Origin of the sequence: Arenimonas terrae, from assembly GCF_006265115.1 — a bacterium.
Taxonomy (GTDB): domain Bacteria; phylum Pseudomonadota; class Gammaproteobacteria; order Xanthomonadales; family Xanthomonadaceae; genus Arenimonas; species Arenimonas terrae.
On the sequence record NZ_SMDR01000005.1, the window covers coordinates 1 to 55,609 of the forward strand.

Annotated in this window: 52 protein-coding genes and 1 riboswitch (1 of these 53 cut by a window edge); of the genes, 27 read left to right on the plus strand and 25 right to left on the minus strand. The window is 68.5% G+C overall.

The window, feature by feature from the left end; translation table 11 throughout:
- The first annotated feature begins 961 nt into the window (after positions 1-961).
- The 12 genes from E1B00_RS14670 (at position 962) to E1B00_RS14720 (ending at position 7,667) form a co-directional block, all read left to right on the plus strand.
- Positions 962-1,345, plus strand: a complete 384-nt coding sequence (locus E1B00_RS14670) for a hypothetical protein (RefSeq protein ID WP_139450148.1) — start codon at positions 962-964, stop codon at positions 1,343-1,345.
- Between the two features lie 48 nt (positions 1,346-1,393).
- Positions 1,394-1,702: a hypothetical protein gene (locus E1B00_RS15950; RefSeq protein ID WP_176693282.1), complete on the plus strand. Its 309-nt coding sequence runs from the start codon at positions 1,394-1,396 to the stop codon at positions 1,700-1,702.
- Positions 1,703-2,081: 379 nt separating this feature from the next.
- Positions 2,082-2,486: a hypothetical protein gene (locus E1B00_RS14675; protein ID WP_139450150.1), complete on the plus strand. Its 405-nt coding sequence runs from the start codon at positions 2,082-2,084 to the stop codon at positions 2,484-2,486.
- 479 nt (positions 2,487-2,965) lie between these two features.
- Positions 2,966-3,376 carry a hypothetical protein gene (locus E1B00_RS14680; RefSeq protein ID WP_139450153.1) on the plus strand — a complete coding sequence of 137 codons (411 nt, stop codon included), beginning with the start codon at positions 2,966-2,968 and terminating at the stop codon, positions 3,374-3,376.
- A gap of 258 nt (positions 3,377-3,634) precedes the next feature.
- Positions 3,635-3,844 (plus strand): DUF4431 domain-containing protein, encoded by a 210-nt coding sequence (locus E1B00_RS15955; protein WP_425456527.1) that lies wholly within the window; start codon positions 3,635-3,637, stop codon positions 3,842-3,844.
- Between the two features lie 519 nt (positions 3,845-4,363).
- Positions 4,364-4,738, plus strand: coding sequence for a hypothetical protein (locus E1B00_RS14690; RefSeq protein ID WP_139450159.1), 375 nt, complete (start codon positions 4,364-4,366; stop codon positions 4,736-4,738).
- A 66-nt stretch (positions 4,739-4,804) separates the two neighbouring features.
- Positions 4,805-5,260 (plus strand): HEPN domain-containing protein, encoded by a 456-nt coding sequence (locus E1B00_RS14695; RefSeq protein ID WP_139450162.1) that lies wholly within the window; start codon positions 4,805-4,807, stop codon positions 5,258-5,260.
- Between the two features lie 76 nt (positions 5,261-5,336).
- Positions 5,337-5,762, plus strand: a complete 426-nt coding sequence (locus E1B00_RS14700) for a VOC family protein (RefSeq protein ID WP_139450164.1) — start codon at positions 5,337-5,339, stop codon at positions 5,760-5,762.
- 57 nt (positions 5,763-5,819) lie between these two features.
- Positions 5,820-6,371, plus strand: a complete 552-nt coding sequence (locus tag E1B00_RS14705; protein ID WP_139450168.1) for a hypothetical protein — start codon at positions 5,820-5,822, stop codon at positions 6,369-6,371.
- A gap of 64 nt (positions 6,372-6,435) precedes the next feature.
- Entirely contained in the window at positions 6,436-6,780 is a 345-nt protein-coding gene (locus tag E1B00_RS14710) for a hypothetical protein (protein ID WP_139450171.1), read from the plus strand.
- Between the two features lie 53 nt (positions 6,781-6,833).
- Complete coding sequence (locus E1B00_RS14715; protein ID WP_139450174.1) at positions 6,834-7,208, plus strand: hypothetical protein; 375 nt, start codon at positions 6,834-6,836, stop codon at positions 7,206-7,208.
- Between the two features lie 66 nt (positions 7,209-7,274).
- A complete protein-coding gene (locus E1B00_RS14720) occupies positions 7,275-7,667 on the plus strand; it encodes a hypothetical protein (RefSeq protein WP_139450176.1) in 393 nt (130 codons plus the stop codon).
- 72 nt (positions 7,668-7,739) lie between these two features.
- Here the strand turns inward: E1B00_RS14720 and E1B00_RS14725 are convergent, their stop codons facing one another.
- Positions 7,740-8,693 carry a class I SAM-dependent methyltransferase gene (locus E1B00_RS14725; protein ID WP_139450179.1) on the minus strand — a complete coding sequence of 318 codons (954 nt, stop codon included), beginning with the start codon at positions 8,691-8,693 and terminating at the stop codon, positions 7,740-7,742.
- Between the two features lie 75 nt (positions 8,694-8,768).
- The gene (locus tag E1B00_RS14730) at positions 8,769-9,563 is read right to left on the minus strand and encodes a DKNYY domain-containing protein (RefSeq protein ID WP_176693284.1); all 795 of its coding nucleotides are present in this window, start codon (positions 9,561-9,563) and stop codon (positions 8,769-8,771) included.
- Positions 9,564-9,753: 190 nt separating this feature from the next.
- On the opposite strand from E1B00_RS14730, the gene E1B00_RS14735 reads away from it, so the two are divergent.
- Together E1B00_RS14735 and katG are read left to right on the plus strand one after the other, a co-directional pair.
- Positions 9,754-10,251 carry a hypothetical protein gene (locus E1B00_RS14735; RefSeq protein ID WP_139450183.1) on the plus strand — a complete coding sequence of 166 codons (498 nt, stop codon included), beginning with the start codon at positions 9,754-9,756 and terminating at the stop codon, positions 10,249-10,251.
- A gap of 102 nt (positions 10,252-10,353) precedes the next feature.
- A complete protein-coding gene (katG, locus tag E1B00_RS14740) occupies positions 10,354-12,561 on the plus strand; it encodes a catalase/peroxidase HPI (protein ID WP_139450186.1) in 2,208 nt (735 codons plus the stop codon).
- An 8-nt stretch (positions 12,562-12,569) separates the two neighbouring features.
- Here the strand turns inward: katG and E1B00_RS14745 are convergent, their stop codons facing one another.
- Positions 12,570-13,325 (minus strand): transposase, encoded by a 756-nt coding sequence (locus E1B00_RS14745; protein WP_246048750.1) that lies wholly within the window; start codon positions 13,323-13,325, stop codon positions 12,570-12,572.
- Positions 13,326-13,451: 126 nt separating this feature from the next.
- On the minus strand, positions 13,452-15,215 hold the full coding sequence (locus tag E1B00_RS14750; RefSeq protein ID WP_139450189.1) for an acyl-CoA dehydrogenase family protein: 1,764 nt from the start codon (positions 15,213-15,215) through the stop codon (positions 13,452-13,454).
- 248 nt (positions 15,216-15,463) lie between these two features.
- Here E1B00_RS14750 and E1B00_RS14755 point away from each other — a divergent pair, with 248 nt between their 5' ends.
- Positions 15,464-16,210: a DUF3800 domain-containing protein gene (locus tag E1B00_RS14755; RefSeq protein WP_139450192.1), complete on the plus strand. Its 747-nt coding sequence runs from the start codon at positions 15,464-15,466 to the stop codon at positions 16,208-16,210.
- 181 nt (positions 16,211-16,391) lie between these two features.
- On the opposite strand, the gene E1B00_RS14760 is transcribed toward E1B00_RS14755, so the two are convergent.
- Positions 16,392-18,620: an NADP-dependent isocitrate dehydrogenase gene (locus tag E1B00_RS14760; protein WP_139450194.1), complete on the minus strand. Its 2,229-nt coding sequence runs from the start codon at positions 18,618-18,620 to the stop codon at positions 16,392-16,394.
- A 238-nt stretch (positions 18,621-18,858) separates the two neighbouring features.
- On the opposite strand from E1B00_RS14760, the gene E1B00_RS14765 reads away from it, so the two are divergent.
- Complete coding sequence (locus E1B00_RS14765) at positions 18,859-19,401, plus strand: hypothetical protein (RefSeq protein WP_139450198.1); 543 nt, start codon at positions 18,859-18,861, stop codon at positions 19,399-19,401.
- Positions 19,402-19,408: 7 nt separating this feature from the next.
- On the opposite strand, the gene E1B00_RS14770 is transcribed toward E1B00_RS14765, so the two are convergent.
- The 4 genes from E1B00_RS14770 to E1B00_RS14785 all read right to left on the minus strand — a co-directional run bounded on the left by E1B00_RS14770 (position 19,409) and on the right by E1B00_RS14785 (position 22,322).
- Complete coding sequence (locus E1B00_RS14770; RefSeq protein WP_139450200.1) at positions 19,409-19,756, minus strand: YkgJ family cysteine cluster protein; 348 nt, start codon at positions 19,754-19,756, stop codon at positions 19,409-19,411.
- A 36-nt stretch (positions 19,757-19,792) separates the two neighbouring features.
- Complete coding sequence (locus tag E1B00_RS14775; RefSeq protein WP_139450203.1) at positions 19,793-20,290, minus strand: hypothetical protein; 498 nt, start codon at positions 20,288-20,290, stop codon at positions 19,793-19,795.
- Positions 20,291-20,304: 14 nt separating this feature from the next.
- On the minus strand, positions 20,305-21,132 hold the full coding sequence (queF, locus tag E1B00_RS14780) for an NADPH-dependent 7-cyano-7-deazaguanine reductase QueF (protein ID WP_139450205.1): 828 nt from the start codon (positions 21,130-21,132) through the stop codon (positions 20,305-20,307).
- A gap of 137 nt (positions 21,133-21,269) precedes the next feature.
- Complete coding sequence (locus E1B00_RS14785; RefSeq protein ID WP_139450208.1) at positions 21,270-22,322, minus strand: ribonucleotide-diphosphate reductase subunit beta; 1,053 nt, start codon at positions 22,320-22,322, stop codon at positions 21,270-21,272.
- 65 nt (positions 22,323-22,387) lie between these two features.
- Between E1B00_RS14785 and E1B00_RS14790 the strand changes: the two genes are divergently transcribed.
- Positions 22,388-22,768, plus strand: a complete 381-nt coding sequence (locus E1B00_RS14790; protein WP_139450212.1) for a four helix bundle protein — start codon at positions 22,388-22,390, stop codon at positions 22,766-22,768.
- An 85-nt stretch (positions 22,769-22,853) separates the two neighbouring features.
- Here E1B00_RS14790 and E1B00_RS14795 read toward each other — a convergent pair whose 3' ends face one another.
- Complete coding sequence (locus E1B00_RS14795; RefSeq protein WP_139450215.1) at positions 22,854-25,241, minus strand: ribonucleoside-diphosphate reductase subunit alpha; 2,388 nt, start codon at positions 25,239-25,241, stop codon at positions 22,854-22,856.
- A 223-nt stretch (positions 25,242-25,464) separates the two neighbouring features.
- Positions 25,465-25,670: riboswitch (cobalamin riboswitch) on the minus strand.
- 196 nt (positions 25,671-25,866) lie between these two features.
- On the opposite strand from E1B00_RS14795, the gene E1B00_RS14800 reads away from it, so the two are divergent.
- Positions 25,867-27,048, plus strand: a complete 1,182-nt coding sequence (locus E1B00_RS14800; RefSeq protein WP_139450218.1) for a S1 family peptidase — start codon at positions 25,867-25,869, stop codon at positions 27,046-27,048.
- An 85-nt stretch (positions 27,049-27,133) separates the two neighbouring features.
- Here E1B00_RS14800 and E1B00_RS14805 read toward each other — a convergent pair whose 3' ends face one another.
- The 6 genes from E1B00_RS14805 to E1B00_RS14830 form a co-directional block, all read right to left on the minus strand.
- Positions 27,134-28,432, minus strand: a complete 1,299-nt coding sequence (locus tag E1B00_RS14805; protein WP_139450221.1) for an amidohydrolase — start codon at positions 28,430-28,432, stop codon at positions 27,134-27,136.
- Positions 28,433-28,487: 55 nt separating this feature from the next.
- Positions 28,488-29,903: a hypothetical protein gene (locus E1B00_RS14810; RefSeq protein WP_220396305.1), complete on the minus strand. Its 1,416-nt coding sequence runs from the start codon at positions 29,901-29,903 to the stop codon at positions 28,488-28,490.
- A 25-nt stretch (positions 29,904-29,928) separates the two neighbouring features.
- Positions 29,929-31,041, minus strand: a complete 1,113-nt coding sequence (zapE, locus tag E1B00_RS14815) for a cell division protein ZapE (protein ID WP_139450227.1) — start codon at positions 31,039-31,041, stop codon at positions 29,929-29,931.
- Positions 31,034-31,705, minus strand: a complete 672-nt coding sequence (locus tag E1B00_RS14820) for an alpha/beta hydrolase (RefSeq protein WP_139450229.1) — start codon at positions 31,703-31,705, stop codon at positions 31,034-31,036. Before E1B00_RS14820 ends, zapE begins: the two co-directional genes overlap by 8 nt.
- Before the next feature lie 8 nt (positions 31,706-31,713).
- Entirely contained in the window at positions 31,714-33,471 is a 1,758-nt protein-coding gene (locus E1B00_RS14825; RefSeq protein ID WP_139450231.1) for an ExeM/NucH family extracellular endonuclease, read from the minus strand.
- Between the two features lie 65 nt (positions 33,472-33,536).
- The gene (locus E1B00_RS14830) at positions 33,537-34,052 is read right to left on the minus strand and encodes a c-type cytochrome (protein WP_139450234.1); all 516 of its coding nucleotides are present in this window, start codon (positions 34,050-34,052) and stop codon (positions 33,537-33,539) included.
- 161 nt (positions 34,053-34,213) lie between these two features.
- On the opposite strand from E1B00_RS14830, the gene E1B00_RS14835 reads away from it, so the two are divergent.
- Positions 34,214-35,800: an MASE1 domain-containing protein gene (locus E1B00_RS14835; RefSeq protein WP_176693285.1), complete on the plus strand. Its 1,587-nt coding sequence runs from the start codon at positions 34,214-34,216 to the stop codon at positions 35,798-35,800.
- Positions 35,801-35,847: 47 nt separating this feature from the next.
- Positions 35,848-36,804 (plus strand): hypothetical protein, encoded by a 957-nt coding sequence (locus tag E1B00_RS14840; RefSeq protein ID WP_139450237.1) that lies wholly within the window; start codon positions 35,848-35,850, stop codon positions 36,802-36,804.
- 4 nt (positions 36,805-36,808) lie between these two features.
- Here the strand turns inward: E1B00_RS14840 and E1B00_RS14845 are convergent, their stop codons facing one another.
- Both E1B00_RS14845 and E1B00_RS14850 read right to left on the minus strand, forming a co-directional pair.
- Positions 36,809-37,501 carry an RES family NAD+ phosphorylase gene (locus E1B00_RS14845; protein ID WP_139450240.1) on the minus strand — a complete coding sequence of 231 codons (693 nt, stop codon included), beginning with the start codon at positions 37,499-37,501 and terminating at the stop codon, positions 36,809-36,811.
- Positions 37,492-37,890: an MbcA/ParS/Xre antitoxin family protein gene (locus E1B00_RS14850; protein WP_139450242.1), complete on the minus strand. Its 399-nt coding sequence runs from the start codon at positions 37,888-37,890 to the stop codon at positions 37,492-37,494. Before E1B00_RS14850 ends, E1B00_RS14845 begins: the two co-directional genes overlap by 10 nt.
- 303 nt (positions 37,891-38,193) lie before the next feature.
- Here E1B00_RS14850 and E1B00_RS14855 point away from each other — a divergent pair, with 303 nt between their 5' ends.
- From E1B00_RS14855 to E1B00_RS14865, 3 genes are all read left to right on the plus strand, one after another.
- Positions 38,194-38,814 carry a BON domain-containing protein gene (locus E1B00_RS14855; protein ID WP_139450244.1) on the plus strand — a complete coding sequence of 207 codons (621 nt, stop codon included), beginning with the start codon at positions 38,194-38,196 and terminating at the stop codon, positions 38,812-38,814.
- Between the two features lie 148 nt (positions 38,815-38,962).
- The gene (locus E1B00_RS14860) at positions 38,963-40,372 is read left to right on the plus strand and encodes a M64 family metallopeptidase (protein ID WP_139450246.1); all 1,410 of its coding nucleotides are present in this window, start codon (positions 38,963-38,965) and stop codon (positions 40,370-40,372) included.
- Between the two features lie 193 nt (positions 40,373-40,565).
- Positions 40,566-41,183: a BON domain-containing protein gene (locus tag E1B00_RS14865; protein WP_176693286.1), complete on the plus strand. Its 618-nt coding sequence runs from the start codon at positions 40,566-40,568 to the stop codon at positions 41,181-41,183.
- A 79-nt stretch (positions 41,184-41,262) separates the two neighbouring features.
- Here E1B00_RS14865 and E1B00_RS14870 read toward each other — a convergent pair whose 3' ends face one another.
- Positions 41,263-41,814 (minus strand): phosphoribosyltransferase family protein, encoded by a 552-nt coding sequence (locus E1B00_RS14870; protein ID WP_139450250.1) that lies wholly within the window; start codon positions 41,812-41,814, stop codon positions 41,263-41,265.
- Positions 41,815-41,991: 177 nt separating this feature from the next.
- Here E1B00_RS14870 and E1B00_RS14875 point away from each other — a divergent pair, with 177 nt between their 5' ends.
- Positions 41,992-42,501: a hypothetical protein gene (locus tag E1B00_RS14875; RefSeq protein ID WP_139450251.1), complete on the plus strand. Its 510-nt coding sequence runs from the start codon at positions 41,992-41,994 to the stop codon at positions 42,499-42,501.
- A 99-nt stretch (positions 42,502-42,600) separates the two neighbouring features.
- Positions 42,601-44,274 (plus strand): endonuclease, encoded by a 1,674-nt coding sequence (locus E1B00_RS14880; protein ID WP_139450253.1) that lies wholly within the window; start codon positions 42,601-42,603, stop codon positions 44,272-44,274.
- Positions 44,275-44,331: 57 nt separating this feature from the next.
- Here the strand turns inward: E1B00_RS14880 and E1B00_RS14885 are convergent, their stop codons facing one another.
- The 3 genes from E1B00_RS14885 to E1B00_RS14895 form a co-directional block, all read right to left on the minus strand.
- On the minus strand, positions 44,332-45,459 hold the full coding sequence (locus tag E1B00_RS14885; RefSeq protein ID WP_139450255.1) for a DNA alkylation repair protein: 1,128 nt from the start codon (positions 45,457-45,459) through the stop codon (positions 44,332-44,334).
- A gap of 28 nt (positions 45,460-45,487) precedes the next feature.
- Complete coding sequence (locus E1B00_RS14890; protein WP_425456524.1) at positions 45,488-46,258, minus strand: ribonuclease H-like domain-containing protein; 771 nt, start codon at positions 46,256-46,258, stop codon at positions 45,488-45,490.
- Between the two features lie 224 nt (positions 46,259-46,482).
- Entirely contained in the window at positions 46,483-48,930 is a 2,448-nt protein-coding gene (locus tag E1B00_RS14895; RefSeq protein ID WP_139450259.1) for a DEAD/DEAH box helicase, read from the minus strand.
- A 108-nt stretch (positions 48,931-49,038) separates the two neighbouring features.
- Here E1B00_RS14895 and E1B00_RS14900 point away from each other — a divergent pair, with 108 nt between their 5' ends.
- The gene (locus E1B00_RS14900) at positions 49,039-49,569 is read left to right on the plus strand and encodes an ECF-type sigma factor (RefSeq protein ID WP_139450261.1); all 531 of its coding nucleotides are present in this window, start codon (positions 49,039-49,041) and stop codon (positions 49,567-49,569) included.
- On the opposite strand, the gene E1B00_RS14905 is transcribed toward E1B00_RS14900, so the two are convergent.
- A complete protein-coding gene (locus E1B00_RS14905; RefSeq protein WP_139450263.1) occupies positions 49,553-52,027 on the minus strand; it encodes a serine/threonine-protein kinase in 2,475 nt (824 codons plus the stop codon). The genes E1B00_RS14900 and E1B00_RS14905 overlap by 17 nt on opposite strands.
- Positions 52,028-52,082: 55 nt before the next feature.
- Positions 52,083-52,436 (minus strand): I78 family peptidase inhibitor, encoded by a 354-nt coding sequence (locus tag E1B00_RS14910; protein ID WP_139450264.1) that lies wholly within the window; start codon positions 52,434-52,436, stop codon positions 52,083-52,085.
- A 107-nt stretch (positions 52,437-52,543) separates the two neighbouring features.
- Here E1B00_RS14910 and E1B00_RS14915 point away from each other — a divergent pair, with 107 nt between their 5' ends.
- Positions 52,544-55,513 carry a DUF748 domain-containing protein gene (locus E1B00_RS14915; protein ID WP_139450266.1) on the plus strand — a complete coding sequence of 990 codons (2,970 nt, stop codon included), beginning with the start codon at positions 52,544-52,546 and terminating at the stop codon, positions 55,511-55,513.
- Here the strand turns inward: E1B00_RS14915 and E1B00_RS14920 are convergent, their stop codons facing one another.
- On the minus strand, positions 55,514-55,609 hold the 3' portion of the coding sequence (locus tag E1B00_RS14920) for an alpha/beta fold hydrolase (RefSeq protein ID WP_176693287.1). 843 nt of this gene lie beyond the right edge of the window; only the last 96 of its 939 coding nucleotides appear in the window; the start codon falls outside the window, past its right edge — the gene reads right to left on this strand; its stop codon occupies positions 55,514-55,516. It lies immediately after the preceding gene.

Below are 55,609 nucleotides of genomic sequence, written 5' to 3' on the forward strand. Positions count from 1 at the left end.
CGCGCTTGCAACCATGCAGCCCGCGGCTTAGCGTTGGCCTAACCACGTGCTCAAGCGGACGCCGGTCCGTCTATCTGGCACAAATGACTGCCGCGGCCGGCGCCGCTTAGCTTAGGCGTTAGGTGGCCGTGGGAACAATATCGCCAGTGCGAATCTACGCCGACTTCAACGGCCTGGTAGCCGGCGTCGTGGACACCAGTCGCACGGCGGTGGTTCTCGATACATTTGGAAGCCTTCGCGATCTATCCAATGCAGGTGTCGTACTTACGCGCGGCCTTCCGTTAATCGCATACGACGAATCCGACGAGAGTGAGGATCTCGAGGGGCACGGTACTGCGCAGTACGATCACAACCGCGCTTGGTGGGTTGTTGAGTTTGATGAGCAAGGCGTTCGCTATGTGCCCGCCCGCGAGAGAAGCAGATCCTCTGAGTTTCGGTGCGTGAAGTGTGGATCATTGCTAGCGGGGGGCGCGAACAACAATGTATGGCGCGAAGATCTTGTTTGTTCGGAGTGTGGCACGCAAGCGGTTGCAGCCATTGCGCCGCCACCGGCCACCTAACTAATCATTCAAGCCGACGTCGCTCCGCGACGCGGCTTAATTCAGGCGTTAGGCCTTCATCCGCTTCAGTTGCTTCGGCCCGTTCGCGGGCCGATGTCGTCTCTGGCTTCGGGAAGTTCCAGTGCGGGTCTTGGTCGCCCGCTTCCAGCCATTTCGCGTGTGGTCGTCCTCCGCCGCCGGCTCGGTTGTCGCACAACCCATCGTCAGGGCGGCCCTTCGTTGTCGTCCGTCACAGTTCGCCCAGCGGGCCCAGCCATTTCGGCCCAACATGACTTGCAAAGCGCCTTTCCGCGGCTTAGCGTCCGGCCTAACCATTCATTCAAGCCGACCGCCGGGGATGGACGCGACGCAAGTCATGCTTCTTGGGCCGGCGGCGGCTTAACTTAGGCGTTAGGGCTCAGATGACGAACCAGATCGACGCAAGGGCCATCCTTCTCGGCGCGGGCATCTTCGTTTTGGGCTGCCTTATTCTTGGCGGCCTCTCAATGCTAGCCGGTGAGGATGAAGCTACGAGGCGCATTGTTTCTGGCATCACTCAAATATGCGGGGTACTACTTCCGGTGGTTTCGGGATTCTCTTCTGCTTACTTCGCCCGGACACGCCCCATTCTTCAGGGCGCCATTGCAGGCGCAATCGGCGCGCTGCCAGTCATCGCTCTGAGCGCAGCGGTCGTAGTCAACTTTCCCGCATGGGCAGTTTTCTTGGCTTTGGCGTTCTTTGCGTTCCTTTCGTCCTTCGGTGCAATATTTGGCAGTCACCTCCGGGCCAAGCAGAGCCCTAACTAATCATTCAAGCCGACGCCTTCGGCGCGGCTTAACTTAGGCGTTAGGCCGATGAAATCGGACAACATCTCAAGGGTGGAGATTGATTCCAGTGGGCGGCTATGCGTATGGCCGGCGGCAACTGATTTCGCGTATATCTATCGCGCAGCGATGGAGGTCCACTGGGATGAGCAGGGGCAGTTTCTTTATTCACCCCCTCCTAGGGCTTGGTCCTACACCGACTGGTTCGCACAGATCGTTGCAGCGACCAAGGACGAATATGGGTGCGACCTCAGGATTACGAGTCAAACTACCTGGGTAAACATCGACCCAGCCTTGAAAGAGTTAATTTGTGCATTGGGCACGCACCCGCGGGCCTAACTAATCATTCAAGCCGACGCCTTCGGCGCGGCTTAACTAAGGCGTTAGGCCGCAGAAGAGCGGGAGCATATGTCGTTACTTGACATCTTCGAGCTAGGTGACGTTCTTCTGTCTTGGCGGTTCTATTGCGGGCTAGCTGCAACGGGCGTGCTCTGTTGGTTGGCCATTACTTTCATCCCGCACGAGACCATCGCCTGGGTTGTAGCAGCCCTGACCGGGCTGGTCGGCTTCGGGCTTAGCATCCGCTGGCAACATCGGGCAGACTCTGGCAATTAGGGCTCCGGTCATAAGCGGCACATCCGGCCGGCCTAACCACACATTCAAGCCGACGCCTTCGGCGCGGCTTAACTCAGGCGTTAGGCCCGGAGAATCGAGCGAGATGAAGCTGTGGCACAAGTTCCTATTGGCAGCAGTCTTGACTCCCGCGCTCGTCCTCGGCGGCTACGCTGCCTACCTCGCCGCGACCTACATCAATGAGACTGTCGTTTCAGGATCTGCCTATGGCTTTTCCGTTGGAAGTTCCAAGCAACACGTCATTGAGCAGGCTTCTGCGCTTCGTGAGGCCCATCCCAACGCAGTCATCTACATAGATTTGGGCCCAAGGGCGGGAGACCGATTCACCGTCGCACCCACCACAGACCAAATCGACAGGCTGAGGCCGCACGATCAGTGGAGTCTTCAGCTGGACGGCCCCACAGAGTTCTTTAATACCATTCGCCTGACGTTTCAGGACGGTAGGTTGGTTGAGATACATCGGCACAGAAAGAATTTTGAGCTTCCGTAGGCTCAGCCTGGAAAAGCTGGCCTAACCAATCATTCAAGCCGACGCCTTCGGCGCGGCTTAACTTAGGCGTTAGGCCGCAAATGACAAGACCGTCCTTCTTGATCGCGTTCGTCGTAGTCGTGACGATCACTTCTGCGTTTCTGTATCACTCGGTCATGACCAATCGCTACGAGCGTGATTTTTCCGCGGTCCCTATCGGGATGTCCGAGGAAGCTGTGGTAAACCTCATGGGCAAGCCCAACTATCGCGAGCTACCGGAGGGGCTTTACGAGCGCTATGCGAGTGCCCCTTGCCGAGAACCTTGTCGAGTCCGCCTTTGGTGGGAGGCGCCCGTGCTTCCCGGGATAGAGGCTTGGTCAGTGGAGCTCGATGCAGCGGGCAATGTGGTGCACAAGGCTCACTGGGTGTCGCCCTAGTGCGGCCTAACTAATCATTCAAGCCGACGCCTTCGGCGCGGCTTAACTCAGGCGTTAGAGGTCATGGACACATTCTCGGCGCGTCCAGAGAAGATCATTGGCAACGTTGCTTTGGCAAGCCTGCTGGCTGGCTTGCCTCTTGGCCTTTTGATTTCAGCCGTCGCTGCGATTCGTTATCAAGCTCAATATGCCGGCATCGAGATAGTCAAGAACATTGCTCTTGGTGCAGTTGTTGCGCCGGTTTTCATCTTTGTGTTCGGCCTTGTTATTATCGCCCCATTGCTCACGCTCTTAAGACATCTCGGCTACGGCGGTCCATTCTTCGTCTATGCCATTAGCATCGGTCTCGCAGTCCCGTTCTTGTCCAATGGTGTTCTTTCCGGGTTGGCGGCGATTTCAATGGCGCTTGCGGCTAGTTATGTGTTCTGTCGGTTCGCTTACTCTGATCAGCTAGAACAACTCACTGACCTCTAACAATTCATTCAAGCCGAAGCCGCTTCGCGGCTCGGCTTAATTCAGGCGTTAGGGCTCATGAGACAGCTTGTAGCGCTCGCAATGCTTTTTCTTACTGCGTGCCAGGTTCAAGGCGCAGGTTGTGCTCAGTACGGGCCCGAGACGACCGAACTTACGGGCAGCCTGGAGTTGCGCGACTACCCCGGACCGCCGAACTACGAAAGTGTTCAGGCGGGCGATCGCCTGGAGCAGCAGTGGATCTTGGTGCTACCTTCGGAAATGTGCGTAGACGCCGCCTCACCGCCCTCGACTGAGGCGGGAAGGGTGACTGGCATTAGGGAGATTCAATTAGTCCAGGGACCGGAGTCTCCTTCACTCCTCCATTTGCGAGGCCGGAAAATCAAGGTTTCTGGCCAGCTTTTCTCAGCTCACACGGGCCACCACCGGACGCCGGTTTTGCTGGCAGTCCGGCAAGTGAGCCCTAACTAATCATTCAAGCCGACGCCTTCGGCGCGGCTTAACTCAGGCGTTAGGCCTCCAACGTGACTCAAGGCAAGACAGTTCGAGCTGAGCCACAGAACGCGGGAGCAATTTCGGCGTTCTTGCTTGCCCTCCCAGGGGTGCTGCAGGAGTCTGGCGGGCCGGCCGAATGGGTCGGTGCGTATGGCTACGGATGCGAAGTTCATCCAGATCTTTGGTACAAGCCAATGTCCATTTCACTAGGCCGACTCGCAAGCTTTCTGTCGCAGAGTTCGGCGCAAGGGATATTCATACCCGGCCACTCCGACATGGAGCTGGCTTCGACGGACGGCCGCGTGGTGATATCCGTTTCCCACGAGGGATGGGTGCGAATCAGCGGCGCAGATGGGGAGTTGGTTCAGGGCCTTGCCCACCACCCGGCCTTACGCCAAGCTCAGCGCTCGTTCTAGGCCAGATGCCTAACTAATCATTCAAGCCGACGCCTTCGGCGCGGCTTAACTCAAGGCGTTAGGCCTCACATCAGACTTCATGCTCATCCGTTTCACAGTTCTGGCAGATGACCCAGATTCCGGACGCACCAGCGGCGTCTTGGTGGCCGCTCACACGCTTCGCGATGAGGGAGACCTGACGGTTGACGAGCATCAGGAGCTACGGCTCGCCCTGTCTTGGTTCAACGAGAACCTCCGCATCCCGTCCGCGCTCGATCGCACCGAGCACCGCCGCGCAATCTCTTGGTTCAAACCCGCCGCAGCGGAGGCCATTAGGCGCATGTGGCAACTCAAAGGGCTACTGGACATCCATGGGCTCCACGTAGACGTGCTTCGGACCACAGACCCCGGTATTGTTGTCCACGAGGATGATTGGCAAGTCGTTGCCAAGCCTCGCAAAGGGCAGCACTTCTAGGGTGAGGCCTAACTCATCATTCAAGCCGACGCCTTCGGCGCGGCTTAACTAAGGCGTTAGGCGCGAATGGACGCTGGTCGCACAACATCTGCTGGGCTCTGGCGATTTGCGCGGGACTATTCAGTGGCCGGCGGCATTGTCGCCAACGCCGCGAAGGACAAATACTCAGACCCGGCGTACTTTCTCTATGGGCGATCAATCGAACTTGCTCTCAAAGCTTTTCTTGTCGCTCGGGGCGTTTCGTATTCGGAGCTCCGCGGTCGCGCATACGGCCATGATCTTGTTGCACTCTTGCGGCGCGCCCGCCGCCACCGCCTTGGTCAATTCGCGAAAATAAGCCCAACAGAAATGAAGGCGCTGGCTCTCCTCAACGAGCACTACTCGTCAAAGCGATTCGAGTACATCGTGACGGGGTTCTTTAGCGTCCCAGACTTCTTCGGCATTCAACTTTTCACCCATCAGCTGGTTTCTGCGCTCAAGGACTTCTGCATCAGGTCCACGTATGGCAAAGTTCCCGCCTAACTAATCATTCAAGCCGACGCCTTCGGCGCGGCTTAACTAAGGCGTTAGGCGCCTCACAAACCTCATACGCAGCCCAATGCATCAATCTCTCGGTCTTGTATCCCTCGTTGTTCGTGATTACGACGAGGCTCTCGCATTCTTTGTTGGTACGCTCGGCTTTCGGCTCGTTGAGGACACTCTTGTTCCAGAGCAATCCAAACGTTGGGTTGTTGTCTCCCCACCAGGCGCAACCGAGTCACAACTGCTGCTCGCCCGGGCGTCAACACCTGAGCAGGAGTCCCACATTGGCGTCCAAACGGGCGGTCGTGTTTTTCTGTTTCTCTACACGGACGACTTCTGGCGAGACTACGAGTCCTACAGAGCAAAAGGCGTCGTATTCGTTCGGGAGCCAAAAGAGCATCCGTATGGCACGGTGGCAGTGTTTCTAGACCTCTACGGCAACATGTGGGATCTATTGCAGCCCACGCAGTCGCATTTGAGGCTCCGCAATGCCGGCGCCTAACAATTCATTCAAGCCGACGCCGCTTCGCGGCGCGGCTTAACTCAGGCGTTATGCCCCATGGATGAAAAATCGCAGCGGTTTGACGAAGAATCCGAGAGGGCTATTGGGCAGCTCGTAGGCTCGGAAATTCAAACCCTGCTGAGTGAGAGCTGCGATATCACCGTGGGCGACTCCGTTCTCGAGGTAATGTCGGTCTCCATCCCTATCGGTGCCAGGAAGTTCATCGTCATTGAGAGTGATTGGGCTGATACGCCCAAAGACTGGTTGGACTATCACCTGCTCTCGGTTCGCGTTGCTAATGCACCACGCGGCATCTACTACAATCACAAGCCGCCGAAGAATACCGGCAACTACAGGATGGATCACCTCAGCGTCCGCCTTGGCGCGGTAGCGCGTGTGGCAAGCATTGAAGTGCTGGAAGCGTCCGAGCAAGGCGTCGCTGAGTCTGTCGTTTACGACGCTGGGCTGGTCATCACGCGCGCAGATGGTTTGAAATTTGCCATTGTCCGTGCTGATTCAATTCTCGGAGCCCTCAACATCGCTCACGTGCCATCGGACATTGGAGAGCTAACTCGTGGCTTGGTTGTAAGGGCACGGTATGGGGCATAACAATTCGTCCAAGCCGACGCCGATTCACGGCGCGGCTTAACTAAGGCGTTAGGCTGGATAGATCATGCTCAACAGAGTTGCGCTTGCCTTTCAGTTGATCATTGCCGCCCTTCAAGTAGTCGTCGGCTGCATTTCATTTATCTGGGCCATTCCGTTGTTCGCTGATCCACCATTTCTAGGTAACGGGCTGGTTCGCGAACACGGTAAGTTGCGGAGATTGCTGGAGGGCAACGAACAGGCCCTACAGCCACTACAAGACCTGCATGCCAAACTGTGGTGGCTTTTCGATAATCACATGGACGGAGTTCTTGTTGCGCTCGTGGCCGGTATCGCACTAATTGTCAGCGGGGTGGCCCAGGCCGCCATCTCCGTTTTCCTACACTCAAGGCGCCCGCAGTTCGGGGCCTAACCATTCATTCAAACCGACGCCTTCGGCGCGGCTCAACTAGGATGTTAGCCACCATGAGAACATTCTCCGCAGTCGCGATGCTGTTGCTGGGCGGCTTCACCTGCAATGCAGCCGGAGCTCAGAAAGAGGAAATGGTCTCTGTCACGGCGAACATCAATGAGGCAATCATGCCGGTGGCCAGAGGCCGGAAGTACGGCCAACCACTGGATGTGTTCTTGAAGGAACGAGGCATAGGCGAGGTGACTGGCGGCGGCACGACAACCGGACCTGGCGGAGAGCCGAACTGGGTGGACATCGGCTTCGACCTCGTTGACCCGGAGGTCAATGCTCCCGCTGTCGCAGGAAAGCTCAAGGAGCTGGGTGCCCCGGTCGGCAGCTACCTGCATTACCGGGTCGGTGAGCAGCAGCACAATGTCCCGATCGAGTGATGGCCAACCAATCATTCAAGCCGACACCTTCGGCGCGGATTGTCTCAAGGCGACAGGCCCCAACCCATGAGTCCGAAGAAACATACGGCACTGCTGCTGCAGGCCAGCGTTGTGTGGATCGTTTTCTGGCTTGCCGGCCTTCCTGACTACTTCCAACAGTACTCGACACCCGTCATGGGCGTTGTTTGTACTTTCCTTTCCGTCGTATTCACGCTGTACGCCGTGTACGTGCTTGGCCGTTGCCGTGAGGACGTTCGATTCTCTCGCGCCTTCTGGCTTTCGGTTTACTACACGATTCCATTTGCCGTTTACGACACATTGTATTGCGGCTGGTACCTGGGCCTGGGCGCGGGCTTCCTGACGTCGCATTGGTACCTGACGGTTTTCTACTTCAGCATCTGGCTGACTTTCATTCCGGTTGCCTGGCTGCTCAAGGCGGCTGCTCCGAAGGCACCCTGACCTGGCAGGGCTCCACGAAACGAATGAGCCCTCCGCAAGGGAGGGCTCTCCGTCGGGCAACTGCGTTGGCGATTACTGGGCCGGCGTCTCCGCCGCCGCTTCGCCCTGCGGCTTCACGAAGCGCAGGGTCATGCGGTCGCTTTCGCCGATGGCGGCGTACTTGGCCTTGTCGGCCTCTTCGTGGTTGTTCGAGGGCGGCAGGGTCCAGACGCCGTTCGGGTGGTCCTTGGTGTCGGCCGGGTTGGCGTTGATCTCGCTCTTCTCCTCGAGCACGAAACCGGCGGCGGTGGCCAGGCCGATCACGTAGTCCTCGGGCAGGTAACCGCTGTCCTTCACTTCCTCCAGCGTCTTGCCGGCGGCCGCGCGGTGTTCGACCACGCCCAGCACGCCGCCCGGGCGCAGGGCGTCGAAGAAGGCCTTGAACATCGCCGCCTCGCTGCCGTCGTTGACCCAGTTGTGCACGTTGCGGAAGGTCAGCACCACGTCGGCCGAGCCGGGTTCGCCGATCACCGGCGCCTTCGGGTCGATCTCGAGCAGGGTGGCGTTGCCGTAGACGTCGGCGCGCGTGGCCAGCTTGTCGCGCAACTTCTGGTTGTTCTTGGCGTAGTACTCGGTGGCGCGTTCGCTGCCGGCCTTGGCCGGGTCGTTGATCACGCCGGTGTAGCTGCCCTTGCCGCGCGCCAGCGGGGCGAGGATCTCGGTGTACCAGCCGCCGCCCGGGCTGATCTCGACGATGCGCTGGCTGGGGCCGACGCCGAAGAAGGCGAGCGTCTCGCGCGGATGGCGCCAGGCGTCGCGCGGGGTGTTGGCGGGGTCGCGCCAGTCGCCGGCCAGCACCGCGTCCATCGGATCGAGGTGGGCGTTGCGCGCGGCGGTCTCGTCGGCCGCGGGCGCGGTGGTGTCGGCCGCAGCGGCGACCGCGTCGGCGGGCGCGGCGTTGACGCCATCGGCCGGCGTATCGGAGGCGCCGCAGGCGGACAGCAGCAGGCTGGCGGACAGGGCGAGGGCGAGCGGGGTAAGGCGCATGGTCGGCTCCGGGGTTGTCGAACGTGCGCGGAGGCTACCACAGCCCTCCGCAGCGGCCCGTCGAGCGGGCGAGGTCTAGGCCAGCGGCCGCGCCGCCGTCTCTTCGGGCGGCGCCATGTCGCGCCAGCGGGCCGCGGCCACCGGGTCGCCGCCGATGGGCACGTCGTTGACGTAGCGGTGGCGATCATCCCGCGCCAGCTGCGTCCGGCCGTCGGCAGCGGGCACCACGCGGAAGCTATGCGGGTCGGCGACGGTGATCTCGCGGTTGAAATAGAAGATGCGGCGGTCGTCGCGGCTGTAGAAGCCGCCGAGCTTGCGCCAGCTGGCGACATCGGCCTTGGCGATGCTGGCGTGGCCGCAGAACACGGTGCGCGCGTCCACGCCGAAGTATCCGTCGCCGAGGGAACGGAAGCTGGCCGACTCGGCCTTGCGGACCCAGTTCGCCTTGCCGCTGAAGTCGTAATGGAACACCCGGGCTTCATCGCGACCGTAGCTGTGCGGAATCCAGGTGCCGTCCAGGTCATCGACGCCGTCGTCGCAGGCCTCGAACGAGGCCGCATGGGCGTCCTTGACCTTGCCGCCGATGCACCACACCGCGTTCGCGTCCTTGAACCAGGTGTAGTTGAGCGCGTGGAACCGCTCGGGATCGGCGCCATTGAGGCGGCTCTCGAGAAAATAGCAGCGCCGCCGGTCGCGGGCGAAGGCGCCGAGGTAGAACACGAAGCTGTCGGCGTCCGCCCCGGCCACCACCCGGTCGAGACGGCACAGGATGCGATCGCCCTCGCGCCAGTAAAGATGGAACGGATCATCGTCCAGGGCCGAAGTGGCCGGCGGCCGGGCGAGCCGGAATTCGTCGAGGGTGGGCAGCATGGAGGCAGCGCAGGAGCGGTGGGCGATGACTATACGTCGGCCGGGCAAAGTGCAGGAAAAGGCGGAACCTGAATTGGCCTGCGCGCCGGCCGGCCCGATTGGTCGGTCGGGCCGGCTCTGGCGGGCGTCCAATGCAGGGGCGGCCGGTCCGCCCCGGGCCCCGCGCCGCCCCGTCGACCAGGAGCTCCCCATGCGACTGCCCTCCCTGCCGTTCCGTCCCGACCCGGTGCCCGCTGCGATGCCCCGGGCCGCGCACGTCGCGCGGCTGGCCGCGCTGGCCCTCGCCGCCTCGGCGCTCGACCTCGCCGGTGCCTTCGCCTACTGGTCGACCCATGGGGTTTCGCCTGCGCAGGTGCTGCGCGCGATCGCGGGCTGGGCGCTCGGGCCGCAGCCGCCCGATACCGCCGCGGTGCTCGCGGTCGGCGCGGGTGTGCATCTGGCCATCTATGCCGGCATGGTCGCGGTGCTGGACGCGCTGCTGCCCGCGAAGCGGGCGCCGCGGGAAGGTGCGTTCGGCGTCGGCGCCATCTACGGGACGCTGGCCTGCGTCGTGGTCTACCAGCTGGTCGTGCCGCAGATCGCCCCGGCCTCGAGCCACCACTACCCGCCCTGGGTGGCGACCTGCGTGGCGCTGCATGCGCTCATGATCGGACCCCTCATGGCCTGGTCGCTGCAGCGTTGGCGATAGCCGCCGGCTATCGAACGCATCACAAACATTCATTTTGCAACGTCATCTTCGGGGCGTAGCTTCAAGGGCCCGGCAGCCGCCGCTACCCCAAGGAGAGCCCCGATGTCGAACGAAGCCAAATGTCCTTTCTCGGGCGGCGCCCGCAGCCAGGCCATCACCGGGGCCTGGAGCAATGCCGACTGGTGGCCGAACCAGCTCAACCTCGGGATCCTGCACCAGCACTCGCCGCGCGCGAATCCGCTCGGCGAGGCCTTCGACTACCGCAAGGAATTCCAGACCCTCGACCTCGACGCGGTGATCAAGGACCTGCACGGCCTGATGACCGATTCGCAGGAATGGTGGCCGGCCGACTACGGCCACTACGGCCCCTTCTTCATCCGCATGGCCTGGCATGCGGCCGGCACCTACCGCATCTGGGACGGGCGCGGCGGCGGCGGCACCGGCGACCAGCGCTTCGCCCCGCTCAACAGCTGGCCCGACAACGGCAACCTCGACAAGGCGCGCCGCCTGCTGTGGCCAATCAAGCAGAAGTACGGCAACAAACTTTCCTGGGCCGACCTGTTCATCCTCACCGGCAACGTCGCGCTGGAATCGATGGGCTTCAAGACCTTCGGTTTTGGCGGCGGCCGCGCCGACATCTGGGAACCGCAGGCCGACGTGCACTGGGGTTCGGAAACCGAGTGGCTGGCCACCAGCGACAAGCCCAACAGCCGCTACTCGGGCGACCGCCAGCTCGCCAACCCGCTGGCCGCGGTGCAGATGGGCCTGATCTACGTGAACCCGCAGGGCCCGGACGGCAATCCCGATCCGCTGGCCTCGGCCCGCGACATCCGCGACACCTTCGCGCGCATGGCCATGGACGACGCCGAAACCGTCGCGCTGACCGCCGGCGGCCACACCTTCGGCAAGGCGCACGGCGCCGGCGACGCGTCGCTGGTGCAGGTAGAGCCCGAAGGCGCCGACATCGAGCAGCAGGGTTTCGGCTGGGTCAACGGCTACGAAAGCGGCATGGCCGGCCACACCATCACCAGCGGCATCGAAGGCGCCTGGACGCCGACGCCGACCAAGTGGGACATGAGCTACTTCGAGACCCTGTTCGGCTTCGAGTGGGAGCTGACCAAGAGCCCCGCCGGCGCGCACCAGTGGAAGCCCAAGGGCGACGCCGGCCGCACCGTGCCCGATGCGCACACGCCGGGCGTGTTCCACCAGCCGATGATGACCACGGCCGACATGGCCATGCGCATGGACCCGGCCTACGAGAAGATCTCGCGCGATTTCCTGGCCAACCCGGCCAAGTTCGCCGACGCCTTCGCCCGCGCCTGGTTCAAGCTCACCCACCGCGACATGGGCCCGCGCGTGCGCTACCTGGGCAAGTACGTGCCCAAGGAAGTGCTGATCTGGCAGGACCCGGTGCCCGAGGTCGACCATCCGCTGGTGGACGCCAAGGACGTCGAGGGCCTGAAGGCCAAGGTGCTGGCGTCGGGCCTCACCACCCAGCAGCTGGTCGCCACCGCCTGGGCTTCGGCCTCGACCTTCCGCGGCAGCGACAAGCGCGGCGGCGCCAACGGCGCGCGCATCCGCCTGGCGCCGCAGAAGGATTGGGAAGCCAACCAGCCGGCGCAGCTGGCCAAGGTGCTGGCGGTGCTGGAAGGCATCAAGAAGGACTTCGACGCGTCGGCAGGCGGCGGCAAGAAGGTCTCGCTGGCCGACCTGATCGTCATCGCCGGCAACGCGGCGGTGGAGGCGGCGGCGAAGAAGGGCGGGGTCGGCGTCACGGTGCCGTTCGCGCCGGGCCGCACCGATGCGACCGCCGAGCAGACCGACGCCGACTCCTTCGCGCCGCTGGAGCCGAAGGTGGATGGCTTCCGAAACTACGTCGCCAAGGGCTTTGAAGGCTCGGAAGCCGAGTCGCTGGTCGACAAGGCCGCGTTGCTGACCCTGAGCGCGCCGGAGATGACGGTGCTGGTCGGCGGCCTGCGCGCGCTGGACGCCAACTACGGCGGCAGCAAGCACGGCGTGTTCACCACGCGTCCGGGCACGCTGAGCAACGACTTCTTCGTCAACCTGCTCGACATGCGCACCAAGTGGAAGCGTTCGGAGGCCAACCGCGACATCCTCGAGGGCCGCGACCGCAAGACCGGCGAGCTGAAGTGGACCGGAACGGTGTCGGACCTGGTGTTCGGCTCGAACTCGCAGCTGCGCGCCCTGGCCGAGGTCTACGCCCAGAGCGACAGCCAGCAGAAGTTCGTCAACGACTTCGTGGCCGCGTGGACCAAGGTGATGAATGCGGACCGCTTCGACCTGAAATAAATCCGGGGTCAGAGTGTATTTATCTTCGGTGGGATGATGGGTGGATCGGGAGGGGCGGCGTCGGATGACGCCGTCCCTTTCTTATGGGATGGACGCCCCCGTTTCCGGGGGCCGACGTCATGCTCTGAGCCGTCCTGGATCAGCCGCATGAACGCATCCGGCCCCAGAGGTTGTTGGCGGCGCAGCTGCCGCCGGATCAGTTCCGGCTCTTCATGCGGGACCTTCTCGGCAACGAACCCACGGTATGCGCGCTGCCGCTCCATCGCGTCAGGCCCGAGCGCAAGATAGACAGTGTGCGGCGATACCAGGGCGTCGGCGAGCCCCAACGCGTTCGCGCCGTAGCTTGACCAGGGGAATGCCGATGCGGTCGAGGCCAATCCGGCGCGTACCGGGTTGAGTTCGATGTAGCGATGGCAGCGAAGCAGATAGTCCTCGGCGTGCACCGGCCCCGACCGGTAGCGGCCCTCCCACAACGTGCCGCTGCGGCAGTGGGTGTCATTGAACCAGCGGACGTAGCGGCGGCCCAGTGCCTGCATCATGCGGTCAACGCGGCCGGTGGGCCCGGGCGTCAACAGCAGATGCACGTGGTTGGTCATCAGCACGTAGGCATGGACGGCGCAGGCATTCTCCCGAGCAAGCGCGCGAAGGTCGTCCAGATAGCGCCGACGGTCGCGGTCGTCGAGGAAACACGGCTGGCGGTCATTGCCGCGCTGGACGAGGTGCAACGGCAGGTTGGGCAGGTGCAGTCGCGGTCGGCGGGGCATGGGTCGGCTCCGGAAGAGGAGCCAATGCTCGCGCGAAGGCGATGGCGGGAGTGTCGGCAATGGCTCAGTAGCGCGTCCGACAAGGCAGGGCGCGCCGCCAAGATAAATGCACTCTGACCCCGGATTTCAGATCACGTCCCAGGGATAGGTGCCGCCGGCGATCACCTTGTCGGCGATGTGTTCCAGCGCTGGGTCCTCGTTGTGCTCGAAGGCGCGCACGTTGCGGGCCATTCGCCGGCGCGCCTGGCGTGTGAAGGTGCGGGCGATCGCGACCACGGTCTCCGCCTTCGCCGGCTCGGCGCGCACCAGCGCGTCGGTGCGCGAGAGCACGCACAGGCCGACGAACAGGTCGATCACCAGGTCGGCGATGCGCTTCTGCAGGTGCTGCTGGTCGGCGATGCCCTTGCCGTGCTTGCGCAGCGCGGCATCGGCCACGCGCGCCAGCTCGGTGGCGTACTTCTCGTAGACCTTGGCCAGCGGCTGCAGATCCGGCCCCAGCTGGCGCAGGATGCGGTCGGCGCCGAAGCCGGTGGCCTGGGCGAAGCGACGCTCGGCATAACCGGTCATCAGGCCGAAGCCCTTGATGGGATCATTGAAGATCGCGTTCACCGCCGACTGCAGCTCCTTCAGCGAGGCGCCCACGCCCTTGAGGCCCGACAGCGCGATGTAGAGCCGCAGGATCTCGTTGGTGCCCTCGAAGATCGGCAGGATGCGGGCGTCGCGGGCGAAGCGTTCGTACGGGAACTCCTTCATGTAGCCGTTGCCGCCGGCGATCTGCAGCGCCTCGTAGGCGGCGCGCTGCATGGCCTCGCTGGCGTAGACCTTGCTGATCGCGGCTTCCACCGAATAGTCCTGGTGCCCGCTGTCGATGAAGTGCGCGACCATCCACACCGCGCTCTCCGCCGCGAAGCAGTCCACGGTCATCTGCGCGATCTTCTCGCGCACCAGGCCGAACTCGGCGATCGGCGTGTCGAACTGCTTGCGGTCCTTGGCCTGCGCCACCGCGCGCCTGATCAGCGCCTTCATGCCGCCGACCGCGCCGCCACCGAGGCCCGTGCGGCCATTGTTGAGGATGCCCATCGCCACCTTGAAGCCCTTGCCGGGCTCGCCCAGCACGTTCTCCGGCGGCACCCGCACGTCGGCGAAGGCGACCGTGGTGGTGGACGAGGCGCGGATGCCCATCTTGTCCTCGTGGTGGCCGCGGCTGACGCCTTTCCACGCGGCCTCGACCACGAAGGCGGTGATCTTGCCGGCGTCGCCGTCGGTGCGCGCGAACACCGTGTACAGGTCGGCGATGCCGCCGTTGGTGATCCAGAGCTTCTCGCCGCTCAGGGTCCAGCTGCCGTCGGGATTCTGTTTCGCCGACGTGCGGATCGACGCCGCGTCGGAGCCGGCGCCCGGTTCGGTCAGGCAGAAGGCCGCGATCATCTCGCCGCTGGCCAGGCGCGGCAGGTAGCGCGCCTTCTGCTCATCGGTGCCGTAGAGCAGGATGCCCTTCATGCCGATCGAGCTGTGCGCGCCGATGGTCAGCGACACCGAACTGTCGTGCGAGCTGGTCTGGGCGAGCACGCGCGCGTAGGCGGCGTTGGACAGCTCCAGGCCGCCGTGCGCCTCGGGGATGATCAGGCCGAACAGGCCGAGTTCGCGCAGGGCCTGGATGAACTCCGGCGGCTGGGCGGCGTCGGTGTCCCACTGCCGGAAGTCCTTCTCGTGGCCGTCGAGGAAGCGGTCGATCGAATCGACCATCAGGCCCAGCATCTCCCGGTCGCGTTCGCGCATCACCGGGTAGGGGAACAGGTTCTGCTCGAGGATCTCGCCGAACAGCAGGTTCTTGGCGACGCTCTGGTCGAGCTGCATCGGCGTGACGCCGGGGACGTCGGGCTGGTTCATGGCCACCACCTCGGGATGCGGAGTGTGATGATCTTACGTCGAATCATCGGCTGCGGACGGGGGCGAAGAATGCCAAGCCACCTTGTACGTGCCCGAGGGGGCTGAGAGACGAGCGCCCCGCAAGCTTGAGGAAATATAAACCCAGCTTTCGGGGAGGGCGTAGGATGAATGCGCCCGGACCTTAGCCATCTCAAGGAACGACTTTCAGTTCCGGGCTCTTTATCGAGACCAGAAAGCGAAGGCTCCTTATGTCGATGCAGATATGGGTAGATGAGAGCGGCGGAAAGGGCGTAGACCGACTCTATTCCGTTGTTGGGCTTATCGCGCAAGCAGAAAGCTGGGCAGTTTTCTCCGATGAATGGAAGGAATGTCTTTCAGAAGGCAAGCAAATCAAAACCTTCAAGATGAAGACAGTTGCCAAGTGGCGAGAACCGCAGCGCACAGAAAAGCTAAAGAAGCTCGTTGCGATCTTGAAGAGACACGTCAAACAGACGGTCGTTACCGTCTTAGACATTGACCTCTTTGTGTACCTTTGGGGCGAAGCTATGCCGAAGGGGATGGACAACCACTACCTGCCTCCGTTCTACGACACGATGACCGGCGCGGCAATATATGCCGCTAGAAACGGGGAAACATCACCTTTTGAGGCGATCTTTGACAGGCAAGATGTATACGCGCAGCACGCCATATTCGCCTACCCGACTTACCTAAAGACGGTAGAGAGGGAGTTCCCTGCGCTGTACCCGCTTCTTCCGGCGCTGCCAGCATTTAGTACGGACGATGACTTTATGCCGCTCCAGGCTGCAGACATGTACGCATGGTGTATTCGGAACAAGATTCAGAACAGGGACAACACGTTCGACTGGATCTTGGAGGAGCTAAAGCCAACAACGTCCTCGGAGTTCTTCAGTGTGTGGGATATCAACACCATCCCGGAGAGGGTCCGGACAACGCTCCAAGGCGTAATAGATGCTACTTCTTCCGAAGCCGTTTAGCGGGCTTTGGAATAATTTCTTCAACGCCCACTCAAACGTCCTTCCGTCCTGCGATTCAAAACAGGGTTAGCGGTTTCTTCGAACCGCTTTGACTGTTGCGAGTTGTGAGGGTTCGATTTTTAGCTCTTTTGGCAAAAAAACCGGGCGCCGAAGCGCCCCGGTTTCCGCAATGGCCGGGCGATCAGCCCAGCAGGGCCAGCGCGGCGTTGAGGGTGGGGCTGGGGCGCATCGCGGTGGCGACCTTGGCCGGGTCCGGGCGGTAGTAGCCGCCGATGTCCACCGGCTGGCCCTGCACGGCGACCAGCTCGGCGACGATCTTCGCCTCGTTTTCGGTCAGGGCCTTGGCCACCGGCGCGAACTTCGCCTTCAGCGCCGCGTCCTCGTCCTGCGCGGCCAGGGCCTGCGCCCAGTACATCGCCAGGTAGAAGTGGCTGCCGCGGTTGTCGATGCCGCCGACCTTGCGCGAGGGGCCGCGGTCCTCGTCGAGGATGCGGGCATTGGCCTGGTCCAGCGTTTTGGCCAGCACCGGCGCCGCCGAGTTCAGCCAGCGCTCGCTGACGTGTTCGAGCGACGCCGCCAGCGCCAGGAACTCGCCCAGCGAATCCCAGCGCAGGTAATTCTCTTCGGTGAACTGCTGCACGTGCTTGGGCGCGCTGCCGCCGGCGCCGGTCTCGAACAGGCCACCGCCGGCCATCAGCGGCACGATCGACAGCATCTTGGCGCTGGTGCCGAGCTCGAGGATCGGGAACAGGTCGGTCAGGTAGTCGCGCAGCACGTTGCCGGTGACGCTGATGGTGTCCTGGCCGGCGCGGATGCGCTGCAGCGACAGCTTCATTGCCTCGACCGGCGCGAGGATGCGGATGTCCAGCGACTTGGTGTCGTAGTCCTTCAGGTAACGCTCGACCTTGGCGACCACCTGGGTGTCGTGCGCGCGGCTGCGGTCGAGCCAGAACACCGCCGGCGTGGCGCTGAGGCGCGACCGGTCGACGGCCAGCTTCACCCAGTCCTGGATCGGCGCGTCCTTGGTCTGGCACATGCGCCAGATGTCGCCGGCTTCCACGGCGTGTTCGAACACCACCGCGCCCTTGTCGTCGGTGACGCGCACCACGCCGTCGGCGGCGACCTGGAAGGTCTTGTCGTGCGAACCATATTCTTCGGCCTTTTGTGCCATCAGGCCGACGTTGGGCACGCTGCCCATGGTCGCCGGGTCGAAGGCGCCGTTCGCCTTGCAGTCGTCGATCACCACCTGGTAGATGCCGGCGTAGCAGCGGTCCGGAATCACGGCCTTGGCGTCCTGCAGCTTGCCGGCGGCGTCCCACATGCCGCCGGAGTCGCGGATCATCGCCGGCATCGAGGCGTCGACGATGACGTCGCTGGGCACGTGCAGGTTGGTGATGCCCTTGTCCGAATTGACCATGGCCAGGCCCGGGCGCGATGCGTACACGGCCTCGATGTCGGCCTTGATCGCGGCCTGGGTGGCCTCGGGCAGCGCGGACAGGCGCGAGTACAGGTCGCCGATGCCGTTGTTGGCGTCGAAGCCGGCCTGGTCGAGCACGGCCGCATGTTTGGCCAGCGCGTCCTTGTAGAACTCGTTTACCACCACGCCGAACATGATCGGGTCGGAGACCTTCATCATCGTGGCCTTGAGGTGCAGCGAGAACAGCACGCCCTGGGCCCTGGCATCGGCGATCTGCGCGGCGACGAAGGCGGCGAGGGCCCTGCGGCTCATCACCGCGGCGTCGACGATTTCGCCGGCCTGCACCTTCACGCTGTCCTTGAGCACGGTGGTCTTGCCGTCCTTGCCCACCAGTTCGATCTTGAGCTTGCCGGCATCGGCGATCGTCGCCGAACGCTCGCTGCCATAGAAGTCGCCGCCGTCCATGTGCGCCACGTGCGACTTCGACGCCGCCGACCACTTGCCCATGCGGTGCGGATGCTTGCGCGCGTAGGCCTTCACCGACTTGGGCGCCCGGCGGTCGGAATTGCCCTCGCGCAGCACCGGGTTCACGGCGCTGCCCTTGGTGCGGTCGTAGCGGGCCTTGATGTCGGCTTCGGCGGCGTCCTTCGGCTCTTCCGGGTAGTCCGGCAGGTCGTAGCCCCGGGCCTGCAGCTCCTTGATCGCGGCCTTGAGCTGGGGCATCGAGGCACTGACGTTGGGCAGCTTGATGATGTTGGCTTCCGGGCGGGTCGCCAGCGCGCCGAGCTCGGCCAGGTCGTCGGCGATGCGCTGGTCTTCGCGCAGGCGCTCGGGGAACTGCGCCAGGATGCGGCCCGACAGCGAGATGTCGCGCGTCTCCACGGCGATCCCGGCGGCGCCGGCGAAGGCCTGCACGATCGGCAGCAGGGACTGCGTGGCGAGGAAGGGGGCTTCGTCGGTCAGCGTGTAGATGATCTTGGGCGTATCGGACATGGAGCGTCGTCTCGTGTGCGGGCGGGTGGACGCCGGGGTCCGGGTCCTCCGCGAAGAGAGTGTGTGGCGCAGGCGCGCCGCGTCAGCCAGCCATTGTCGCCTGTCGGCCGTCGGGGCGGAAGCCGAGTCCCCGGCGGCGCCGGATACGTGCAGGTATGGACGGCCGCCCGCCGGATCGGGCAAAGCGCGGCGACGGGTCCCGGTCTAAGCTCGGGACAGCCTCGGACGGAGACCCCGCATGCGCCTCGCCCTGCCCCTGACCGCCAGCCTGATGCTGTCCTCTGCAATCGCCCTGGCGCAGTCGCCCTCGGGCCCGCCACCCCCGGCCTGCGAGGGCGCCGAACATCGCCAGTTCGACTTCTGGCTGGGCGACTGGGCGGTCACCCGGCCCGACACCGGCGCGGTGATCGGCCGCAGCCGGATCCGCAGCGCATCGTCGGGCTGCGCGATCTACGAGCACTGGATCGACGCCTCCGGCAGGGACGGCCGCAGCCTCAATGGCTACGACCGGCAGCGCAAGGCATGGGTGCAGTTCTGGATCGGCAGCGACGGCGGCGTGCTGCGACTGCAGGGCGGGCGCCAGGGCGAAGCCATGGTGCTGGAGGGCGAAATGCCCGTCGCGGGCGGCGGCATGCAAATGCAGCGCATCACCTGGACGCCCGCGGCCGACGGCAGCGTGAGCCAGCACTGGCAAGCTTCGGCCGATGGCGGCAAGACCTGGACGACGAGCTTCCTGGGCGTCTACCGGCGCGCGCCGGCCGCGGAACCCGCGCCGGACTGAGCGCGGATCAGGCCCGCCAGTCCGCCGGCGTCAGCGGCGGCAGGCCGTGCACGGCGCGGGCGCGGTCGCACTGCGGGCTCGCCTCGCCGTGTTCCCAGGCGGCACCGAGTTCGCGGCAGGGTGCGGGCCGCTGCGCGTAGATCGTGCAGCGCGTGCCGTCGCCGACCGTGCCTTCGAGCGCGACGCAGCGCACCGGGAGGGTTTCCGTGCCGCGCATGGCCAGCTCGTGCCGGCGCAGCGGCGACGCCAGGGCTTCCGGCACGCCGTCGGCCTTGGCCGGCTGCGCCTCGGACCAGTGGAAGGCGACGCGGAAGGCGGCGCAGCAGGCGCCGCAGCGCTGGCAGGGATGGCTCATCGGCGGGCGGAGCGCTGGCGGACGGGGCCGCCGGGATCACTCGACGCGGAAGCTGCGCGTCTCGGTGACCCGGTCGTTGATCGCGATCTCGACCGTGTAGTCGCCCGCCGGCCAGGGCTCGGCCTGGGCGACGCTGAAGGTGGTGACGGTGGGCGTGGTCGGGGTCAGGCTCTGACCGGCCTTGGCCACCTCGGTGCCGTCGGCGGCGAGCCAGCGCGCCGACAGGGTCAGGCCCTCGCTGCTGCCCACGGCCACGACCGCGGCGTGGATCTTGTCGCCGGGGGCGAACACTTCCTGGCCCTGGCGGACCTGGCCTTCGGCGTCCACCGCCTTGCCCAGGGTGACCGAAACGATGCGGTAGTCGCCGGTCGGCAGCGGCGGCAGCGCGGCCGGCCCTTCCTCGGCCGCGGCGACTGCGGCCTGGGTGGCGGCTTGCGCGGTGGCGGTGTTGTCCGTCGCAGGCGCCACTTCCTCGCCGCCGCAGGCGGCCAGGGCCAGGCACAGCAGCAGGGAAACGGGGGCGGTCAGGCGCATGGCGGCTCCGTGGCTTATTGGCGTGCGGTGCGCGGGTTGCCCGGCAGCGGCATGCCCGGGGTGGCGCGGAAGGGGTTGATGTCCAGGCCGCCGCGGCGCGTGTAGCGCGCATACACGCCCAGGCGCGTCGGCGCGCAGTGCTGCATCAGGTCCATGAAGATGCGTTCGACGCACTGTTCGTGGAAGTCGCTGTGCTGGCGGTAGGACACGAGGTAGCGCAGCAGGCCGTCGCGGGCGATGCGCGGGCCGGCGTAGCGGATCTGCACGCTGGCCCAGTCCGGCTGGCCGGTGACCGGGCAGTTGGACTTGAGCAGGTGCGAGACCAGGATCTCGTCGGCGCGAACTTCCGGATCCGAGGACAGGAAGTCCGGACGCGGGGGGCCGTAGTGGCTCACCTCGATCGGCAGGTCGTCGATGATCTCGCCCTCGAGGTTCTCGATGAGCGCGGCGTTGGCCGAACCGGCCGGCGTCAGCACCACGTTCACCGCGGCGCCCGCGGCGTCGCTGAGGTCGCGCACCAGCTGCGCACGCAGCGTGTCGGTGTCGGAGAACTTCGCCTGCGCGTAGCTGCCGAGGTAGAGCTTGAAGCTCTTGGATTCGATGAGGTGGGTGGACGCGGCCGGCACGCGGATCTCGGCCAGCGCGACGCGCGGCTTGCCGCGGCCGTCGAGCCAGCTCAGTTCGTAGGCGTTCCAGAAATCCACGCCGACGAAGGGCAGTTCGTCGCCCAGGCCGAGCGCGGCGCGCTGCGTGGCGCGGGCGATGGGAAACAGCAGGGAGGCATCGTAGTCGGCGCCATAGCCGACGTTCTTGCCCAGCGGGCTCAATTCGGGGGAAGTCATGGCGCGCATTCTCGCATGGGGCCGGCTGAACGGCGCGGGGGACGGGGCGCCGGGCGACGGGCGGCCAGGGCCGGCCCCGGAACGGTAGCGCCGGGGCAGCGTGCGGGATCGCTGCCGCCGGCGCCGGGACGCCGGTCTCAGAACGCCGCGTCGAACTGCACCTCGCCCTGCACGCCCACCTGGTAGGCAGATACCCGGCGTTCGAAGAAGTTGGTCAGTTCCTGCACGTCCTGCAGGTCCATGAACGGGAACGGGTTGCGGGCGCCGAAGTGTTTGGCCAGGCCGAGCTGGGCCAGGCGCTGGTCGGCGCAGTACTCAAGGTACTGGCGCATGTCGCGGGTCGAGAGGCCGGCGACGCCGCCGCTGAGCACGTCCTCGCTGAAGCGGCATTCGCAGTCCACCGCCTCGGTGAGCATCTGCACGATCTGCGCCTTGAGCTCGTCGTCGAACAGGTCGGGCTCTTCCTCGCGCGCCGTGCGGATGACCTCGAAGGCGAACGCCATGTGCCCGCTCTCGTCGCGGAAAACCCAGTTGGTGCCGCTGGCCAGGCCGTGCAGCAGGCCGCGCGAGCGCAGGTAATAGACGTAGGCGAAGGCGCCGAAGAAGAACAGGCCCTCGATGCAGGCCGCGAAGCACACCAGGTTGAGCAGGAACTGCCGACGCTGCTGCCGCGTCTCCAGCCGCTGCAGCGACTGCACGCTGTCCATCCACTTGAAGCAGAACTCAGCCTTGTGCCGGATCGAGGGGATGTTCTCGACCGCGGCAAAGGCCTTGGCCCGCGCCTCGGGCTCGGGCAGGTAGGTGTCGAGCAGGGTCAGGTAGAACTGCACGTGCAGCGCCTCCTCGTAGAGCTGGCGCGACAGGTACATGCGCGCTTCCGGCGCATTGATGTGCTGGTAGAGGTTGAGCACCAGGTTGTTGGACACGATCGAGTCGCCGGTGGCGAAAAAGGCCACCAGGCGCTCGATCAGGTGCCGCTCGGCCGGTCCGAACTTGGTCTTGAGGTCGTTGGTGTCGAGCGAGAAGTCGACTTCCTCGACTGTCCAGGTATTGCGGATGGCGTTGCGATACATCTCGTAGAACCGCGGGTAGCGCATCGGCCGTAGGGTCAGGTTGAAGCCGGGGTCCAAGAGCTTAGGAAGTAGAGGGGAGGAAGTAGGAAGTAGAGAAGAACTTTCGGACTGCGACATTGGTTGAATCCTTGTGGAGGACGCGCGCGACGTCGCGCGACAATCATTCGGGGTACGGAGGGTCAATGAACTACCAGGGCGCCGTTGTCTGGAAGAAGGCGATGAAGCTGGCCATCGCAACCTGTCGATGTGCGGCGGGATTGCCAGCGGAAGAGCGATTCGGACTTCGGTCCCAGATGACGCGAGCCGCCGTTTCGGTTCCAAGCAATATTGCCGAAGGGTGGGCCAGAGAGTCGCGGAAGGAGAAAGCGCAGTTCCTCGCTATCGCCCATGGCTCCGCCGCCGAACTGAATACACAGGTCCTCATTTGCCGCCATCTTTGCTGGCTTAGCCATGGTCAGTCGGATCCGTTGCTAAAACTTGCCGATGAGGTTGGCAGGATGCTTACGGTCATGAGGCGGGGGTTGCGCGGGGGTAGGAGCGAGGAAGTAGAGGGGAGGAAGTAGGAAGTAGAGAAGAGCCAGGAGGGACGAGGCCACCAGGCTCTCGCTTTCTCTACTTCCTATTCACTACTTCCTACTTCCTCTCGCCTCACTGGCACGCCTCGCAACTCTCCGGATTCTCCAGGGAACAGACCACCGCCGCCGTGGCGTCCGGCGTATTCACCGTGGTCTTGGCGATCTTCGTCGCCGGGCGCGAGCGCAGGTAATAGGTGGTCTTGATGCCCTGCTTCCAGGCGTACATGTACATGGACGAGAGCGCGCCGATGTTGGGCGACTCCATGAACAGGTTCAGCGACTGGCTCTGGTCGATGAAGGCACCGCGTTCGGCGGCCATGTCGATCAGGCTGCGCATCGGCACCTCCCACACCGTGCGGTAGATCGCGCGCAGTTCTGCCGGGATCTCGACGATACCCTGCACCGAGCCTTCGGCCAGCTTGATGCGGTCGCGCATCTCCGGCGTCCACTGGCCCAGCTGCTTGAGCTCGGCCACCAGGTGCTTGTTCACCTGCAGGAAATCGCCTGACAGGGTTTCGCGCTTGAACAGGTTGCTCACCTGCGGCTCGATGCACTCGTAACATCCCGCGATGGACGCGATCGTGGCCGTCGGTGCGATCGCGATCAGAAGGGAGTTGCGCAGGCCGTGCTGGCGGATGCGTTCGCGCAGAAGGTCCCAGCGCTCGGGCGAGGCCGGCTGCACGCCCCAGGCGTCGAACTGCAGCTCGCCGTGGGCGGCGCGCGTTTCCTCGAAGTTAGGGTGCATGCCGCGCTCCTGCGCCAGCTCGCAGCTGGCTTCCAGCGCATGGAAGTAGATGGCCTCGGCGATCTGCGCCGACAGTGCGCGCGCCTCGGGCGAATCGAAGGCCAGGCGCAGCCGGAAGAACACGTCCTGCAGGCCCATCACGCCCAGGCCCACCGGCCGCCACCGCAGGTTGCCGCGGCGCGCGGTCTCGATCGGGTAGAAGTTCAGGTCGATCACGCGGTCGAGCTGGCGCACGGCCAGGCGCACGGTTTCGGCCAGCTTGTCGAAGTCGAAACCGTCCTCGCCGAGGTGCTGTCCGAGATTGATCGAGCCCAGGTTGCATACGGCGGTTTCATCCGAAGACGTCACCTCCAGGATCTCGGTGCACAGGTTCGACAGGTGGATGACATTGCCCGGTCGCGCGGTCTGGTTGCTGGCGCGGTTGCACTTGTCCTTGAAGGTCATCCAGCCGTTGCCGGTCTGGGCCAGGGTGCGCATCATCTTTGCGTACAGCTCGCGGGCGCGAACGGTCTTCACGGCGCGGCCGCCGGCTTCGGCCTGTTCGTAGGCCACCTCGAAGGCCTTGCCGTAGAGGTCGGTGAACTGCGGCACGGCCTTGGGGTCGAACAGCGACCAGTCGCCGTCGGCTTCCACGCGGCGCATGAACAGGTCCGGGATCCAGTTGGCGAGGTTGAGGTTGTGGGTGCGCCGGGCCTCGTCGCCGGTGTTGTCGCGCAGCTCCAGGAACTCCTCGACGTCGGCATGCCAGGGCTCCAGGTAGACGCAGGCCGCGCCCTTGCGCTTGCCGCCCTGGTTGACCGCGGCCACCGAGGAATCGAGCGTCTTCAGCCAGGGCACGATGCCGTTGGAATGGCCGTTGGTCGAGCGGATCAGCGAACCGCGCGAGCGCACCCGGGTGAACGACACGCCGATGCCGCCGCTGAACTTGCTCAGCATCGCCACGTCGGCGTACTTGCGGTAGATCGATTCGAGCGAGTCGTCCGGCGAGTCGAGCAGGAAGCAGCTCGACAGCTGTTCGTGCGTGGTGCCGGCGTTGAACAGCGTCGGCGAGCTGGGCAGGTAGTCCAGCGAGGCCATGCGGCGGTACAGCGCCAGCGCCTCGGGCACGTCCTGGCTGAGCGCGCAGGCGATGCGCAGGAAAAACTGCTGCGGCGTCTCGATCACCGTGCGCTGCGTGGGATGCCGCAGCAGGTAGCGATCGTAAAGGGTGCGCAGGCCGAAATAGTCGAAGCGCCTGTCGAGCGAGGCGTCGAGCGCGTCGTTGAGCTTGCGCGCGTTGGCCTGCACGAAGCCCAGCAGGCGGTCGTTGATCAGGCCGATCTCGTGGCCGCGGGCGATGGACTGCGAGAAGGCGTGGATTTCCTGGCCCGCCACTTCCTTGGCGATGAAGTCGGCCAGCAGGCGCGCACCCAGACGGCCGTATTCGGGCTCCTCGGCGGTCAGCAGGGCGGCGGTGCGGATCGAGAGTTCGTCCAGTTCGCGCGTGGTCGCGCCGTCGTACAGGCCGGAAATGGTGCGCGTGGCGACGCGCATCGGGTCGACGGCGTAGAGATCGTCGCACTGGCGCATCACGGCGCGCACGATCTTGTTCAGGTCCACCGGCTCGCGGCGGCCGCTGCGTTTGGTGACGGTCATGCCCAGCGAGGTGGCGGGCGGGGTGAGGGCGAACTGCGGCGCGGCTTCGCTGGCCGGCGCGTCGAGTATTTCGTGGGTCATCGGGGTTCTCCGGTGCATGGCGCACGTTCGCCGCGCCTCCCTCGGGAGCGGCGCACGGAGACGGGCAACGAAGACGCGCAGCGGCGTCGTCGAGGCCACGCCCCCGCGGGCGTACGAAGTCTGGACGGAGGATGGAAGACGGGTGTCGCAGGGACCGAGACGCGGCGCCACGACACCGGCGCCGTCTCCCCCCGGAGACCTCTGGGCCGGTCACCGCGCGGTGTGCATCGCGCGGCTGTCGGCAGGTCTTCGGGCTCGTGGACGCCAGGCTCGCGCCTGTCCTACTGGCCGTCGCTTCCCAGTCCCCGGAGGTCCCAGTGCGGATGACGGCGTTCGTTTCCACATACCGCTGCGGGGCAGCGCCGGATTCACACCGGCTTCCCTATTAACCCGACCGCAGGGGCCGGGACCGACGGACACAACATATAGGGGTGGCACGATCGGGTCAACGCTAGCTGTTGCGTATGGGATCGGAACTGCGCGCGCGCAGCGGTACCGCGGCGGCGGTTCGACGCTCCCCGCAAGCTGTGCCACCATCGCTGCGCCGGGCCCGCTCCGCCTGCAGCACGCCGCACCCCCACGGCAGGTCCTGCGCCTTCGACACCCATTCGACAGGAGAAAGCAGATGCGCAAGTTCCTTGCCTGGGCCAAGCGTGGCCTTTTCGTTCTGACCCCCCTCGCCGTGTTCGCCGCCGCGAGCGCTTCGGCCGCCGATCCCTCCGCCACGACCCGGGCCGCGCTGCAGCGCGACCTCGGGCTCACCTCTTCGCAGCTGTCCCAGTACCTGAAGGTCGAACGCCTCGCGGCCGCGCAGGAGCGGCAGATGGCCCAGGCACAGGGCGAGCGCTACGCCGGCAGTTGGCTCGAACGCAAGGCCAATGGCGACTACCAGCTGGTGGTGGCGACCACGTCGATCCAGCCGCAGCGTGCCACGGCCGACGTCGAGTTCCGCAACGTGCGCCACAGCGCCGCGGCGCTGCGCGCGTCCAAGGGCGAGATCGACGACCTGGTGGCGCGCGGCGCGCGCGTTCCGGGCGGCGTGTACGGCTGGTTCGTCGATCCGCGCACCAACAGCGTGACGGTCAACGTCGCACCGGGGGCGCAGCGGCACGCGATCGGCTTCGTCGCCGCCAGCGGCGCCGACGTGGACACGCTGCGCTTCCAGACCATGGCCTCGGCGCCGATGCCGTTGGCCACCTTCAAGGGCGGCAGCGAATACCTGTCCTACGACGGCTCCGGTTACTGGTACTGCTCGGTCGGCTTCGCGGTCACGCGCCAGGGCGCGAAGGGCTTCGCCACGGCGGGCCACTGCGGCAACGCCGGCGACACCGCCTTCGTCGCGGTGAACCGCCGCACGGTCAGCCAGATCGGCGCCTTCGCCGCGTCCAACTTCCCGAATTCCGACCGCGCCTGGGTGCAGGTGGACAACAGCCACACACTGCTGCCGGTGGTCGACGGTTACGGCAAGGGCGACATCACGGTGCGCGGCAGCACGGTGGCGCCGATCGGCGCGGCGGTCTGCCGCTCGGGCCGCACCACCGGCCTGCGCTGCGGCACCATCGAGGCCTACAACGTCTCGGTGCAGTACCCCGACGCCACGGTCAACGGCATGACCCAGGTGAAGGTGTGCGCCGAGGGCGGCGACTCCGGCGGTTCCTTCATCACCGGCGCCGGCCAGGCGCAGGGCGTGCTGTCGGGCGGCAACTACAGCTGCAAGGGCAAGCAGGCCAACCTCGCCACCAGCTACTTCCAGCCGATCAACCCGCTGCTGCAGGCCTACGGGCTGACGCTGACGGTCAGTCCGTAATCCGCGGACCCCGGCCAGACAAGAACGCCCCGGCTTGCCGGGGCGTTCTTTTATCGAGGCGTCGGCACGCCGGCGACAGACAGCCTCATTCCATCCGCTGGTAGTCGAGCAGCACCTGCAGCATGGTGCGCGTGCCGACCTTGAGCGCCGTCTCGTCCAGGAAGAATTCCGGCGAATGGTTGGACGGGGCTTTCAGCGCGTCCTGGCCCTTCGGCGTGGCGCCGACGAAGAAGAAGAAGCCGGGCACTTCGCGTGCGTAGTAGCTGAAGTCCTCGGCGCCCATGTTCAGGTCCATCTCGACCACGTTCTCCGCGCCGACCGCGGTTTCCAGGCTGGGCACCATGCGCGCGGTGAGCGCGGGGTGGTTCACCGTCACCGGGTTGCCCTTGGTGTCGGGCACCTGGGCGACGACGGTGGCGCCGTGCGCGGCGGCGACGTGTTCGGACAGGTTCTTGAGGTCGGCGAACACCGCCTGGCGCATGCCTTCGTCGAAGGTGCGGATGGTGCCGACCAGCTCCACGCTGTCGGGGATGATGTTGTAGCGGATGCCGCCCTTGATCGCGCCGTAGCTCACCACCACCGGCTGCTTGCTGATGTTCTGGCGGCGGCTGACGATGGTCTGGGTGGTGCCGATGATGTCGGCGGCCGCGACGATCGGGTCCACGCCGCCCCAGGGCCGCGAGCCGTGCGTCTGCCGGCCCTTCACGACGATGTTGAAGCGGTCGGACGCGGCCATGGCCGGGCCGCTGCGCCAGCCGACCGTGCCGGCGTTGAGCGTGCTGAACACGTGCAGGCCGAACACCGCCTCGGGCTTGAAGCGCTCGAAGATGCCCTGCTTGAGCATCTCGTCGGCGCCGCCGTCCTCGCCGTCCGGCGGGCCTTCCTCGGCCGGCTGGAAGATGAAGAGGATCTCGCCGGGCAGTTCGGCCTTCATCGACGCCAGCGCCTCGGCCACGCCCATCAGGATGCCGGTGTGGGCGTCGTGGCCGCAGGCGTGCATCACGCCGACGGTTTCGCCGCGGAAGGTGGACGTGGCCTTCGAGGCGAAGGGCAGATCGTTGCGTTCGGTCACCGGCAGCGCGTCCATGTCGGCGCGCACGGCGATGCGCGGGCCGGGCTTGCCGCCGCGCAGTACCGCCGTCACGCCGGTGGTGGCGATGCCGGTGCGCACGTCCTCGAAGCCGAGCGCGCGCAGGTGGTCGGCCACCAGCTTCGCGGTGCGCACCTCGCGGTTGCCGAGTTCGGGATGCTGGTGGATGTCGCGGCGCCAGGCCTGCACCTTCGCGTCGACGGCAGAGGCGAGTGCCTCGACGTCGGGGGCCTGGGCGGCGGCGGGGCCGCAGAGTGCGGCGGCGAGGGCGGAAACGAGCAGCAGTCGGCGCATCGGGAGTCCCCTGGGGTGTGTCGCCGATGCTAGCACCGGGGCCGACCGCCGGCGCTCAGCCGCGCGGCGTCCCGCGCGACCGCACGGAAAGCACCAGCGCCGCGAGCGTCGCCAGCACGGGCCAGGCCAGGTAGCGGAATTCGGCGCTGCCCGAGACCAGGGCCAGCGGCAGCGCATACATCAGCGCGGAGGCCGCGACCGCTGCGGCCAGTCCGGTCCGGCCCGCGTCCGCATCGTCCGTCACGCGCGAGCGCCGCCAGGCCAGCGCGATCACGCCCGCGCAAAGCGCCAGGTAGATCCAGCCCGCGAACAGCGGCGTGTCCACCAGCGCCAGCAGCCCGGCCAGCGCGCGCTCGTGCAGGGCACTGCGTTCGACCGCCAGCGCCGGGTTGTCGCCATAGGCGTGCAGGCCCGGCATCAGCACCAGGCCGTCGGGCAGTGCGGCGCGGTCCCAGCCGTAGAGCAGCTGCGCCAGTCGCCAGCGGTGCGCGGCGTAGGCGCGGGTGTGCTGCGTCGGCAGGTCCAGCGCCAGCTGCCGCAGGGCCTTGCGCTGCGCCGGCGTGTAGGGGCCGTCGAAGCTGTGGTGCAGCTTGTGGGTCTCGAACACGGTGGTGTTGCTGTAGTCGGTGAACTTGCCGCGCAGCTCGTCCAGCGTCAGCGTCGGGTCCACCAGTTCGGTCGGATAGACCAGGCGGTTTTCCGCCAGCGACACCGCGGCGGCGTCCCACAGCGTCACCACCGACCAGATCGATTCGGTGTGGCGCACGCGGCCATCGCGCGCCGGCAGCGCCGCGACCAGCGCGACGAGCAGGGTCAGCGTGCTGGCCAGCGCCACGACGGCCAGCCGCGGGTGGCGCAAGGGCCGGTGGACCGACAGCTCGCGCCCGCAGAGCCACAGCAGCAACGGCAGCGCGCCGGTGATGGCGTTGTGGCGGAACGCGCAGGCGAACACCAGGGCCACGACCGCGCTCACGCGCCAGCCGCGGTGCGGCGTGCGCAGTTCCTCCGCCATCAGCGCCAGCGCCCAGGCGAAAGCCGCCAGCGTCCACAGGTCCTTCCACACGTGCGGCTGCAGCGCCAGCAGCGGCGGCCACAGGCCGAAACCGAGCACGATCAGCGCGCGCCAGATCGGCCGCACCGGCAGCGCGGCGGCGAACAGCGCCAGCGCCGACCACAGCAGCGCGCACTGCAGCGCGAACATGCCGCCCGGCCCTTCGACGACGCGGTCGGTGAGTTGCCAGATCATCGCCAGCAGCGGCGGATGCACGCTGTCGAAGCGGTCGTGCCTCGCCTGCCACCACTGGTAGGCCGAGTCCCAGCTCATGTAGCCGGGCCAGAACACTGCGAGCACCAGCGCCAGGCCGGCCAGCGCGGCGATCCAGGGTGCCAGCTGCGGCCAGCCCGCTTGCCGCGCGGCGGCGGCTGCCGATGGCGCGCCGGGGCTCACGGCCGGCAGCCCGTCATCGGCCACGGGGCGCCCGATGGCGCGGCGCCGCTCACGGCCGGTGCTCGCGCGCCAGGTATTCGGCGCTGCGCATCTCGATCAGGCGCGAGGCGGTGCGCTCGAATTCCTGCATCAGCTTCTCGCCGCCGTACAGCCACATCGGCTCGGCGGCGGCGCTGAGCAGCAGGTTGACGTTGCGGTCGTAGAGTTCGTCCACCAGGTGCACGAAGCGGCGCGCGGCGTTGTCGTGCGCGACATCGAACACCGGCACGCCCGATACCAGCACGGTGTGGAAGTCGCGGGCGATCTCGATGTAGTCGGCGGCGGCGCGCGGCCCCTCGCACAACGCGGCGAAGTCGAACCAGGCGATGCCTTCGGCCAGCGCCCGCACCGGGATCGGCCGGCCGTTGATCGCCAGCGGGCCGGACTCGTGCGGGCAGTCGGCGGCCAGGCGGTGGAAGTGTTCGGCCAGCGCGCGTTCGGCATCGGCGCCCAGCGGGGTCAGGTAGGTGCTGGCGCGGGTGAGCTGGCGCAGGCGGTAGTCGTGCGCGCTGTCGAGGTGCACAACGGCGCACTGCGCCTCGATCAGGGCGATCGCCGGCAGGAAACGCGCGCGCTGCAGGCCGTCCTTGTAAAGGTTCGGCGGCGCGGTGTTCGAGGTCGTTACCAGCACCACGCCGCGGGCGAACAGGCGCTCGAGCAGGCGGCCCAGGATCATCGCGTCGGCGATGTCGCTGACGATGAATTCGTCGAGCACCAGCAGCCGCATCTCGTCGGCCAGCTGGTCGGCGACCACGGCCACGGTGTCGGCGGTATCGTCGGGCAGGGCCTGGATGCGCGCGTGCACTTCGACCATGAAGCGGTGGAAGTGCCAGCGCCGGCGCGGCACGTCCTCGTCGAGCTGGTCGAACAGCAGGTCGTTGAGGAAGGTTTTGCCGCGGCCGACGCCGCCCCACAGGTACAGCCCGCGTACCGGCGGCGGCGGACTGAGTTTCCACAGCCACTGCTGCCAGAGCGGATGCCGCTGGCGGGAGCGCAGCTGGCGGTGGATGCGGTCGAGTTCGGCCAGCGCGGGCTGCTGCGCCGGATCGTGCTGCCAGCGGCCGGCGGCGACGCCGGTGGCATAGGCGGCCGACGGCAGCTGCGCCGCCGCGGGTTCAGCCATGGCGCGGTGGCGGCAGGTTCTTGCGCACGCCGTTCTTGATCGCGCCGCGCAGGTCCATCAGCCGCCGGTGGAAGAAGTGGCCGGTGTCGGGCATGCGCACCAGGGTCGGCTTTTCCTGCAGCGAATCGATCCAGGCGTAGACCGCCTGCGGATCCACCAGGTCGTCGGCCTCGCCCATGATCACCAGCCAGGGGCAGGGCGGCGGCAGCACGCCGGCGAAGGGCCGCAGCCCCACCGGCGGTGCGATCGACACCATCTGCTTCACCGGCAGCTGGCGCGCGCCCTGCAGGGCGACCCAGCTGCCGAAGGAAAAGCCGGCCAGCCACAGCGCATCGTCCGGGCGCACCTTGCGCACCCAGTCGGTGACCGCGAGCAGGTCGAGCGTTTCGCCGCGGCCGTTGTCGAAGCTGCCCTCGGACTGGCCGACGCCGCGGAAGTTGAAGCGCACGGCGGCGATGCCCAGCTCGCTCAGCGCGCGCGCGGTCATCGTGACCACCTTGTTGTGCAGCGTGCCGCCGTCGGGCGGGTTGGGGTGGCAGATGACGGCCACGCCGGCGCGCTCCTGCCCGGGCTCGGGCAGGTCGACCATCAGCTCGAGGCGACCGGCCGGGCCGGCCAGGTGCAGCGAGCCGGATTCGGTCGGGAAGGCGGGCAGGGCGTCCATGGGCGCGATCATAGCCCGGGGCGGGCCAGGTCGAGGCCGAGCAGCATCGGGTCGTGGTCGGAGGCGCGCCAGGGGCTGGCGGGGGCGTCGCGGCGGTAGTCGAAGGCCTCGGCTTCGTCGCTGTTGATATGCCATTCGGCGGCTCCGCGCAGGCGCGCGGCCAGGCCGGCGTCGAGCAGGGCGTGGTCCAGGCGCGCCGACTGGCCGCCCCAGACATAGGAATAGGGCTTGTCGGCACCGGCCAGCACGAAGGCGTCCTGCCAGCCCCTTTCGCGCAGCAGGCGCAGCGGGTCTTCCTCGGCGTGGGCGTTGAGGTCGCCGATCACCAGCGCCCCGGTGGCGCCGGTGCCGGTCGGGTCGGTGGCCAGCCAGTCGTGCAGGCGGCGCGCCGAGTCCACGCGCGTCGCGTTGTAGCAGGCCTGGCCGTCGCCCAGGTCGGCGTCGCCGCCGCTCGCTTCGCCGCAGCCCTTGGACTTGAAGTGGTTGGCGGCGACCACGAACACCGGGCCGTCGCCGGCGCGGAAGGCCTGTACCAGCGGCGCGCGGCTGCGGTCGGCGAAGGGGCCTTCGGCCAGCGTCGCCGGCGCGCCCACCGCGGTGAAGCGGCTGGCGCGGTAGACGATGCCGACGCGGATGGGATTGGTGCCCGGGCCTTCGCCGGCGTCGACATAGCGCCAGTCGGCATGCGGACCGGCGGCATTGAGCGCGGCGACGAACTGCGCGAGCGAGGACTCGGGACCGTAGCCGTCGTTCTCCAGCTCCATCAGCGCCGCCAGGTCGGGGTCGAGCGCCTGCACGACCGCCACCAGTTTCGCCTGCTGGCGCGCGTACTGTTCCGGCGTCTGCGCGCCGCGTTCGGTCGGGAAGCCGCCGCCCTGGCCGTCGCCGTTGAACAGGTTGAGCACGTTGAAGCCGGCGATGCGGCGATCACCGGGCACGCTGGGCGCGGCCGGGCGCGGCGCCTGCTCGATGCTGCCGATCTGTTCGGTGAGCTGCAGGCGGTAGCTGCCGAAACGCTGGTCGAGCACGCCCTGCACGCCGGTGAGCGTGCTGCCGGTGCGCAGCGGCGCTTCGTCGCTGGGCGCGGCGGGCAGGTAGGCCACGGTCTTCGGATTCTGTTCGGCGACGCCGTCGTCAAGGCGCAGCATGCGGCGCGTGTTGTCTTCGGCGATCGCCTGCGCCCCGGCGCCGGGCGGCGCCAGTTCGGTGGGCGTGTAGAGGCGGCCGCCGAAGCTGGTGGTGAGCTCGCCGAAGCGCGCCAGGTCGTTGCCGGAAATGGTCAGCGGCCCGGTGATCGACAGCCGCATGCCTTCGTAGCGTTCCCAGTCGGCGGCGGTGGCGGGGGCGTCGGCCAGGGTCGTGGCGATCACCTGGCCCTGGCCCAGCCTCTCGATGGCGCCGACCTGCAGCGAGGTCAGCGTGCCCTCGCCCTGGCCGCCTTCGAACACGATGCCGGTGACGCGCACCCGGTCCCCGACCTGGGGTCGGGCCAGCGCCGAGGCGCCGAAGTCGAGGAACAGGCCCTCGGCGGTTGCCGGGTCGCCGTCCTCGGTTTCCGACTGCAGGAAGGCGCCGCCGAGGCCCGCGAATGCGCCGACGACCACCCCCTCGACCACCACCGGCTGGCCATCGAGCGGGCTGCGCGGCCCGCTGCCCTGGACCGCGCCGATCGGGCGCAGGCCATCAGCGGGTGGCGCGGCGGTGGCGCCCGGCGCCTCGCAGGCGGTGGCCAGCAGGCTGGCGGCGATCAGCAGGCAAAGACGCATTTCTGGACTCCGGAAACGGCAACGCCGCCCGGAGGCGGCGTTGGCGGGATGGGCGTGGCCCAAGCTTACTTGAGGTTCTCGACCATCCAGTCGACGGTGGCGATGACCTGCTCGTCCGTCAGGGCCGGGTTGCCGCCCTTGGCCGGCATGATGCCCGCGGCGCCCTGGTAACCCTCGATCGCGTGCTTGTGCAGGGTCTCGGCGCCCTGGGCGATGCGGGCGGCCCAGGCGGCCTTCTCCAGCTTCGGGGCGCCGCCGGCACCGGCGGTGTGGCAGGCGCCGCAGAGGGCGTTGTAGATCACCGCGCCGTCCAGCGTGCCCTCGTAGGCGACCTGGCCCTTGGCAGCTTCGGCCGCGGCGGCCTTGGCGGCGGCCTGCGCGGCGGCACCGGTGGAGCCGGCGTAGACGCCGCCGACCGGCTGGATGCGGGCTTCCGTGGCGCGCTCGGCCACCGGGTTGGGCTCCGGCTCGAGCTGGTTGTTGATGTAGATGCCCAGGCCGATCAGGGCGATCGTGATGCCGACCAGGATCGCGATGACCTGGGAGAAATGCTTGAGGAAGACCAGATCGTGGTTGCGCACTGTCGTACCTGGACGGCGGGCCGGAGCCCCTGGATTCGAAGGGCGCGATTATATCGGCCCCGCGCGGCCCGCGGAAGGCGCCACGCCGCCCTTTCTTCACGCCCGCCTCCGGTGCCATGCTGGGCACGGGCTCGCCGGCCCCAGGGGAAACAGGCGAAGGCATGGTTTCGCACGCACTGGCGTTGCTGCAGGATTCCGCACCCGGCCGGCGCGGGCACTGGGCCGCCATTGCCCTGTTGGCCCTGCTGGCCTGGCTGGCGCTGGAGCAGCTGTCGGCCCAGCTGTGGTTCCTGCCCGCGGGCCTGCGCCTGGCCCTGCTGTGGCTGGTGCCGACGCGGCGCTGGGGCTGGCTGGCGGCCGCCGAGATCGGCGCCCAGGCCACCAAGTCCCTGGTCCTGGGCTACGCGCTGTTCTCCACCACCTTCCTGGCGGTCTGCGTCGCGCCCTGGCTGATTTACGCCGCGGTGGTCTACGTGTTCCGGGGGCCGGAGCCGGCACCGGCCTTCGACAGCCCGACCCGGATGATCGTCTTCCTGCTGGCGGGCCTGCTGGCCGCCGCCGGCGTGTCGCCGCTGCTGTGGCTGTTCCTGGTGACGGTGCCGATGAGCATGGCCGACTCGCTGGTGAGCGTGTTCGCCTTCCTCTACGGCGACCTGATCGGGCAGATCGTCGCGGCGCCGCTGCTGATGGCCGGCCTGCACGGCCTGCTGCACAGCCGGCGGCATCCCGGCCTGTGGCGGGACCTGGGCCTGGTCCTGGTCGGTGCGCTGGCGGTGTTCATGCTGCTGCAGGCCTATGGCGGGCTGGCGGCCTACGTGCTGCTGCTGGCGTTCGCGCCGCTGTTTTTCCTCGGTTTCCGGCACGGCTGGGAAGGTGCGGCGATCGGCACCGCGGCCCTGGGCGCGGTGATCCAGATCCTGGTGCAGGGCGGCCTGGTCACCGTCAGCGTGACCATGCTGCAGCTGGTGCTGTCCGTGGTCGGCGCCGGCGCCCTGGTGCTGGGCGCCGCCAGCACCGCATTGCGCCTGAGCCACGAAGCGCTGGCGCAGCGGCACCAGGAGCTTGCCGCCAAGAACGAAGAACTGGGCACGCTGGCCGGCGAGCTGCGGCTGATCAGCCAGCGCCTGGTGCGCATCGAGGAGCAGGGCCAGCGCGAGCTCGCCAACGAGCTCGACTACGAGCTGGGCCACGCCATCCACGCGCTCGGAACGCGCATCAGCCTGGCCTTCCGCGACGTGCGCGACGAGCAGGGCACGCGCTTCCTGGAATCGCTGCGCGAACAGGTGCGCGAGATCCAGGACAGCCTGCGCCGCGCCCTGCGCCAGCTGCGGCCGCCGATGCTCGACAGCCACGGCCTGCGCCGCGCGCTCGACGGCGGGCCGCTGCGCGAGATGCTCGACGACGCCGGCATCAGCTTCGAGACCGGCTTCGGCGGTCCGGTGGACGGGCTGGACGACGATGCCCGCACCACGACCTACCGGATCTGCCAGGCCCTGGTGCGCGAGGCGGTGCGGCTCGAGACCGTGCGCCGCTTCGGCCTGCAGTTGCACGTCGGCGAAGCCGAGGCCGAGGGCCGGCCGGTGGACCTGCGCATCGAGCTGGAGTTCTCGCCCTACGCGCCGCACCTGCCGCCGCTGCAGCCACTGCCCGCGGTGCGCGACCGGGTGCTGTCCGAACACGGCCGCTACACGGTCGAACCGATGGTGCACGGCCAGCGCCACGTCGTGCGCTTCCACGCCGGCGATTGAGGCCGATATCCTCGGCCGACCGGGCGATGCCCATTGGAGGTCCGCCGATGTTCCGAAGCTCGATCCTCTGCGGCGCGCTGCTGCTATTGCTGGCTCCGGCGCCGGCGATGGCGAAGAAGCTGGACAAGGCCGCCTCGCCGGAATCGTCCGCCGACGTACCGGCCGACGCGACGGGGGATGCGCCCGCGGGGGACGCGCGCCCCTTCATCGAGCGCAGCCTCGTGCTCGCGCCGGAGCAGGTGGGGGAATTCGTGCTGCAGAAGGCGAACGACTATCCGGGCCAGCCGCAGTCGGGCGTTGGCCTGCGCTACGTGCACCCGGATTTCCCGGAAGTCCGCCTCGACCTGTTCGTCTATCCGGCCGGGCGGCTGGACCGCGACGCGGTGGTCGCCGATGCGATGGCCGGCCTGCGCGCCTCGATCGAAGACGCGGCGAAGCAAGGCGCTTACACCGACCTGGTGTTCGGCGAGGAGACGGCGTTCGACCTGGCCCAGGTGGACCCGGAGGACGGCTCGCTGCGTCCCGCCGCCGCCGCCGACACGGACGACAAGGCGGACAAGGACGCGCTGGTGGCGCAGGTGATCGGTGCGGTACCGGAGTCGGTCGAGGGACGGGGGCGGCGCCTGCCGATGAGCCTGCGCTTCCAGGGCGAAGCCCAGAACTCGCTCGCGTTCCTCTTCTACCGGGGTCTGTACCTGTACAAGGGGCGCGTCAGCGCCTCGCCGCAGCACGTCGCGGACGAGAACTTCCAGCGGCTGGCCAACCTGGCGATGCTGACGCTGGTGCCCGCGGTGCAGGTGCGCAGCACCGGCGCCTGCCACGATCGGCAGATCGTGGTGGACGTCGGCGACGGAAGCCAGGCCTCCACCCGGACCCTTGGCCAGACGCTGATGGCGGCCGCCGGGCGCGCGACCAGCGAAAACTGTGCGGAAACATTGGACGAGACCGTGCCCGAGGGCCACCGCGCCGTGCCGCTGGCCTTCGATCCTTCGATGTGGAACTAGCCGCTCAGCCCGACGTCTGCAGCGTCGCCACCGCGTATTCGGCCTGTATGCGGCGGCCGTCCCAGCTGTAGATCAGGTGCTGGGCCTGTACGCAGGGCTTGAGCAGGTCGGGATAGAAGAGGCCGACGCATTCGCCGCCTTCGTGCCGCACGCTGGGGTAGACCACGCCGTCGGAGCCGGCCGCGCGCAGCTCGCGCGCCAGCGCCTGCGGCGCGCGGTAGTCGTCGGGGTCGAGCATCGCCGGCCAGCCCTTGCGCAGGTCGTGCAGGCGGCCGTCCACGGCAGTGCGGTAGCAGCGCATCTCCAGCTTCATCGCCGGTTCCCGGGTGGCGGCCATGAACTTCGCGCGGTGGTGCATGGTTTCGGCGACGGCGGTGTCGAGCGAACGCGCGGCGTAGAACACGCCGTAGCTGCCGTCGCTGAAGCGGCTGCCGTCGGGGTTGAGGTGGGTGAAGGCGGCCATGATCGGCTGCGTGCCCGGGCCGCTGATGCGGCGCGCGCGCGGCACCAGGTCCAGCTGGCCCAGCTCCTCGCGCAGGCGGGCATTGGTCAGCGATTCGATCGCGAACAGCGCTTCCAGGTCTTCCGGCGTGGCGATGCGGTCGAACACGCCGCGCGGCGGAAACCGGCTGGGCACGATGCGCCAGGCCTCGGGCCAGCTGACCTGGCGCCGCGGCGGCAGTTTGCTCACTGCCATCCGCGCTGCGCGTCCAGATAGCTGCGCACGACGTACAGGTCGGCGACGTTGCCCGACAGCATGCGCTCCAGCGCCGAACGGCCGCCGAAGGGCAGGGCGGCATTGGGCTTGCGGATCCAGGCATCGGCGCGCGTGGGATCGGGGAACAGCAGCTCCAGCGCCTTGAAGATGCCCAGCACGTAGCTGATGCGTTCGATCACGTCGCGGCCGGGCGCGCCGTCCTGCTGTTTCTTCCACTTGTAGAAGGTGGACTCGGGCGGATCGCCCAGCAGGCGCCGGGCCTCGGCCGACTTCAGCCCCCAGGCCTGGGCGATGCGGAAGAAGGCGCGCAGGGCCGGGCCGCCGAGATCGGGGGCCGGGGGAGTGGAGGGGGCGGTGCGTGCGCTCATGCGGGGCTCCTTGAATGGAGAACGGTTCGAGCTTACTCCATTGGTGGAGTCATTTCTTCACCTGCCGCTCCGCCCGGAAGCGGGGTTGCCAGGCCGTTCAGGTTTCTGAAACCCGCGCCCTGCTTGGTTCTGCGGGCGATTTCGCCAGGCCGCTAACGGATTTCAAACAAGCGCTTCAGGATTCGTTGCGCTGGGCGGGGCCAACCTCGCCCCACGCTTCACGGGCCGTGCTGATGGGAATCGAATCCCGCCCGGAGCCAGGCCGCGAGGCCGACCCCCCAAACGTTCGCAAGGAGAAACCCCATGAACGCGATGAAGACTTCCCTGCTCGCCACCGCCCTGTGCCTTGGCCTGGGCGCCTCCCCGGTCTTCGCCGAAGACACCGCGGCCCCGGAACGCACCGCGGCCCAGGCGATCGATGACGCCGCCATCACCGCGTCGATCAAGACCAAGCTGCTCGCCGACGAGCGCACCAAGGGTTTCGACATCAACGTCGACACCATGAAGGGCGTGGTCACCCTGCGCGGTGGCGCCGACAGCCAGGCCGCCAAGCAGGCCGCCCAGGAAGTGGCCGGGCAGGCCGAGGGCGTGGTGCTGATCAAGAACGAGCTGGTCGTCGCCCCCGACGACAGCGAGGCCCGCCAGGACGCCGACACCGCCACCGCCTCGGGCGAGGTGCGCGAGAAGCTGGACGAAGCCGGCGACGGCATCGACGACGCCTGGATCACCAGCAAGGTGAAGACCCAGCTGCTGGCCGACGCCGCGGTGAAGGGCACGCAGATCGACGTCGACACCAAGGCCAACGTGGTCACGCTCACCGGCACCGCCGAGAGCCAGGCCGCCAAGGACGCCGCGATCCGCATCGCGGCCGGCACCAACGGCGTGCAGAAGGTCGTCGCCGACCAGCTGCTGGTGAAGCAGTAAGCGCCCGCACCGTCCGGTGGACTGACCGGACGGCGCACCGCGCCAATCCACGTCAGAGTGGACAGCGGCGGCCGGACCTTCGGGTCCGGCCGTTTCTGTTTGTGCCGGCCGTGCGAGACTCGCCCCCAGTCCGCGCACGGAGACCGCCATGACCTGCCACCGGATCCTGTTCGCCCTGGCCTGCCTGTGGTCGGGCCTGGGCTCCGCCCAGTCCGCCACGCTGCGCGTGGACCTACAGCACGGCGGCGACGCCCGCAGCGAGCACTACGCGATCGAGCGCGTGGTGGTGGAGCCGCTGCCCTGGCCCGGCAATCCCGCCCGCCCGATCGACGACAGCAACCGCGGCACGCACCGCTTCGAAGTGATCGATCCCGGCACCGGCAAGCTCATCTACTCGCGGGGCTACAGCACGATCTTCGGCGAATGGCGCGGCACCGACGAAGCCGCCAGGACCGAGCGCAGCTTCCAGGAATCCCTGCGCTTCCCGATGCCCGAGGCCACGGTGACGGTGCGCATCTCGGCGCGCGACGCCGCCAACGCCTTCGCGCCGGTGTGGGAAACCACGGTGGACCCGAAGGCGCTCGACGTCGAACGGGTCGCCGCGCCGGCGCCGGCGGCGCCGATCGCCATCCACCGCAGCGGCCCTTCGCCGCAGAAGGTGGACCTGCTGCTGCTTGGCGACGGTTACGCGGCCGACGAGCTGGAGAAGTTCGAGGCCGATGCGCGCCGCCTGGTCGCCTACCTGTTCACGGTGTCGCCGTTCAAGGAGCGCGCCGGCGACTTCAACGTCTGGGCGCTGACCGTGCCGGTGCCGGTCTCGGGCGTCAGCCGCCCGTCCACCGATACCCACCGCGCCAGCACCCTGGGCGTGCGCTACGACATCTTCGGCAGCGAGCGTTATGCGCTCACGCTCGACAACCGCGCCTGGCGCGAACTGGCCCAGCACGCGCCCTACGACGTGGTGCAGATCCTGTTCAACAGCGAGACGTATGGCGGCGGCGGCATCTTCGGCATTTTCAGCACGGTGGCCGCCGACAGCGACTGGGCGAACTACCTGTTCGTGCACGAGTTCGGCCACAACTTCGCCGGCCTGGCGGACGAGTACTACACCTCGCCGGTGGCCTATGCCGCCGCACCGGCGACCCGGGTCGAGCCCTGGGAACCGAACGTCACCGCCCTGCTCGACCCGGCGCAGCTGAAATGGCGCGAGCGCATGACGCCCGCCGCGCCCCTGCCCACGCCCTGGCCGAAGACCGACTTCGAGGCCTTCCAGCGCGAGAACCAGGCCCGGCGCGCCAAACTGCGCGCCGACCGGCGTCCGGAAAGCGAGATGAGCGCGCTGTTCACCGCCGAGCAGGCGCACGTGGAGGGCCTGTTCGAAGGCCAGCCGCAGGCCGCGGCGATCGGCGCCTTCGAGGGCGCCAACTATGAGGCCACCGGCTACTACCGGCCGCAGATGCAGTGCCTGATGTTCACCCGCAGCGAGGCCTTCTGCCACGTCTGCCGGGACGCGGTGGAAGACATCATCGACCTGTATTCGCGCGACGCGCGGCCCTGAGCGCCCCGCCGAGGCCGCCGACGCCGTTCGTGCGCCAGCGCACATAGCCGCGCCGCGCTTCATGCTGCGTTGGGTCGCCGGCGCGCAGCCTCCGGTCAGGCGTGACGCTCCGTGGGTACCTCCGGCTCCGTCGCCACCAGGCCGTCCGGCCGCGCGCTGCCCCGCAGCGATCCGCTTCCTCCAAGGAATCCCCATGAAGATCCTCACCCGCACGCTGCTCGCGTTCGCCATCGCCGCCAGCCTGGGCGCGTGCATGAACACCGACGACAATGCCGGCGCCAAGCGCAACCTCGCCACCACGCTCGACGACGCCAGCATCACCGCTTCGGTCAAATCCATGTTGCTCGCCGACGAGCGCACCAAGGGCTTCGACATCAACGTCAATACCAGCCAGGGCCTGGTGACCCTGCGCGGCGGCGCCGACAGCCAGGCCGCCAAGCGCGCGGCCAGTCTGGTCGCCGGCAGCGCCGACGGCGTGCGCCGCGTCGACAACCGCCTGGTGGTCGCCACCGACGACAGCGAGCGCCGCCAGGATGCCGACACCGCGACCGCCTCGGGCGACGTACGCGAAGCGATGGACGAATCGGGCGACGGCATCGACGACGCCTGGATCACCAGCAAGGTCAAGGCCCAGCTGCTGGCCGACACATCGGTCGCCGGCATGAAGATCGACGTGGATACCAACGCGAACGTGGTCACCCTCACCGGCACCACCGGCACCTCCACCGCGCGCCTGGCTGCGATCCGCATCGCCGCCGCCACCCGCGGCGTGCTGCGCGTGGAAGCCGACGGCCTGCGCGTCGTCCGCTGACCGTTTCCCGGCGCGCTTGTTCGCCGGTCACGGCCGGGCCTTCGGGCCCGGCCGTTTTCATTCCGGTCCCGCGGCGGCGTCAGGGTGCGGCGCCCGCTCCCGGCCGCCACAGGTCCACCGCGAACTCGGCCTCGTAGGGCGGCACGTTGCACTCGATCACGTCGTCGGGCGCGATCTTCAGCGTCACGCCGACGATGTCGGCGCGCACCGGCAGCTTGTGCCGCTGGCGGTCGACCAGCACGGCGGCATGCACATACGCGGGCTTCTGGGTGTTGAGCCATTCGAACACCCGGAACAGCGAATGGCCCTGGTAGAGCACGTCGTCCACCACGATCACCCGGCGGCCGATCAGGTTGGCGTTGGCGGGCGCCTCCAGCGCCGTGTCCGGGTGCAGCAGCTCGAGGTTGTCGGCGTAGCGCTTGACCTTCAGGTCCAGGCGCGCGATCTCGGCCCAGGGTGCGTGCACGCGCATCCGCGCCAGCATCCGGTCGGCCAGCGGCACGCCGCGGCGCAGCATGCCCAGCAGCACCGTCGGCGTGGCGTCGAGCAGGGTCGCGGCCTGGCGCGCCATGTCGTCCACCACGGTCTGCAGGTCGGCGTCCGAGTACAGGCGGTAGCGGTCGGCGGGCATGGGCGGTCTCCGGTGGGCGGGACCTAGCCTAGCCGAGAGACGATGTGCCGGGCATGGCGCGTCGCGGCAAGCGGCGTGGCGTGGGGCGCGGGTCCGGCAGGCTGCAGCCCCGTTCCGCCGCGCCGGCCGTTGTTATATTCCGGACCGAGCCCGCCGCCACCCGACCCCGGAGTTCCCATGCGCCTGCTGCTGCTGTTCGCCCTGGCCACCTCGCTCGCGCTGCCGGTGCGCGCCGCGATCAATCCCGCCGAGTTCACCCGCAACGTGCCCGACCAGATGCGCGTGCGCGAGACCAGCCGCATCGTGCAGGTCCTCGACATCAACGGTGACCGCGTGCGTCGTGTGACCCTGGTGGGCGAAGTGGTCGAGCAGCGCAACGCCTCGCAGCCGCGCATCGGCCAGACGGTGGTGATCGACTACACGGTGAACCTGAGCGAAGTCGAACGCCGCGCCAAGGCCTTCAGCGAAGAGCGCGGCACCATGCCGGGCCCGCAGTTCATGTACGAGCCCGAGCCGCCCACGCTCGACGCCGATGGCATGTTCTGGGCCAATGTCGCGCCGGCGGGCGGCCGCTGGGGCAATGTGAACCGTGAAGCCGGCGCGGTGGCGGACATCGACGGCTACCAGGCCGGTGGCGCGGTCTACGTGCCGGTGTCGGGGCAGTATTCCTTCGACACGCCCTACTGAGCCGCGGAGCGGCTTGCTGCGGCGCAAGAGTGACGGCCGTCACATTGCGGTAAGGTGCCCCGGGGAAAATTCCTACCGTCCTCTGGGGAGAAGACGTACATGACCACCCTGTTCCGTGGGCTTGCGCCCGCGCTGCTGATGTTTTGCCCGGGCCTGGCCAGCGCCGGCGTCTGGATCAACGAAATCCACTACGACAACGCCGGCACCGACACCGGCGAACGCATCGAGGTCGCCGGCGACGCCGGCAGCTCGCTGGCCGGCTGGTCGCTGCACCTCTACAACGGCGCCGACCGCAAGGTGTACGCCACCCGCACGCTCTCGGGCACCCTGGGCAGCACCTGCGGCGCCTACGGCTTCGTCAGCGTCGACGCCGCCGGCCTGCAGAACGGCGCGCCGGATGGCGTGGCCCTGGTCAACGCCTCCGGCGTGGCCGTGCAGTTCCTCAGCTACGAAGGCAGCTTCAAGGCGGCCGACGGCCCGGCGCGCAACAAGACCTCGGTGAACCTGCCGGTGTCGGAAACCGAAGCCACCGCGGTCGGGCACTCGCTGCAGCTCAAGGGCACGGGCACGGCCTATGCGAACTTCACCTGGTCGGCGGCCTCGGCCAGCAGCTTCGGCACCTGCAATGCCGGCCAGACGTTCCCGGTGCCCGACCTGGCGCCGACGGTCACGGCCAGTTCGCCGGCCAACGGCAGTTCGGCGGTACCGCTGGACACGAACCTGAGCGTGACCTTCTCGGAGCCGGTCAGCCTCGCCGCCGGCGCCATCACCCTGGGCTGCGACACCAGCGGCAATGTCGCATTGACGGTGAGCGGCGGCCCGACGGTGTTCACCGCCGATCCGACGTCGAACCTGGCCGGGCTGGAGGACTGCCTGGTCGAGGTGGTGGCTGCGAAGGTCACCGACCTCGACGGGGCCGCGACGCCGATGGCGGCGAACTACAGCACGGTGTTCACCACGGCCTCGGTGCCGGGCGGCGACTACTACGGCACGGCCGACGACAGCAGCGCGTCCGCGCTGCGCGCCAGCCTGCACGCGATCATCGACGACCACGTCAAGATCCCGTATTCGTCCAGCACCGCCACCGACACCTGGGACGTGCTCGAGTTCGCCGACGAGGACCCGAACAACCCGGGCCGCATCCTCGATGTGTACCGCAACGCCAGCTACCAGAAATACGGCGCCGGCAACACCGAATACAACCGCGAGCACACCTGGCCCAAGAGCTACGGCTTCACCAACGACGGCAGCGGCAACTACCCGTACACCGACACCCACATGCTGTTCCTGTCGGATTCGGGCTACAACAGCTCGCGCGGCAACAAGCCCTATGCCGATTGCCTGGCCGGCTGCACCGAGCGGGTGACCGTCGCCAACAACGGCGAGGGCGGCGGCAGCGGCGTGTTCCCGGGCAATTCGAACTGGTACGACACGCTGAACTGGCAGACCTGGGGCGACCGCAAGGGCGACGTCGCGCGCGCGGTGCTGTACATGGACGTGCGCTACGCCGGCGGCACCCACGGCGTCACCGGCGTGGCCGAGCCGGACCTGGTGCTCACCGACGACCCGGGCCTGATCAACGCCTCCAGCAGCAACCTCAACGTCGCCTACATGGGCCTGCTGTCGGACCTGCTGCAGTGGCATGCCGAAGACCCGGTCGACGACAAGGAGCGCCTGCGCAACGAGGCCGTCTTCAGCTACCAGGGCAACCGCAATCCCTTCATCGACCATCCGGAGTGGGTGGCCTGCGTGTTCCAGGGCCAGTGCCCCTGAGCGACGCGCCGACGAGGGCGTGACCCCGACCCCTCCCCGCGCCGCGGGGAGGGGTTTTCATCTGCGCAGCACGAAGCTGGCCGAGGCGACGACCTTGCCGTTCGCCTGCACGTCCACGCGGTGCTCGCCCGGGTAATAGACGCGGGTGGTGATGGGCTTGAGCGAATGGGTCTTCGCCAGCGCACGGGTCTCGCGCGGCGCCAGCGTGAGCTGCCAGCCCTTGAAGACCTTGGGCGAGGTGCTGCCGTTGGCCTTGACGTGGTGCACCACGTAGTCGATCGCAAGCAGCTGCGGCTTCGCGCTAGTGGACACCAGGGTGAGCTGCAGCGCGACCGCGCCGCCGACCGCGACGCGCCGCGGCGTGATCGCCAGCGTTGCCTCGCCGCGGAAGGGGGCGCCCAGGCCCCAGGCGGCCAGCACGCGGCCATCGCCTTTTTTCACCAGGGTGCGGCTGGCGTGTTTCAGCAGTGCGCGCCGCTCCGGTGTCGCGTCGGGCAGATGGGTTTCCAGCCAGTCCGCGACCACGCCGGGATGGTCCTTGGCGATGTCGTTGAGATGGTTGGCGACGCTGCGCCGCACGTACTCGCTGCCGTCGTCCTGCAGCGCGCGCAGCAGCGGCAGCGTCGGCGTGGGGTCGGTGATCAGCGCCTTGATCTGCAGGCCCCAGGGCAGGCGCGGCCGACTGCCTTCGCTGACCAGGCGGCGCACGTGCGCGCTGCGGTCGCCGGTCCAGCCCGACAGCGTGCGCAGCGTCAGGTCGAAGTGGTTCACCAGATAGGGCCGGATCGCGAACTCGCCGGTGAAGCGCTGGGTCAGGGCATGCAGGGCGCGCAGGCCGCGTTCGGGCTCGGCCTGGCCGCGGCGGGCGAGGAATTCGCCCAGCGGCCAGCCGATCCAGCCGGCCAGGCCGGTCTCGGTGCTGCGGAAGTCGAGCGAATCGCCGGTGGCGGCCGGCGCGAGCGCCGATTCGATCAGGCCGGCGGCGCGGTCGAAGTCCTCCGGCAGCGTGGCCTCGAGCGCGTCGGCGATCTGCATCGCCCGCGCCTTCATCTCCAGGTCCGCCAGGCCGCGCAGCGCGAGGCGCTCGAAGCCACGGCGGTCGAAGTCGCGCCAGCGGCGCTGCAGATGCTCGCCGCAGGCGCGCACCAGCGCGGGATTGATCAGATTCTTGAAAGCGTCGGCCATGTCGTGCGCGTCGTTGGCGGGTGCACGATCATCTCCCGGGCGTGGCCAGCACCGCCAGCAGGTCCATTAGACTGCGCACGTCGGTGTGGTTGTGGGCGAGCACGCGGCGCAGGTCGGTGGCGGCGCCGCCCTGAAGGTAGTCGCGCCAGGCGCGCGGCGCCTCGCTGCCGGGCAGGTCATCTTCGCGCAGCACCTGCAGCAGCCGGCGCTCGACCGTGCCCAGGCGGCAGTTCTCCCACTGGCCGCGGTAGCGGCGGCGCACCGGATGCAGCAGGTCCAGGTGCGCCAGCGGCGCGATCGGGCAGGGCAGGCGCGCCAGCCGGTAGCGGGTCTTGAGCAGGGGCGCGTCGTAGCTGCGGCCGTTGTAGCTCACCAGCACCGTGCGCGGCGTCAGCCAGTCCGCGAAACAGTTCAGCATCGCCTCTTCGGCCGCCATCGTCGTGGTCAGCAGCTGGCGGATGCGCAGCTGGCCGTCGACGACGTCGGAGGCGCCGATCATGAAGGCGCGGGTGCCGGTGCCGCCGGCCAGGCCGGTGGTTTCGGTGTCGAAGCAGAGCAGGTCGTCGCGGGCGACGGCGCCGAAGTCCTTCGCGAACGAGGCGTCCACCGACGGCGGCAGCGGCGGCGCGTCGTGGCGCGATTCGAGGTAGCGCAGGCCGGGCGCGATCTCGTCGCCGGGCAGGTGGCGGTCGCCGGAAGCGGGTGCGCGGGACGGCGGCGCCTGCAGTCCCCGGACGCGCGGGGGAACCGCGGGTCGGTCCGGCGTCGTGCCGTCTTCCGGGGCAAACGTCGCGATCATGCCGCGCGACGGAACGGCCCGCGCGCGCAGGCCGAGCAGGCGGCGGATGTGTTCGGGGACTTCCTGGCGAAGGGCGGCCCCTCTTCCCAGCCCCTCTTCCGCAAGGAGAGAGGGGCCCAGGGATTCGCCCTCTCCCCCGGCCGCCGAAGGCCGGGAAGAGCGATCCGCACCCGCCGCAACGCCCACTTCCCGCCGCAGCACCCGCAGGCGTTCCGCCAGTGCGTTCATGCCGAAACCAGCAGCTCGAACACCCGCAGCGCCAGCGCACGCGGCGTGTCGGCGCCGCGCGCCTCGTCGCCGGCCAGTACCGGCCCGACGCAGGCCGGGCAGCCGGCGCGGCAGTCGCAGGCGGCGACCAGGTCGCGCGCGTGCCGCACCAGTTCGCCCTGCCGTCGCCACAGCGGTTCGCTGAGGCCGACGCCGCCGGGATAGTTGTCGTACAGATACACCGTCGGCGTGAAGCGCTCGACCGCGCCGGCGTCCGCCAGCGAACCGTCGGCGCCGCGCAGCAGGCCGCGGCCACGGCCGTCGCCCTGCGCGAACCAGGCGCCGTCGCCATTGCCCACTGCCTTCTGCAGGTCGCGGCCCTCGGCCATCACCGCCAGCGTGGCGACCACGTGCAGCGCGTGCGCAGCGCCGAGGAAGGCGTCGAGCGCCTGCTGGCGCGAGGCGAACGCGCGCTCCAGCGCCGGCTGCGGCAGCTGCCACCACAGCGCCGTGGTGTGCAGCTCCTGGTCGGGCAGGTTCACCGGGCCGTAGCCGATGTTTTCGTGCGTGTAGTAGCGGATCTTCTTGTAGCCGGGCACGCGCCGCACCACGTGCACCTCGCCGTGCTGGGCGCTGCCGTCGCCGGCGCGCACGCCGTCGAAGCGCTCGAGCACCTTGAGCTTGGTGTAGTCGATGGCGTCGGTGTAGTAGTCGACGTGGGTGCGGGTGACGTAGGCCTTGCGCCCGTCCCAGTCCAGCCGTTCGACCTGGTAGGGCGTGGACTGGATCATGTGGATCGCACCCTCGTACAGCGTCAGCGGCGCGGAGGAAAAATCGACCTCGGCGATGATCTTCTGCTGGCCGTCGCTGCGGTCAACCACCACGAAGTTGCCGTCGGCGACCGAGCGCAGCGACACCGCATTGGCCGGGTAGCTGTCGGCGATCCAGTCCCAGCGCTCGCCTTCGCCGTGCACCACGCCGGATTCGGCCAGCACTTCCAGCCAGGGCTGCGGGTCGACCGGCCCGTAGGTGTCGCCCACGACGAAGGGCAGCTCGAAGGCGGCGCAGCGCAGGTGGTCGAGCAGGATCAGCGGCTGGTCGGGCGCGATGCGCGCGTGCTCGGGGCTGGCGCCGGCGAAAAAATCCGGATGCCGCACCAGGTACTGGTCGAGCGGATCGGAGCTGGCCACCAGCACGCCCAGCGAGGGCTTCTGGCGCCGCCCGGCGCGGCCGATGCGCTGCCACGCGGCCGCGACCGAGCCCGGGTAGCCGTTGAGCACGACGACGTCGAGCGCGCCGATGTCCACGCCCAGCTCCAGCGCCGAGGTGCTGACGATGCCGTCCACGGCGCCGGCGCGCATGGCGCGTTCGGCCTCGCGGCGTTCGCCCGGCAGGTAGCCGCCGCGGTAGGCGCGGATGCGCGCCGGCTTGCGCGGGTCGTGGTCGAACACGTCCTTGAGGTACTTGGTCAGCACCTCGACCATGGTGCGCGACTGCGCGAACACCAGGGTCTTGAGCCCGGCCTTGATCGCCAGCCGGGCGATGCGGTTGGACTGCGAACGCGCCGAGGCGCGCAGCCCGAGGTCCGGGTTCACCACCGGCGGATTCCACAGCAGCACGTGTTTTTCGCCGGTGGGTGCGCCCGATTCGGTGATCGCGCGCACGGAGTGCTCCAGCAGAGCCTCCGCATGCTGCTTCGGGTTGCCGATGGTGGCCGAGCACAGGATGAACTGCGGGCTCGCGCCGTAGAAGGCGCAGACGCGCTTGAGCCTGCGGATCACGTTGGCCACGTGCGAGCCGAACACGCCGCGGTAGCTGTGCACCTCGTCGATGACGACGTAGCGCAGGTTCTCGAAGAACTGCGCCCACTTGGTGTGATGCGGCAGGATGGCCTGGTGCAGCATGTCCGGGTTGGACACCACCAGGTCGGCATGCAGGCGGATCGCCGCACGCGCATCGCCCGGCGTGTCGCCGTCGAAGGTGTGGCAGCGCAGGCCCAGGCCGCCGGCGCGGTTGAGTTCCAGCAGCTCGGCCACCTGGTCCTGGGCCAGGGCCTTGGTCGGGAACAGGAACAGCGCCTTGGCCTGCGCCTGCATCGCGCCCGTGACCACCGGCAGCGTGTAGCACAGGCTCTTTCCGGACGCCGTGGGCGTGACCACGACCAGGTGCTCGCCGGCGCGCGCTGCGTCCCAGGCTTCGGCCTGGTGGCTGTAGAGCTGCGACACGCCGCGCGCGCGCAGGGCCGCGGCCAGGGCCGGCGGCAGGTCGTCGGGCAGCGGCGCGTAGCGGCCTTCGCGCGCCGGGATCACCACGTGGCCGGTGATGCGGTCGCCGTACTTGGCCTGCAGCCGGGCCGCGAGCTGGCGGCTGTCGCGCGCCAACGCGGCGCCCGGTGCGTCGGCGGGCGCCGCGGGATCGAGCGCGAGCACCCGGGCGTCGAGGCGGGCGAGGGAGGCGGCGGGCATGGGCGGGACCGGGCGGGGACTGTCCTGCTGTTTAGGCCGCTTTCGTCTCAAAACATGAGACCGGACCGGAAAAATGCGGTCCCGCGCAACTTGGGACACAATGCCGCCATGACCGAAGACGCGACCCCCCGCCGCGAAACGTCCCGCGAGCTCGTGCAGGCCCTGTACGCCGAGCTCAAGCAGGTCGCCAGCCGCGAACGCTGGCGCCTGGGCAACGCGCCGACCCTGCAGACCACGGCCCTGATCAGCGAGACCTACCTGAAGCTGCACAAGGTCGAAGGCTGGAACGACCGCGAGCATTTCCTGCGCGCCGCCGCCGTGGCCATGCGCCAGGTGCTGGTGGACGCGGCGCGCGAGCGTTTCGCGCTCAAGCGCGGGGGCGGCCTGATGCCCGACACGCTGTCGGCGGCCGAACGTGTCGCCATCGAATCCGACGACGAGATCCTGCACGTCAACGAAGCGCTCGAGCGCCTGCAGGAACTCGACCCGCGCCTGGCCGAAGTGGTCGAGTGCCGCTTCTTCGCCGGCTACAGCGACGCCGAGACCGCGCAGGCCCTGGACATCAGCGAACGCACCGTGCGCCGCGACTGGCTCAAGGCCAAGGCCTGGCTGTTCACCGAACTCAACCCGGTGTCGTGACGCCCGCGCCCGGGCGCGCCGCCGCGTCCAGTTCGCCGCGCAGCCGCTGCACCTCCGCCTGGTAGGGCGCGCCCGCCGGGCCCAGCGCCTCGAACTTCGCGGCCATCGCCTCCGCCAGCGCCCGCGCACCCGGCAGGTCGCCGCGGGCCAGCCGCAGCCGCGCCTCGAGGCCATCGCAGAGCGCGTAGAGCACATGCTGTTCGCCCGAATGCGCCCGCGCGGCGGTGCGCGCTTCGGCCAGCTGCGCCTCGGCGGCATCGAGCTGTCCGAGGCGGATCCGGGTCTCCACCAGTCCCTGCAGCGTCGACACGGTAAGCGGGCTCTGGCCGCCGGTGAACTCGCGCGACATCGCCAGCGCTTCCTCCAGCAGCGGCAGCGCCTCGTCGGCGCGGCCGGAGCGCAGCACGATCTTGCCGAGGTTGGCCTGCATCGCCGCCAGTGCGGCCGACGGTCCGTACAGTTCGCGGCGAAGGCCGGCGGCCTGCCGCAGCCGCTGTTCGGCCGAGGCCAGGTCGTTCTTGCGGAACGCCACGGTGGCCCAGTTTCCCAGCGTCAGCAGGGCGCCCGCGGACGCGCGCTGGCCGGCGGCGCCCCAGGCCTCCCAGGCGTCCTTGAACGCGGCGTCGGCCGGTTCGATCTCGCCCTGGTGCAGCAGCGCGATCGCCAGGCTGTTGAGCACGCCGGCGGTGTTGGCGTGGGCGCGGCCGTAGTGGTCGTCGTGTTCGGCCAGCGCGGCGCGCAGGGTCGCGATGGCGGTCGGCAGGCCGCTTTCCTCGCGCTCGACCTGGGCTTGCAGCAGACGGCTGCCGAGCAGGGAGACGCGGTGCCGGCCGGGGTCGGTGTTCCAGTAGGCCTGGGCGGCATCGAGCAGGCGCCGGGCTTCGGCGGTGTCGCCGCGGCGCAGTTCGACCTCGGCCAGCTGCAGCGAGATCTCGGCGCGCTGGTCCGGCGCGGCCTGGGCTTCGGGTGTGGCCAGGAACTCGCGCAGCAGCGGTGCGGCGCCCTCGTAGTCGTTCATGTAGCCGTACAGCGCGCCCAGGGTTTCCAGCAGTTCGGCGCGCGTCTGCGGCTGGTCGCGGTACTGGTCGGCCAGGCGCCTGGCGCTGTCGTCGAGCACCTGTTTGGCGGTGAGCGGGCCGGCGCCGGCGTTTTCGCCGGCGGTGCGGAACATCAGCATCAGGTAGTTCTTCACCGCCTCGGCGCGGCGCATCTCGCGCTGCGCCTGGTCGCGCTCGCGCTCGGCCTCGCGCGCCTGCCAGGCCACGCCCACCAGGCCGGCCAGCAGGGGGATCATCACCGCGGCGCTCACCGCCACCGCCACCCGGTGCCGGCTGATGAACCGGCGCAGCCGGTAGCCGCGGGCATCGCCGCGCGCCAGCACCGGTTCGCGGCGCTGGTGCCGGGCGATGTCGTTCCACAGCTGCGAGGCGCTCTGGTAGCGCGCGGCGGGCTCGCGGCGCAGGGCCTTGAGCACGATCGCGTCCAGGTCGCCGAAGAGCTTGCGGCGCAGCACCGGGCCCTCGCGGGTGGCGGCCTCGCTGGGCGGCGGCGGGTCGGCCTCGAAGCGGCGCGCCAGCGTGGTCGGCAGCGCGGAGTCGCGCAGGCGCCAGGGCGAGGCGCCGACCAGCAGTTCGAACAGCAGCAGGCCGAGCGCGTAGACGTCGGTGGCCATGGTGATCGCGCCGCCCTCGATCTGTTCGGGCGCGGCGTAGTCGGGCGTCAGCAGGTGCAGGGTCTGGGCCGCACTGCCGCTCTCTTCCATCAGCCGGGCGATGCCGAAATCGAGCAGTTTCACGTGCCCGTCTTCGGTGACCAGGATGTTGGCGGGCTTGAGGTCGCGGTGCACCACCAGGTTGCGGTGGGCGAAGTCCACCGCGTTGCAGACCTCGTGGAAGAGCTGCAGGCGCGCGTCCAGGCCCAGGCGCTTCTCGCGCGCGTAGCTGAGGATGTCGAGGCCGTCGACGTATTCCATGGCCATGTAGGGCCGGCCGTCGGGCGCCAGGCCGCCGTCGATCAGGCGGGCGATGCCGGGGTGTTCGAGCGCGGCCAGGATGCGCCGCTCGTTGCCGAAGTGCGCCATCGCGCCGGCGGCTTCCGGGCGGATCAGCTTCAGCGCCACGTGCTGTTCGAAGTCGGCGCCGTGGCGCTGCGCCAGGTAGACCTCACCCATGCCGCCGCGGCCGATCAGCCTCTCGATGCGGAAGTCGCCGACGAGCTCGTCGGGCGAAAGCGAACTGTACGGGACCGGCGCGGGTTCGGCCGCCGCCGGCGCCGGGCGTTCCAGGAAATCCGGTTCGGCGTCCAGCGAATCGAACATGCGCCGCACCCGCCCGCGCGTCGCCTCGTCCACGTCGGCGCGGCGAAGCGCGCGCTCGCGGTCCTCGGGGTCGAGTTCGTGCAGCTTGTCGAACAGGGCGGCGACGGCCGCCCATTGCCCGGTGGTCTGGTCCCTGCTCATCGCGCGTGATTCCCCGGCCCAAGCCAGCCGGGACGATAACCCGGCGCGGGCCGGATCAGCCGCAGTGGGCGCGGGTGACCTTGTTGTCGGCGTCGACGTCGAGGTTCAGACGGTCCTCGCGGTAGTCCATGGTCACCGCCATGCCCGGCTTGATCACGCGCATGCGCTCGGCGCCGGACTGGATCCGGGCCTTGGCCACCAGGGCCTCGTCGGCGACCTGGCCGAGGGTCCACTGCACTTTGTCGGCGCTGCAGGTCATGGCGGGAGCCTCCGGGGCGGGGGATGCGGGCGTGGTGACGGGCGTTTCCGGGCCGGCGGCCGCGCCGGCATCGGCTTCGGAGGCGGGCGTGGCGCAGGCGCTCAGCAGCAGGGCGGCGAGCAGGGACAGGCTGGGGGGAAGGACACGCATCGGACTCTCCTTGCGACGGGTGCCCGCAGCCTAACGCAGGGCTCGTCTTGCCGTATTAACGAAGCCGGACCCATCATGTCGGCGCCCCCCGGAACGAGTAAGCCCCCATGCCGCCCTGGCTCAAGCGCAAGCGCGTCTGGATTCCCGCGGCCCTGGCGCTGGCGCTGCTGGTCTACGCGGCCCTCGGCTTCTGGTGGGCGCCGCGGCTGGTGCGCGAGGCCATCGTCGAACGCGGCGGCGCCGCGCTCGGCGTGCCGGTGGCGGTGGGCGAGGTGCAGGTGCATCCCTTCACCTTCGAACTGACCGTGCGCGACCTCGTGGTCGCCGATCCGCAGCAGCCGCTGCTGGCGCTGGAGCGGCTGTACCTGGACTTCGAACTGGCGTCGCTGTGGCGCGGCGCCTGGACCTTCGAGACGGTGCGCCTGGTCGGCCCGTTCGCACGCGCCATCGTGCGGCCCGACGGCTCGCTCAACCTCGCCGACCTGGTGCCGCCGTCGCCGCCGCAGGTGCAGGACGAGCCGCTGCCCGCGCTCGACATCGGCCGGCTGATCGTCTCGCGCGGCCGCATCAACTTCGCCGACCGCAGCCGGCGCCAACAGCCGGAGAAGGTGCTGGCGCCGGTGCAGTTCGAGCTCGCCGGATTCCGCACCACGCCCGAGGGCGGCGGTTTCACCCTCAGCGCCGCCAGCGAGGCCGGCGAACGGTTCGACTGGACCGGCCGGCTGTCGCTGGCGCCGGTGGCCTCGCAGGGCGAGTTCCGCATCCGCGCGCTCGAGGCGCGCGGCCTGTGGGAGTTCCTCAGCGAACAGCTGCCTTTCGAATTCGGCGGCGGCGAGTTCGACCTCGCCGGCACCTACGATTTCAGCCTCGACGGCGGCACCCGCTTCGAGGCGAGCCTGCCCGCGATCCAGGGCCGCGACCTGGCGCTGCGCGAGGTTGGCGGCCGCGACGACTGGGTGGCCGTGCCGCGGCTGACGGCCGAGGGCACGCGGCTGTCGTGGACGACGGGCCGCATCGAGATGGCGGCGTTCACGCTGGACGGCATGCAGGTGCAGGCCTGGCGCGAGGCCGACGGCGGTTTCAACCTCGCGCGCCTGTTCGGCGGCGAGGCCGTGCCGGAAGCGTCCGCCGCGGCGCCGAAGGCCGCGGTCGCCGTCGACGCAGATCCGGCGGTCGCACGGACGCCGGGTGAGGCCGTGCAGGCCGCCGCACCGGAATGGACGCTGCGCCTGCAGCGGTTCGCGATCACCGGCGCGCGCCTGGACGTCGAGGACCGCGCGGTTTCGCCCGCCGTGCGCTTCGACCTGCAGCCGGTCAGCCTCACCGCCACCGGCCTGAGCCTGGCCCTGGACCAGCCGCTGCCCGTGACCCTGCAGGCCACGCTCGACGGCACGACCACGCTCGCCGGCGAAGGCCAGCTGACGCTGTCGCCGCTGTCGGCCGACCTGCAGCTCGCGCTCACCGGCCTGGCGCTGCCGAAACTGCAGCCCTACCTGGCCGACGTCGCGGCCGTGGACCTGGATTCGGGCACGCTCGCGGCCCGCGGCCAGTTGGTGCTGGCCCCGCCGCAGGCCGCGCCCTGGCTGAGCTTCCGCGGCGAAGCGGCCGTCGACGGCCTGCGCGCCGTCGACCGCGCGCAGAAGCAGGAACTGGTCAGCTGGCAGCGGCTCGAGCTGGCCGGCCTGGACTACACGATGGCGCCCGACGCGCTGCACGTCCGCAGCCTCACCGCGCGCCGGCCCTTCCTGCGCGCGGTGATCGCGCCCGACCAGAGCTTCAACATCGCCCGGGTGATGTCGCCCGACGCCGGCGGCGCATCGCTGCCGGCGGTCGCCGTGCCGACCGCGGCGCCGACCACCGCGCCGGCGATGTCGGTGCGGGTGGACGAGCTGCGACTGGTCGCCGGCACCCTGAGTTTCGCCGACCAGTTCATCCAGCCGAATTTCCAGGCGCACATCGAATCGCTGGACGGCCGCATCCGCGGGCTGTCGAGCGCGCCCGACCGCCGCGCCCAGGTCGACCTGGCCGGCTTCGTGGTGAACAAGTTCTCGCCGGTGACGATCCGCGGCGAACTCAATCCCTTCCGCTACGACCAGCACACCGACCTGACGCTCGCGTTCCGTAACATCGACCTGCCGGTGTTCAACCCTTATTCGGGCCGCTACGCCGGCTTCGCCATCGCCAAGGGCAAGCTCAGCACCGAGCTGCAGTACCGCATCCGCGACCGCCAGCTCGAGGCCGGCCACCACGTCGTGCTCGACCAGCTCGAGTGGGGCGACGCCACCGACAGCCAGGACAAGGTGTCGCTGCCGATCCGCCTGGCCACCAGCCTGCTCAAGAACCGCGACGGCGTGATCGACCTGGACCTGCCGGTGACCGGCTCGCTGGACGATCCGAAGTTCCGCGTCGGCCCGGTGGTCTGGCAGGTGGTGAAGAACCTGGTGGTGAAGATCGTCACCGCGCCCTTCGCCTTCCTCGGCTCGCTGTTCGAAGGCGCCGAGGACGCGCAGTTCGTGGTGTTCGCGCCCGGCGACGGCGCGCTGTCGCCCGAACAGGCGCAGGCGCTGGCGGCGCTGGCCAAGGGCCTGGCCGAACGGCCGCAGCTGCGCATCGAAGTGCCCGCTGGCGGCGTGCCCGCGCTGGATGCGCAGGCGCTGGCGCAGCGGCGCCTCGACGCCGCGCTGGCGGCCCTGGCGAAGGTGCCGGAAGGTGAGGTGTTCGCACTCGATGGGCTCGAGCCCGGCGCGCGCGTGGACCTGCTGCGCGATCTCTACAAACAGCGGTTCGACCAGCGCGCGAAGATCCCCGACCCCGCCGAACCGCCCGCCGAAGCCGACCGCGCCGCGCGCAAGGCGCTGCGCGAGGCGCACGAGCAGGCCTGGCTGAGCGCCGAGCTGCTGGCGAAATTCGCGCCCGCCGAAGCCGAGGTGTCGGCGCTGGCGCAGTCACGCGCATTGGCGATCCAGGAAGCGCTGCTGGCCGGTGGCGAGCTCGACCCGACGCGGGTCTTCGTCACCGGGGTCAAGCCGCTGGATGCCAAGGACGGCCAGGTCAGCATCGAACTCGCGCTGGAATGATCAGCGCGCCGCCTGCGCCTCCCGAGGATCGACGGCGCTGAACTGGGCGATCACGGCGCGGGCGGTTTCGTCCGGATGCGTTTCCATCGGCGCATG

Coding starts and splice junctions, on each gene's coding strand:
- E1B00_RS14670 (WP_139450148.1), top strand. CDS start 962: ATGACGAACCAGATCGACGCAAGGGCCATCCTTCTCGGCGCGGGCATC.
- E1B00_RS14770 (WP_139450200.1), bottom strand. CDS start 19,756: ATGAGCCATCCCTGCCAGCGCTGCGGCGCCTGCTGCGCCGCCTTCCGC.
- zapE (WP_139450227.1), bottom strand. CDS start 31,041: ATGGCTGAACCCGCGGCGGCGCAGCTGCCGTCGGCCGCCTATGCCACC.
- E1B00_RS15950 (WP_176693282.1), top strand. CDS start 1,394: ATGAAATCGGACAACATCTCAAGGGTGGAGATTGATTCCAGTGGGCGG.
- E1B00_RS14775 (WP_139450203.1), bottom strand. CDS start 20,290: ATGCGCCTGACCGCCCCCGTTTCCCTGCTGCTGTGCCTGGCCCTGGCC.
- queF (WP_139450205.1), bottom strand. CDS start 21,132: ATGACTTCCCCCGAATTGAGCCCGCTGGGCAAGAACGTCGGCTATGGC.
- E1B00_RS14865 (WP_176693286.1), top strand. CDS start 40,566: ATGAAGATCCTCACCCGCACGCTGCTCGCGTTCGCCATCGCCGCCAGC.
- E1B00_RS14675 (WP_139450150.1), top strand. CDS start 2,082: ATGAAGCTGTGGCACAAGTTCCTATTGGCAGCAGTCTTGACTCCCGCG.
- E1B00_RS14715 (WP_139450174.1), top strand. CDS start 6,834: ATGAGAACATTCTCCGCAGTCGCGATGCTGTTGCTGGGCGGCTTCACC.
- E1B00_RS14880 (WP_139450253.1), top strand. CDS start 42,601: ATGACCACCCTGTTCCGTGGGCTTGCGCCCGCGCTGCTGATGTTTTGC.
- E1B00_RS14875 (WP_139450251.1), top strand. CDS start 41,992: ATGCGCCTGCTGCTGCTGTTCGCCCTGGCCACCTCGCTCGCGCTGCCG.
- E1B00_RS14845 (WP_139450240.1), bottom strand. CDS start 37,501: ATGGCAGTGAGCAAACTGCCGCCGCGGCGCCAGGTCAGCTGGCCCGAG.
- E1B00_RS14895 (WP_139450259.1), bottom strand. CDS start 48,930: ATGCCCGCCGCCTCCCTCGCCCGCCTCGACGCCCGGGTGCTCGCGCTC.
- E1B00_RS15955 (WP_425456527.1), top strand. CDS start 3,635: ATGTGCGTAGACGCCGCCTCACCGCCCTCGACTGAGGCGGGAAGGGTG.
- E1B00_RS14710 (WP_139450171.1), top strand. CDS start 6,436: ATGCTCAACAGAGTTGCGCTTGCCTTTCAGTTGATCATTGCCGCCCTT.
- E1B00_RS14800 (WP_139450218.1), top strand. CDS start 25,867: ATGCGCAAGTTCCTTGCCTGGGCCAAGCGTGGCCTTTTCGTTCTGACC.
- E1B00_RS14705 (WP_139450168.1), top strand. CDS start 5,820: ATGGATGAAAAATCGCAGCGGTTTGACGAAGAATCCGAGAGGGCTATT.
- E1B00_RS14720 (WP_139450176.1), top strand. CDS start 7,275: ATGAGTCCGAAGAAACATACGGCACTGCTGCTGCAGGCCAGCGTTGTG.
- E1B00_RS14725 (WP_139450179.1), bottom strand. CDS start 8,693: ATGCGCCTTACCCCGCTCGCCCTCGCCCTGTCCGCCAGCCTGCTGCTG.
- E1B00_RS14860 (WP_139450246.1), top strand. CDS start 38,963: ATGACCTGCCACCGGATCCTGTTCGCCCTGGCCTGCCTGTGGTCGGGC.
- E1B00_RS14750 (WP_139450189.1), bottom strand. CDS start 15,215: ATGAACCAGCCCGACGTCCCCGGCGTCACGCCGATGCAGCTCGACCAG.
- E1B00_RS14855 (WP_139450244.1), top strand. CDS start 38,194: ATGAACGCGATGAAGACTTCCCTGCTCGCCACCGCCCTGTGCCTTGGC.
- E1B00_RS14795 (WP_139450215.1), bottom strand. CDS start 25,241: ATGACCCACGAAATACTCGACGCGCCGGCCAGCGAAGCCGCGCCGCAG.
- E1B00_RS14695 (WP_139450162.1), top strand. CDS start 4,805: ATGGACGCTGGTCGCACAACATCTGCTGGGCTCTGGCGATTTGCGCGG.
- E1B00_RS14900 (WP_139450261.1), top strand. CDS start 49,039: ATGACCGAAGACGCGACCCCCCGCCGCGAAACGTCCCGCGAGCTCGTG.
- E1B00_RS14730 (WP_176693284.1), bottom strand. CDS start 9,563: ATGCTGCCCACCCTCGACGAATTCCGGCTCGCCCGGCCGCCGGCCACT.
- E1B00_RS14910 (WP_139450264.1), bottom strand. CDS start 52,436: ATGCGTGTCCTTCCCCCCAGCCTGTCCCTGCTCGCCGCCCTGCTGCTG.
- E1B00_RS14790 (WP_139450212.1), top strand. CDS start 22,388: ATGAACTACCAGGGCGCCGTTGTCTGGAAGAAGGCGATGAAGCTGGCC.
- E1B00_RS14700 (WP_139450164.1), top strand. CDS start 5,337: ATGCATCAATCTCTCGGTCTTGTATCCCTCGTTGTTCGTGATTACGAC.
- katG (WP_139450186.1), top strand. CDS start 10,354: ATGTCGAACGAAGCCAAATGTCCTTTCTCGGGCGGCGCCCGCAGCCAG.
- E1B00_RS14905 (WP_139450263.1), bottom strand. CDS start 52,027: ATGAGCAGGGACCAGACCACCGGGCAATGGGCGGCCGTCGCCGCCCTG.
- E1B00_RS14785 (WP_139450208.1), bottom strand. CDS start 22,322: ATGTCGCAGTCCGAAAGTTCTTCTCTACTTCCTACTTCCTCCCCTCTA.
- E1B00_RS14885 (WP_139450255.1), bottom strand. CDS start 45,459: ATGGCCGACGCTTTCAAGAATCTGATCAATCCCGCGCTGGTGCGCGCC.
- E1B00_RS14745 (WP_246048750.1), bottom strand. CDS start 13,325: ATGCCCCGCCGACCGCGACTGCACCTGCCCAACCTGCCGTTGCACCTC.
- E1B00_RS14765 (WP_139450198.1), top strand. CDS start 18,859: ATGCGCCTCGCCCTGCCCCTGACCGCCAGCCTGATGCTGTCCTCTGCA.
- E1B00_RS14755 (WP_139450192.1), top strand. CDS start 15,464: ATGTCGATGCAGATATGGGTAGATGAGAGCGGCGGAAAGGGCGTAGAC.
- E1B00_RS14890 (WP_425456524.1), bottom strand. CDS start 46,258: ATGATCGCGACGTTTGCCCCGGAAGACGGCACGACGCCGGACCGACCC.
- E1B00_RS14680 (WP_139450153.1), top strand. CDS start 2,966: ATGGACACATTCTCGGCGCGTCCAGAGAAGATCATTGGCAACGTTGCT.
- E1B00_RS14835 (WP_176693285.1), top strand. CDS start 34,214: ATGGTTTCGCACGCACTGGCGTTGCTGCAGGATTCCGCACCCGGCCGG.
- E1B00_RS14840 (WP_139450237.1), top strand. CDS start 35,848: ATGTTCCGAAGCTCGATCCTCTGCGGCGCGCTGCTGCTATTGCTGGCT.
- E1B00_RS14825 (WP_139450231.1), bottom strand. CDS start 33,471: ATGCGTCTTTGCCTGCTGATCGCCGCCAGCCTGCTGGCCACCGCCTGC.
- E1B00_RS14850 (WP_139450242.1), bottom strand. CDS start 37,890: ATGAGCGCACGCACCGCCCCCTCCACTCCCCCGGCCCCCGATCTCGGC.
- E1B00_RS14915 (WP_139450266.1), top strand. CDS start 52,544: ATGCCGCCCTGGCTCAAGCGCAAGCGCGTCTGGATTCCCGCGGCCCTG.
- E1B00_RS14870 (WP_139450250.1), bottom strand. CDS start 41,814: ATGCCCGCCGACCGCTACCGCCTGTACTCGGACGCCGACCTGCAGACC.
- E1B00_RS14690 (WP_139450159.1), top strand. CDS start 4,364: ATGCTCATCCGTTTCACAGTTCTGGCAGATGACCCAGATTCCGGACGC.
- E1B00_RS14760 (WP_139450194.1), bottom strand. CDS start 18,620: ATGTCCGATACGCCCAAGATCATCTACACGCTGACCGACGAAGCCCCC.
- E1B00_RS14805 (WP_139450221.1), bottom strand. CDS start 28,432: ATGCGCCGACTGCTGCTCGTTTCCGCCCTCGCCGCCGCACTCTGCGGC.
- E1B00_RS14820 (WP_139450229.1), bottom strand. CDS start 31,705: ATGGACGCCCTGCCCGCCTTCCCGACCGAATCCGGCTCGCTGCACCTG.
- E1B00_RS14735 (WP_139450183.1), top strand. CDS start 9,754: ATGCGACTGCCCTCCCTGCCGTTCCGTCCCGACCCGGTGCCCGCTGCG.